Annotated in this window: 60 protein-coding genes (1 of these 60 running past the window's edge); 42 read left to right on the forward strand and 18 right to left on the reverse strand. The window is 61.6% G+C overall.

Annotated features, from left to right (window positions below; translation table 11 throughout):
• From E4P32_RS04820 to E4P32_RS04850, 7 genes are all read left to right on the forward strand, one after another.
• On the forward strand, window positions 1-268 hold the end of the coding sequence (locus E4P32_RS04820; RefSeq protein ID WP_116433015.1) for a methylamine utilization protein. It extends 341 nt beyond the left edge of the window; 268 of the gene's 609 nt are visible here — the last part of the coding sequence; its start codon lies off the left edge, out of view; the stop codon is at window positions 266-268.
• Between the two features lie 38 nt (window positions 269-306).
• The gene (locus tag E4P32_RS04825) at window positions 307-2,691 is read left to right on the forward strand and encodes an EAL domain-containing protein (protein ID WP_116433014.1); all 2,385 of its coding nucleotides are present in this window, start codon (window positions 307-309) and stop codon (window positions 2,689-2,691) included.
• Between the two features lie 121 nt (window positions 2,692-2,812).
• On the forward strand, window positions 2,813-3,667 hold the full coding sequence (locus E4P32_RS04830; RefSeq protein WP_199525606.1) for a DUF3034 family protein: 855 nt from the start codon (window positions 2,813-2,815) through the stop codon (window positions 3,665-3,667).
• Window positions 3,667-4,110, forward strand: a complete 444-nt coding sequence (locus E4P32_RS04835; RefSeq protein ID WP_116433012.1) for a group 1 truncated hemoglobin — start codon at window positions 3,667-3,669, stop codon at window positions 4,108-4,110. The genes E4P32_RS04830 and E4P32_RS04835 overlap by 1 nt, the downstream gene beginning before the upstream one ends.
• A gap of 117 nt (window positions 4,111-4,227) precedes the next feature.
• The gene (locus tag E4P32_RS04840) at window positions 4,228-4,596 is read left to right on the forward strand and encodes a hypothetical protein (RefSeq protein WP_116433011.1); all 369 of its coding nucleotides are present in this window, start codon (window positions 4,228-4,230) and stop codon (window positions 4,594-4,596) included.
• Between the two features lie 39 nt (window positions 4,597-4,635).
• Complete coding sequence (locus E4P32_RS04845) at window positions 4,636-5,136, forward strand: RNA polymerase sigma factor (protein ID WP_116433010.1); 501 nt, start codon at window positions 4,636-4,638, stop codon at window positions 5,134-5,136.
• On the forward strand, window positions 5,133-5,945 hold the full coding sequence (locus tag E4P32_RS04850) for an anti-sigma factor (RefSeq protein ID WP_116433009.1): 813 nt from the start codon (window positions 5,133-5,135) through the stop codon (window positions 5,943-5,945). Before E4P32_RS04845 ends, E4P32_RS04850 begins: the two co-directional genes overlap by 4 nt.
• Before the next feature lie 25 nt (window positions 5,946-5,970).
• Here the strand turns inward: E4P32_RS04850 and E4P32_RS04855 are convergent, their stop codons facing one another.
• Entirely contained in the window at window positions 5,971-8,025 is a 2,055-nt protein-coding gene (locus E4P32_RS04855; protein WP_116433008.1) for a site-specific recombinase, read from the reverse strand.
• 159 nt (window positions 8,026-8,184) lie between these two features.
• Between E4P32_RS04855 and E4P32_RS04860 the strand changes: the two genes are divergently transcribed.
• From E4P32_RS04860 to E4P32_RS04880, 5 genes are all read left to right on the forward strand, one after another.
• The gene (locus E4P32_RS04860; protein ID WP_116433007.1) at window positions 8,185-8,367 is read left to right on the forward strand and encodes a hypothetical protein; all 183 of its coding nucleotides are present in this window, start codon (window positions 8,185-8,187) and stop codon (window positions 8,365-8,367) included.
• A 227-nt stretch (window positions 8,368-8,594) separates the two neighbouring features.
• The gene (locus tag E4P32_RS04865) at window positions 8,595-8,780 is read left to right on the forward strand and encodes a YjfB family protein (protein ID WP_116433006.1); all 186 of its coding nucleotides are present in this window, start codon (window positions 8,595-8,597) and stop codon (window positions 8,778-8,780) included.
• A 194-nt stretch (window positions 8,781-8,974) separates the two neighbouring features.
• Window positions 8,975-9,271, forward strand: coding sequence for a helix-turn-helix transcriptional regulator (locus tag E4P32_RS04870; RefSeq protein ID WP_116433005.1), 297 nt, complete (start codon window positions 8,975-8,977; stop codon window positions 9,269-9,271).
• Complete coding sequence (locus E4P32_RS04875; protein ID WP_116433004.1) at window positions 9,268-10,593, forward strand: type II toxin-antitoxin system HipA family toxin; 1,326 nt, start codon at window positions 9,268-9,270, stop codon at window positions 10,591-10,593. Before E4P32_RS04870 ends, E4P32_RS04875 begins: the two co-directional genes overlap by 4 nt.
• A 13-nt stretch (window positions 10,594-10,606) precedes the next feature.
• Window positions 10,607-11,509: a pseudouridine synthase gene (locus tag E4P32_RS04880; RefSeq protein ID WP_116433003.1), complete on the forward strand. Its 903-nt coding sequence runs from the start codon at window positions 10,607-10,609 to the stop codon at window positions 11,507-11,509.
• Between the two features lie 24 nt (window positions 11,510-11,533).
• Here E4P32_RS04880 and argC read toward each other — a convergent pair whose 3' ends face one another.
• Window positions 11,534-12,460 (reverse strand): N-acetyl-gamma-glutamyl-phosphate reductase, encoded by a 927-nt coding sequence (gene argC / locus E4P32_RS04885; protein ID WP_116433002.1) that lies wholly within the window; start codon window positions 12,458-12,460, stop codon window positions 11,534-11,536.
• 149 nt (window positions 12,461-12,609) lie between these two features.
• On the opposite strand from argC, the gene E4P32_RS04890 reads away from it, so the two are divergent.
• A complete protein-coding gene (locus tag E4P32_RS04890) occupies window positions 12,610-13,494 on the forward strand; it encodes a LysR family transcriptional regulator (RefSeq protein WP_116433001.1) in 885 nt (294 codons plus the stop codon).
• On the opposite strand, the gene E4P32_RS04895 is transcribed toward E4P32_RS04890, so the two are convergent.
• A complete protein-coding gene (locus E4P32_RS04895; protein ID WP_116433000.1) occupies window positions 13,491-14,195 on the reverse strand; it encodes a GntR family transcriptional regulator in 705 nt (234 codons plus the stop codon). The two genes, E4P32_RS04890 and E4P32_RS04895, sit on opposite strands and share 4 nt — an antisense overlap.
• 243 nt (window positions 14,196-14,438) lie before the next feature.
• Here E4P32_RS04895 and dctP point away from each other — a divergent pair, with 243 nt between their 5' ends.
• The 14 genes from dctP to E4P32_RS04965 all read left to right on the forward strand — a co-directional run bounded on the left by dctP (window position 14,439) and on the right by E4P32_RS04965 (window position 28,406).
• Entirely contained in the window at window positions 14,439-15,467 is a 1,029-nt protein-coding gene (gene dctP / locus E4P32_RS04900) for a TRAP transporter substrate-binding protein DctP (RefSeq protein WP_116432999.1), read from the forward strand.
• Entirely contained in the window at window positions 15,464-16,039 is a 576-nt protein-coding gene (locus E4P32_RS04905; protein WP_116432998.1) for a TRAP transporter small permease, read from the forward strand. Before dctP ends, E4P32_RS04905 begins: the two co-directional genes overlap by 4 nt.
• 2 nt (window positions 16,040-16,041) lie before the next feature.
• Window positions 16,042-17,391 carry a TRAP transporter large permease gene (locus tag E4P32_RS04910; protein WP_116433895.1) on the forward strand — a complete coding sequence of 450 codons (1,350 nt, stop codon included), beginning with the start codon at window positions 16,042-16,044 and terminating at the stop codon, window positions 17,389-17,391.
• Window position 17,392: 1 nt separating this feature from the next.
• Entirely contained in the window at window positions 17,393-19,060 is a 1,668-nt protein-coding gene (gene mdcA, locus E4P32_RS04915) for a malonate decarboxylase subunit alpha (protein ID WP_116432997.1), read from the forward strand.
• A 1-nt stretch (window position 19,061) separates the two neighbouring features.
• A complete protein-coding gene (gene mdcC / locus E4P32_RS04920) occupies window positions 19,062-19,373 on the forward strand; it encodes a malonate decarboxylase acyl carrier protein (protein ID WP_116432996.1) in 312 nt (103 codons plus the stop codon).
• On the forward strand, window positions 19,370-20,272 hold the full coding sequence (locus E4P32_RS04925; protein ID WP_116432995.1) for a biotin-independent malonate decarboxylase subunit beta: 903 nt from the start codon (window positions 19,370-19,372) through the stop codon (window positions 20,270-20,272). Before mdcC ends, E4P32_RS04925 begins: the two co-directional genes overlap by 4 nt.
• Window positions 20,269-20,985: a biotin-independent malonate decarboxylase subunit gamma gene (mdcE, locus tag E4P32_RS04930; protein ID WP_116432994.1), complete on the forward strand. Its 717-nt coding sequence runs from the start codon at window positions 20,269-20,271 to the stop codon at window positions 20,983-20,985. The genes E4P32_RS04925 and mdcE overlap by 4 nt, the downstream gene beginning before the upstream one ends.
• A complete protein-coding gene (mdcG, locus tag E4P32_RS04935; RefSeq protein WP_116432993.1) occupies window positions 20,969-21,661 on the forward strand; it encodes a malonate decarboxylase holo-[acyl-carrier-protein] synthase in 693 nt (230 codons plus the stop codon). Before mdcE ends, mdcG begins: the two co-directional genes overlap by 17 nt.
• The gene (mdcB, locus tag E4P32_RS04940) at window positions 21,649-22,590 is read left to right on the forward strand and encodes a triphosphoribosyl-dephospho-CoA synthase MdcB (protein WP_116432992.1); all 942 of its coding nucleotides are present in this window, start codon (window positions 21,649-21,651) and stop codon (window positions 22,588-22,590) included. Before mdcG ends, mdcB begins: the two co-directional genes overlap by 13 nt.
• A complete protein-coding gene (locus E4P32_RS04945; protein WP_116432991.1) occupies window positions 22,587-23,519 on the forward strand; it encodes an acyltransferase domain-containing protein in 933 nt (310 codons plus the stop codon). Before mdcB ends, E4P32_RS04945 begins: the two co-directional genes overlap by 4 nt.
• 328 nt (window positions 23,520-23,847) lie before the next feature.
• Window positions 23,848-25,197 (forward strand): ATP-binding protein, encoded by a 1,350-nt coding sequence (locus E4P32_RS04950; RefSeq protein ID WP_116432990.1) that lies wholly within the window; start codon window positions 23,848-23,850, stop codon window positions 25,195-25,197.
• A complete protein-coding gene (locus E4P32_RS04955) occupies window positions 25,184-25,630 on the forward strand; it encodes a response regulator (protein ID WP_116432989.1) in 447 nt (148 codons plus the stop codon). Before E4P32_RS04950 ends, E4P32_RS04955 begins: the two co-directional genes overlap by 14 nt.
• Window positions 25,631-25,650: 20 nt before the next feature.
• Window positions 25,651-27,753 (forward strand): EAL domain-containing protein, encoded by a 2,103-nt coding sequence (locus E4P32_RS04960; RefSeq protein WP_116432988.1) that lies wholly within the window; start codon window positions 25,651-25,653, stop codon window positions 27,751-27,753.
• Window positions 27,754-27,803: 50 nt separating this feature from the next.
• Window positions 27,804-28,406 carry a nucleotidyltransferase family protein gene (locus E4P32_RS04965; RefSeq protein WP_116432987.1) on the forward strand — a complete coding sequence of 201 codons (603 nt, stop codon included), beginning with the start codon at window positions 27,804-27,806 and terminating at the stop codon, window positions 28,404-28,406.
• A gap of 12 nt (window positions 28,407-28,418) precedes the next feature.
• Here the strand turns inward: E4P32_RS04965 and E4P32_RS04970 are convergent, their stop codons facing one another.
• The 4 genes from E4P32_RS04970 to E4P32_RS04985 all read right to left on the reverse strand — a co-directional run bounded on the left by E4P32_RS04970 (window position 28,419) and on the right by E4P32_RS04985 (window position 33,392).
• Entirely contained in the window at window positions 28,419-29,453 is a 1,035-nt protein-coding gene (locus E4P32_RS04970; protein ID WP_116432986.1) for an XdhC family protein, read from the reverse strand.
• Window positions 29,454-29,478: 25 nt separating this feature from the next.
• Window positions 29,479-31,782, reverse strand: coding sequence for a xanthine dehydrogenase family protein molybdopterin-binding subunit (locus E4P32_RS04975; protein ID WP_116432985.1), 2,304 nt, complete (start codon window positions 31,780-31,782; stop codon window positions 29,479-29,481).
• Complete coding sequence (locus E4P32_RS04980) at window positions 31,779-32,255, reverse strand: (2Fe-2S)-binding protein (RefSeq protein WP_116432984.1); 477 nt, start codon at window positions 32,253-32,255, stop codon at window positions 31,779-31,781. Before E4P32_RS04980 ends, E4P32_RS04975 begins: the two co-directional genes overlap by 4 nt.
• Window positions 32,256-32,414: 159 nt before the next feature.
• Window positions 32,415-33,392 (reverse strand): LysR family transcriptional regulator, encoded by a 978-nt coding sequence (locus E4P32_RS04985; RefSeq protein WP_255419412.1) that lies wholly within the window; start codon window positions 33,390-33,392, stop codon window positions 32,415-32,417.
• Window positions 33,393-33,677: 285 nt separating this feature from the next.
• Between E4P32_RS04985 and E4P32_RS04990 the strand changes: the two genes are divergently transcribed.
• Window positions 33,678-33,917, forward strand: coding sequence for a DUF6139 family protein (locus E4P32_RS04990; RefSeq protein WP_233526563.1), 240 nt, complete (start codon window positions 33,678-33,680; stop codon window positions 33,915-33,917).
• A gap of 69 nt (window positions 33,918-33,986) precedes the next feature.
• Window positions 33,987-34,220, forward strand: a complete 234-nt coding sequence (locus E4P32_RS04995; protein WP_053198928.1) for a hypothetical protein — start codon at window positions 33,987-33,989, stop codon at window positions 34,218-34,220.
• A 44-nt stretch (window positions 34,221-34,264) separates the two neighbouring features.
• Here E4P32_RS04995 and E4P32_RS05000 read toward each other — a convergent pair whose 3' ends face one another.
• Together E4P32_RS05000 and E4P32_RS05005 are read right to left on the reverse strand one after the other, a co-directional pair.
• Window positions 34,265-35,866 (reverse strand): sensor domain-containing diguanylate cyclase, encoded by a 1,602-nt coding sequence (locus E4P32_RS05000; protein ID WP_116432981.1) that lies wholly within the window; start codon window positions 35,864-35,866, stop codon window positions 34,265-34,267.
• A gap of 253 nt (window positions 35,867-36,119) precedes the next feature.
• The gene (locus E4P32_RS05005) at window positions 36,120-36,467 is read right to left on the reverse strand and encodes a hypothetical protein (RefSeq protein ID WP_116432980.1); all 348 of its coding nucleotides are present in this window, start codon (window positions 36,465-36,467) and stop codon (window positions 36,120-36,122) included.
• A gap of 167 nt (window positions 36,468-36,634) precedes the next feature.
• Between E4P32_RS05005 and E4P32_RS05010 the strand changes: the two genes are divergently transcribed.
• The 4 genes from E4P32_RS05010 to E4P32_RS05025 all read left to right on the forward strand — a co-directional run bounded on the left by E4P32_RS05010 (window position 36,635) and on the right by E4P32_RS05025 (window position 39,371).
• Window positions 36,635-37,552: a 2-hydroxyacid dehydrogenase gene (locus E4P32_RS05010; protein WP_116432979.1), complete on the forward strand. Its 918-nt coding sequence runs from the start codon at window positions 36,635-36,637 to the stop codon at window positions 37,550-37,552.
• A gap of 177 nt (window positions 37,553-37,729) precedes the next feature.
• Entirely contained in the window at window positions 37,730-38,209 is a 480-nt protein-coding gene (locus tag E4P32_RS05015) for an acyl-CoA thioesterase (protein WP_116432978.1), read from the forward strand.
• A gap of 33 nt (window positions 38,210-38,242) precedes the next feature.
• Entirely contained in the window at window positions 38,243-38,638 is a 396-nt protein-coding gene (locus tag E4P32_RS05020) for a CidA/LrgA family protein (RefSeq protein ID WP_116432977.1), read from the forward strand.
• On the forward strand, window positions 38,631-39,371 hold the full coding sequence (locus E4P32_RS05025) for an LrgB family protein (protein WP_116432976.1): 741 nt from the start codon (window positions 38,631-38,633) through the stop codon (window positions 39,369-39,371). Before E4P32_RS05020 ends, E4P32_RS05025 begins: the two co-directional genes overlap by 8 nt.
• Here the strand turns inward: E4P32_RS05025 and E4P32_RS05030 are convergent.
• Window positions 39,368-40,114: a sulfite exporter TauE/SafE family protein gene (locus E4P32_RS05030; RefSeq protein WP_116432975.1), complete on the reverse strand. Its 747-nt coding sequence runs from the start codon at window positions 40,112-40,114 to the stop codon at window positions 39,368-39,370. The two genes, E4P32_RS05025 and E4P32_RS05030, sit on opposite strands and share 4 nt — an antisense overlap.
• A 44-nt stretch (window positions 40,115-40,158) precedes the next feature.
• Window positions 40,159-41,634 (reverse strand): PLP-dependent aminotransferase family protein, encoded by a 1,476-nt coding sequence (locus tag E4P32_RS05035; RefSeq protein WP_116432974.1) that lies wholly within the window; start codon window positions 41,632-41,634, stop codon window positions 40,159-40,161.
• Window positions 41,635-41,741: 107 nt separating this feature from the next.
• Here E4P32_RS05035 and E4P32_RS05040 point away from each other — a divergent pair, with 107 nt between their 5' ends.
• Both E4P32_RS05040 and E4P32_RS05045 read left to right on the forward strand, forming a co-directional pair.
• A complete protein-coding gene (locus E4P32_RS05040; RefSeq protein ID WP_116432973.1) occupies window positions 41,742-42,479 on the forward strand; it encodes a GNAT family protein in 738 nt (245 codons plus the stop codon).
• Between the two features lie 63 nt (window positions 42,480-42,542).
• Entirely contained in the window at window positions 42,543-43,457 is a 915-nt protein-coding gene (locus E4P32_RS05045; protein WP_116432972.1) for a DMT family transporter, read from the forward strand.
• Here the strand turns inward: E4P32_RS05045 and E4P32_RS05050 are convergent.
• Window positions 43,454-44,353 (reverse strand): alpha/beta fold hydrolase, encoded by a 900-nt coding sequence (locus E4P32_RS05050; protein ID WP_116432971.1) that lies wholly within the window; start codon window positions 44,351-44,353, stop codon window positions 43,454-43,456. The genes E4P32_RS05045 and E4P32_RS05050 overlap by 4 nt on opposite strands.
• A gap of 127 nt (window positions 44,354-44,480) precedes the next feature.
• On the opposite strand from E4P32_RS05050, the gene E4P32_RS05055 reads away from it, so the two are divergent.
• Together E4P32_RS05055 and alaC are read left to right on the forward strand one after the other, a co-directional pair.
• Window positions 44,481-45,380 (forward strand): LysR family transcriptional regulator, encoded by a 900-nt coding sequence (locus E4P32_RS05055; RefSeq protein ID WP_116432970.1) that lies wholly within the window; start codon window positions 44,481-44,483, stop codon window positions 45,378-45,380.
• Between the two features lie 159 nt (window positions 45,381-45,539).
• Window positions 45,540-46,772 carry an alanine transaminase gene (gene alaC / locus E4P32_RS05060; RefSeq protein WP_116432969.1) on the forward strand — a complete coding sequence of 411 codons (1,233 nt, stop codon included), beginning with the start codon at window positions 45,540-45,542 and terminating at the stop codon, window positions 46,770-46,772.
• Here the strand turns inward: alaC and E4P32_RS05065 are convergent.
• The gene (locus tag E4P32_RS05065; RefSeq protein ID WP_040503558.1) at window positions 46,769-47,221 is read right to left on the reverse strand and encodes a CopD family protein; all 453 of its coding nucleotides are present in this window, start codon (window positions 47,219-47,221) and stop codon (window positions 46,769-46,771) included. The genes alaC and E4P32_RS05065 overlap by 4 nt on opposite strands.
• A gap of 148 nt (window positions 47,222-47,369) precedes the next feature.
• Here E4P32_RS05065 and E4P32_RS05070 point away from each other — a divergent pair, with 148 nt between their 5' ends.
• The 3 genes from E4P32_RS05070 to E4P32_RS05080 all read left to right on the forward strand — a co-directional run bounded on the left by E4P32_RS05070 (window position 47,370) and on the right by E4P32_RS05080 (window position 49,961).
• Window positions 47,370-48,236: an MOSC N-terminal beta barrel domain-containing protein gene (locus tag E4P32_RS05070; protein ID WP_116432968.1), complete on the forward strand. Its 867-nt coding sequence runs from the start codon at window positions 47,370-47,372 to the stop codon at window positions 48,234-48,236.
• Between the two features lie 198 nt (window positions 48,237-48,434).
• Window positions 48,435-49,580: a branched-chain amino acid ABC transporter substrate-binding protein gene (locus tag E4P32_RS05075; RefSeq protein WP_116432967.1), complete on the forward strand. Its 1,146-nt coding sequence runs from the start codon at window positions 48,435-48,437 to the stop codon at window positions 49,578-49,580.
• A 63-nt stretch (window positions 49,581-49,643) separates the two neighbouring features.
• Complete coding sequence (locus E4P32_RS05080; protein ID WP_116432966.1) at window positions 49,644-49,961, forward strand: hypothetical protein; 318 nt, start codon at window positions 49,644-49,646, stop codon at window positions 49,959-49,961.
• A gap of 137 nt (window positions 49,962-50,098) precedes the next feature.
• Here the strand turns inward: E4P32_RS05080 and E4P32_RS05085 are convergent, their stop codons facing one another.
• The 5 genes from E4P32_RS05085 to E4P32_RS05105 form a co-directional block, all read right to left on the reverse strand.
• Window positions 50,099-50,620 (reverse strand): hypothetical protein, encoded by a 522-nt coding sequence (locus E4P32_RS05085; protein WP_199525573.1) that lies wholly within the window; start codon window positions 50,618-50,620, stop codon window positions 50,099-50,101.
• A 158-nt stretch (window positions 50,621-50,778) separates the two neighbouring features.
• Complete coding sequence (locus E4P32_RS05090) at window positions 50,779-51,537, reverse strand: alpha/beta hydrolase (RefSeq protein ID WP_116432965.1); 759 nt, start codon at window positions 51,535-51,537, stop codon at window positions 50,779-50,781.
• Complete coding sequence (locus E4P32_RS05095; RefSeq protein ID WP_116432964.1) at window positions 51,534-52,529, reverse strand: M14 family zinc carboxypeptidase; 996 nt, start codon at window positions 52,527-52,529, stop codon at window positions 51,534-51,536. The genes E4P32_RS05090 and E4P32_RS05095 overlap by 4 nt, the downstream gene beginning before the upstream one ends.
• Window positions 52,530-52,815: 286 nt before the next feature.
• On the reverse strand, window positions 52,816-53,757 hold the full coding sequence (galU, locus tag E4P32_RS05100; protein WP_116432963.1) for a UTP--glucose-1-phosphate uridylyltransferase GalU: 942 nt from the start codon (window positions 53,755-53,757) through the stop codon (window positions 52,816-52,818).
• Window positions 53,758-53,814: 57 nt separating this feature from the next.
• Window positions 53,815-54,018, reverse strand: coding sequence for a hypothetical protein (locus E4P32_RS05105; RefSeq protein ID WP_116432962.1), 204 nt, complete (start codon window positions 54,016-54,018; stop codon window positions 53,815-53,817).
• Between the two features lie 304 nt (window positions 54,019-54,322).
• On the opposite strand from E4P32_RS05105, the gene E4P32_RS05110 reads away from it, so the two are divergent.
• Together E4P32_RS05110 and E4P32_RS05115 are read left to right on the forward strand one after the other, a co-directional pair.
• A complete protein-coding gene (locus E4P32_RS05110) occupies window positions 54,323-54,574 on the forward strand; it encodes a GlsB/YeaQ/YmgE family stress response membrane protein (protein ID WP_016834934.1) in 252 nt (83 codons plus the stop codon).
• 159 nt (window positions 54,575-54,733) lie between these two features.
• Window positions 54,734-55,093, forward strand: a complete 360-nt coding sequence (locus E4P32_RS05115) for a hypothetical protein (RefSeq protein ID WP_233526562.1) — start codon at window positions 54,734-54,736, stop codon at window positions 55,091-55,093.
• Window positions 55,094-55,105: the final 12 nt, after the last annotated feature.

Raw genomic sequence — 55,105 nt, forward strand, 5'->3', positions numbered from 1 at the left:
CGACAAGGTCGGCATGGTGGTGCTGGGCTGTAACATCCACGACCAGATGGTCGCGTACGTGCAAGTGGTCAATACGCCGTTCTTCGGCAAGACCGACATGTCCGGCCGCGTCAAGCTGGAAGGGCTGGTCAACGGCAAGTATGCGCTGAAGGCCTGGTATTTCAAGATGGGGCCCAATGAGGCAGCCATGGAACAGCCGATCACGTATCAGGGCGCCGACCTGCACGCCTCGGTCAAGCTGAGCGTCAAGGCCGTTCCGGTGGAATAAGCGTAGCCGCAAGCTAAAGAGAAACGGGGAGCTCACAAGTGCGTTGGCATCGGCTGGAAAATCGCATCGTTGCGCTATTCATCATCCTGATCCTGCTGGTCCAGCTGGCGGGTTTTATCGCCATTCGCAAGGCGATCGATGAAAACGCGCGCGCGTCGATCCGCGACGAGCTGATCATCGGCGAGCGCGTGTTCTTGCGCCTGCTGGAACAGAACGCCGACAAGCTGACCCAGGGCGCACGCCTGCTGGCCTCGGACTTCGGCTTCCGCCAGGCGATCGGCACCGACGATCGCGAAACCATCACCTCCGTACTTGAGAACCACGGCGCGCGCATCGGCTCGACACTGTCGATGCTGATCGGCACCGACCAGCGTGTCAAAGCTTCCACCCAGGCTTACCCAAGCACCGACCTGCAGCGCAGCGCGCTGGAACTGGTCAGCAAGGCTGCCACCACCAACGGCGCTTCCGATACCGTGATCGTCGACGACAACCTGTTCCAGATCGTCGCCGTGCCGGTGCGGGCTCCGGTCATCATTGGCTGGGTCGTGATGGGCTTCCCGGTCGATAAAAAACTGATTTCCGACATGCGCGCCTTGTCGTCGCTGCAAGTCAGCGTGCTGGTCAGCACACGCGCAGGCCAATGGCAGCAGGATGTGTCGACGCTGGCCAAACCGGAATCGACCATGCTGATGTCGCAATTGCCGCAGTCGCCGGCCAGCAACAGTTTTATCCCCCAATTGAGCATCGCCGACAACGACTACAGCGCGCGCGTGCTGGTGCTGGCCAAAGGCCAGGGCAGCCAGAGCGCGGTGGCGGTGCTGCAGCGTTCGATCAGCGAAGCGGTGGCGCCGTATCGCCGCCTGCAACTTATCCTGCTGTCCATCAGCATTATCGGCGTGATCATGGCGATCTTCGCCAGCGCCTTCGTGGCGCGCCGCATCACCAGTCCGCTGCGCGCATTGGCCGATGTCGCCAAACGGCTCGGGACCGGCGACTACCGCGCCCGCATCAACATCAAGGGCGGCGACGAAATCGGCAAGCTGGCCGACGCTTTCGAAAGCATGCGTTCCGGCATCGCCAACCGCGAACTGGAAATCCGTCGTCTGGCGTATTGGGATCCGCTGACCGACTTGCCCAACCGCGTGCAGTTCGCCACCTTGCTCAACACCGCCATCGAGCGCGCCAAGACCACCGGCGGCCAATGCCACATCCTGATGATGGACCTGGATCGCTTCCAGCACGTCAACGACGTGCTCGGCCACAGCTTCGGCGACAGCCTGCTGCGCCAGGTGGGACGCCGTCTGGAACAGCAGCTGGAACGTGAAAACGACAAGGTCGCGCGTCTCGGCGGCGACGAATACGCGATCCTGCTGCCGGCCACCGATCAGGTCGAAGCGGTGCGCCAGGCCAAGCGCATCCTGAGTTCGCTGGAAGTGCCGCTGTCGATCGACGAGCAGACCGTGGATCTGGGCGCGGGCATCGGCATCGCCGGTTATCCTGAAAACGGCGAGAACAGCGACACCCTGCTGAGCAACGCCGAAGTAGCGATGTATGTCGCCAAGCGGCGCGGCAGCGGCTTCACCGTCTATGAACCATCGATCGACAAGAGCAGCCAGGAAAGCCTGAGCCTGCTGAGCGAACTGCGGCGCGCGCTCGACCGCGACGAATTCCTGTTGTACGCCCAGCCCAAGGTCGACCTGGCCTCGGGGCGCGTGGTCGGCGCCGAGGCGCTGGTGCGCTGGATGCATCCCGAGAAGGGTTTCATCGGCCCGGACAATTTCATCCCGTTTGCCGAGACCACCGGCTTCATCCGCATGCTGACGTCGTGGATGCTTGGCAAAACGGCAATCCTCTGCAGCGAAATGCAAAAACGCGGTATTTCGCTCAAGTTTTCGGTCAATCTGTCGACACGTGATCTGTTGGATCAGGATTTGCCGCAGCACTTTGCCGATATCCTGGAGCGCAACAACCTGGCGCCGTCGTCGATGTGCCTGGAGATCACCGAGAGCGCCATCATGGACGATCCGGTGCGCGCGCAGCTGACGCTGGAGCGACTGCACGCCATGGGCGTGGAACTGGCGATTGACGATTTCGGTACCGGTTATTCTTCGCTGGCTTATCTGAAACGCCTGCCGGTGGATGAGCTGAAGATCGACAAATCGTTCGTGATGAACATGGAGCACGACGCCGACGACGCCAAGATCGTCAAGTCGACCATCGACCTGGGCCACAACATGGGCCTGCGCGTGGTGGCCGAAGGGCTGGAGACGCTGGCGGTCTGGAACCTGCTGCGGCAGATGGGTTGCGACCAGGCGCAAGGTTATTTCATGAGCAAGCCGATGCCCGGCGATCGCTTCATCGAATGGCTAGAGCAATGGACGCCGCCGGAAGTACCGAGCCAGTCGGAGAATATGGCAATTTGAGTTGCTGCACCCGGAGTCGATACAGATTCGGGGCAGCAGAGTTGGGGGAAAGGGGAAATACATGACCAATAAAACAGAAAGGGCGCTGCGACGAGCGTCCGTGATCGCATCGGGCGCGTTCATGGCATTGATGTCTGCAGCGGCATCGGCGCAGAGTTCAATGACGCCCGACATGGGCAAGCTGATGGCCACGGCCGGGGTAGTCCAGGTCGAAGGCGCGGGCGGCGGCGGCCTGGTGCCGTGGGCTACCATTACCGGTTACGGCAGCCGCGACAGTTACGGCGCCAATGTGCATTACACCTATGTCGGCACCCAGGATTACAAGCTGGCCTCGTACGGCGTCGCCGTCGGCATCGCCGACCGTGTCGAGTTGTCGGTGGCCAAGCAGCGCTTCACCGGCAGCCAGGCGCCGCTCAACAATCTGCGCATCGACCAGGACATCTACGGCGTCAAGGTCAAGCTGGCCGGCGACATCGTCTACGACCAGGACACCTGGATGCCGCAGATCGCCGCCGGCGTGATGGTCAAGCGCAATAACGGCATCGGCGGCCTGGGCGCGGTCGCCAACGTCAAGGACCTCGGCGCCAAGAGCGATTCCGGCATCGACTATTACCTTGCGGCGACCAAGCTGTTCCTCGACCAGAGCCTGCTGGTCAACGCCACCGTGCGCGCCACCAAGGCCAACCAGATGGGCATCCTCGGTTTCGGCGGCGACAAGAGCGACCGCTACCAGGCCATGCTGGAAAGCTCGGTAGCCTATCTGCTCAATCGCCAATGGGTGGTCGGTGCGGAATACCGCATGAAGCCGCGCAACCTCGGCGCCGACAATGAGAAGGATTACTACGACGCCTTCGTCGCCTGGTTCCCGAGCAAGAACCTGTCGCTGACGCTGGCCTACGTCTCGCTCGGCGACATCACCATCTACAACCCCAAGCGCCAGGACGGCGTCTATCTTTCCGTGCAGGCGGGCTTCTGATGAAAAATCCGACGACAGTATCCGGCTGGCTGGCCGCAACTCTGATTGCGCTGGCGACCGCCTTGCCGGCTCATGCCCAAAAAACCGACGACAGCCTGTACCGCGATCTGGGCGGCCTGGACGTGCTGACCAAAGTGGTCGACGACACGCTGGCGCTGGCGCTGGCCGATGCCCGCATCAAGGACACCTTCAAGGAAACTGACATGAAGCGGCTGGCCAAGCTGATCACCGAACAGTTCTGCGAACTGAGCGGCGGTCCGTGCAAGTACAGCGGCGACCCGATGAAGGAAGTGCACCAGGGCCTGGGCCTGAGCAACATGCAGTTCAACGCGTTGGTGGAGGATTTGCAGGCGGCGATGGACAAGTCGAACATCCCGTCGCGCACGCAGAACAAGCTGCTGGCCCTGCTGGCGCCGATGCAACGCACTGTTGTCACAAAGTAAAGAATCGGACCGGCGGAATATATTTTCGTTGTAGTGGAATAAAACCGCGCTGCACACGTCTACTCTGTCATGGGTAAGGCAAAACCGCGCAACCCTGCAACGAAAAGGAATATCGCCATGAAACTGCTCCCACTGTCCCTGCTGACATTGACCTTGCTGTCGTCCGCCGCACCTGCCGCCTTTGCTGAAGAGATGGCCGTCAAGAAAGCCGACGATGTCCTCGTCACCACCAAGGGCATGACCGTCTATACCTTCGACAACGATCCGGCCGGCAAGAGCGTCTGTAACGGTCCTTGCGCCACTGCCTGGCCGCCGGTAGCACCGGTCGGCACGCCCAGCGCGCCGTTCTCGGTGATCAAGCGCGATGATGGCAGCGCCCAGCTGGCCCTCAACGGCAAGCCACTGTATCTGTTCGCGTCCGACAAGAATCCGGGCGATCGCAACGGCGACAACTTCAAGAACATCTGGCACGTCGTCAAGAACTGATCCGTCTCCGTCTCCATCTTCAACTCCCAGCCTGAGTCCATGTCCGACGAAAGTCACCTGCTGGCTTGTCTGCCGCGTCTGCGCCGTTATGCGCGGGCGCTGGTGGGCGATCGCGCCGGCGCCGACGACCTGGTGCAGGACACCATGGAGCGCGCCTGGCAAAAGCTGTCGAGCTGGCGCAAAAGCAGCGACATGCGGCCCTGGCTGTTCAGCATCATGCACAACCTGCACGTCGACCAGCGCCGCAAGCCGGTAATTCCGACAGTCACGCTGGACGACGAAGATGCCCTGGCAACGCAGGCTTACACGCCGGACCGCCTGGTCGGCTACGACCTCGAGTCGGCGCTGCGCCAGCTGGCGGCCGAACAACGCGAGATTTTATTGCTGGTCGTGCTCGAAGAGATGACCTATGAAGAAGTGGCCGCGACGCTGAGCATTCCGCTCGGGACCGTCATGTCGCGCCTGTCGCGCGGCCGCGAGCGCTTGCGCATGCTGGTCGAGGGACGGCCCCAGCATTCGACGTTGAAGGTGGTCAAATGAATCCGAACCCGTTGCCGGTTACCGAAGCCGATTTGCAGGGCTATGTCGACGGCTTGCTGCCGCAGGAGCGGTTGGCCGACGTTGCCGCCTGGCTTGAACACCATCCGGAAGAAGCGGAGCGCCTGCGCACTTACCGCCACCAGAACCAGGCCTTGCATCTGCTGTTCGATCCGGTGCTGGATGAACCGCTGCCGGCGCGCCTGGCGGCGCGTCCGAGCAGCAACTGGGAATTGCTGCGGCGTTACGCCGCCGTGTTTATCGTCGCGATCTTTGCCGGCGCCGGCGGCTGGTATCTGCATGGCGCGGCGCAGTCGTCGCCGGTGGGCTGGATTGCCGCCGTGGCGGGTAACGCAACGCGCGTGGATGCGCCCTTGATGATGGCGCGCCGCGCCGCAGTGGCGCACGCCGTCTATACGCCCGATCCGCGTCGTCCGGTGGAAGTCGGCGCCGACCAGGAAGAAGCGCTGGTGCGCTGGCTGTCCAAACGCATCGGCGCCGATGTCCGCGCGCCCAAACTCGCTCCCCTGGGTTACGAACTGATCGGCGGACGTTTGCTGCCGGGCCAGAGCGCACCGGTGGCGCAGTTCATGTACCACGACGGCGCAGGCCGGCGACTGACCTTGTACGTTTCCACCGACCAGGTGCAAAACAAGGACACCGGCTTCCGCTTTGCACAGGAAGGCACGGTCAACGTGTTCTACTGGATCGACGGCAAATTCGGCTACGCCTTGTCAGGCAGCATCGACCGTGCAGAGCTGGCGCGCATCGCCAACAGCGTCTACGAACAGCTGGACAAACCGGCCCGATAGAACTTGGGCTGGTCCTGAGCTGAGCCTAGGCTGATTCAGGTCCATCCTGCGCTACCGGCGCAGCACGGGGCGGAATGAAGAAATCCACCGGCTTCCTCAGGAAGCGCGCGCACAGCGACTTCAGCAGCGGCCAGCCGTGGCGGAACTTCACCTGGCGCGACCGCAGCGCCACGAACAGCGCCAGCGAAAAACTCACCCACAGGTTGACCGTACCGATCGCCAGTACGCCGAACGTCGAGACCGCGATCACGCTCCAGCCGACGGTATGGTCGAGCCCGACCAGCGCAATGGCGAAATTGGCCGCCGCAAATGTGATGTGGCGGATGTCGATCGGTAGCCCGAGCAGGAAACCGACGGTGCCGATGGTGCCCAGCAGGATGCCGAAGTAGAAATTCCCCATCAGGCCGCCCAGGCTGGTTTCCAGATAATCCCCCAATCGCGCCGTGCGCGCCTTGCCCAGCATGCGGCTGAGCCAGCGTGCGCGGGCCACGCGCTGCGACATGCGCGTATAGAGCGCCTTGTTGTCGTAATAGCCGGAGATCAAGCCCGCCAGGAACAGGCACACGCCCGCAATCGCTGCGTGGAACAGGGCCAGGCTGGAGAACGGATCGATGTCGTGCAGCAGGTGCTGCGCCTTGTCCGGCGCGACGAAGTGATGGCCGGCCAGCATGAAGTAGCCGCTCGCCAGCAGATACGCCACCGGGAAGGCGATCGTCAGGTTGCCCAGCACCGCCACGAACTGCGTGCGGATCACCTTGACGATCAGTTCGGTCAGGCTGTCGAGATCGAGGTTGCGGCCGTCGCTGCTGTGCAGCCCGGCGGCGATGCGCGAGGCGGTCATGGCCGGCTGCTTGGTCGCCACCGTGAAATGCAGCACGTGGATCAGCATGAAGCCGAGCGAATAATTCATGCTGAACAGGAAGGCTTCCACCAGCGGCGCCGCCCGCAGATAGGAGAACAGGATCTTGATCATCGACATGAAGCCGATGATGAAACCTGCGCCCGCCGCCGATTTGTACATGGAGGCGTATTCGCGCCGGTCTTCGGCGATGTAGTGCTCGCCGGTGCGGCTGGCGTTTTCGGTGATGTTGCGCGCCAGCAGGTTGATGTTCGCGGCGAACAGGTCGCGCACGGTGTACTTGCGGTTGTGCGCCTCGATCAGCTCCAGTCCCAGTTCGAGGCCGATGGCGCGCTTTTGCGTTGCCAGCGCCGCGGCCTGTTCAGGCTTACCGACGTCGACCAGCGACAGCAGCTTGCGCAGGCGGTCCAGATGCTGGTCCAGACGCACCAGCCGGTAAGTGACGGCGATGCTGGTGCCCAGGCGCAGCGTGCTCTTGCGGATGCGGCTGACGACTTCCTGGCATTGATCCAGCATCACCAGCACGTGGCTGGCGTCTTCCAGCGGCGTCGGGTCGCCATTGAGGTGATGCATGTAGCCATCGAGATAGCGGTGCAGTTCGACGTTCTGCATCAGGAACGGTGATTCGAAGGCCTTGACGTCGCTGTAGATGCGGATCAGTTCCGGCTCAATGCCGATCGCGCTGATACGGTAGGACAGCACCTGGATGGCCAGCAGGATCTCGGTCAGGGTCTTTTGCTCGTCGAACTTGTCAGCATCGAGGGGCAGTTCATCATCGGCGTTTTGCAATACGGCGAACAACGCAGCCCAGTCATCGACCGGCACCGCGCGCATCCACAGATAGTCGGTGTTGAAGGGGAACAGCTGTTCCAGGCAGTCGGACAGGTAGCGCTCATCCAGCGCCGGCGGCAGCACGCGGTAGGCGAGGCGGCGGTGCAGTTCGGAGAAGAAGCCGTCGTTCGACAGGATGCCGATGTCGGTGTACAGGCTGGTCTGGCGTCGCATTGACAGCAGATGCAGCAGGTGATGGCGCAGCGCGGCGGCGTGGTGCGGATGCTGCTGCAGCAAGTGCGTCAGTGTGCGCACGTTAGTGATGGCGAGTTCCGGCGCTTCGCGCTTTTGCGGGCGCAGGGCCTTGACCAGTGCAATCGCATGGTCGAGGTCGCTGCCGGCGGAGGTGGTGGCAAGAGCGGCGCTGATTTTTTCTAATAGGTGGAGCATGGGTGCAATGAAGAAGGAACGGAGGCCAGTGTAAGCGGTTCAGGGGCGCAATCTTAACCTGTGTAAAACAAAGATAAGGACATGTGATTTTCGTAAAGAGATGTCAGATTGTGTCGCTAACGGGGAGTTGCATAAGCCTGGTTAGTAAAAGGAGTCATCATGGAGATTGCATCTCTGGCAACTGGTGTCGCAACCGCCTGGCTGGCGAAAAAAGCTGTGGAAGGGATAGGTTTGGACCTGACCAAGGTCGCCAACCACGTCGTCGACGACGTGATCGGCCTGGTCAGTCCGGCCCTGCCAGCCAACCCGAATATCGGCCGTCTCATCAATACCAAGGCCTGAGGGGGGAGGAAACCGGATTATGCGGGTTTCCATTCAATCGCATCCGTCACGGGTGCGATTTTTTTTGGCCGCAAGCTACCGCGAACGTCGTGATGAATTGCTAAGTCTTTGTTTTATTGGCAATAAATGGAGTAAAAAACTTCGTCTATTTTTGTAAAACGTCTTGATTGTCGTAAAGAAATACGAAAAGATGACGTTATAGGGTGACATCATCAAAGGAGTGAATCATGGACGTTGGTAACATTCCCGCCGTCGCTTCGGCACTTGCCGCGAAAGAGACAAGTGATTCCGTCAATATTGCGATGCTGAAAAAGGCGCTCGATGTCCAGGCTACTACTGCCGTGGGCCTCTTGAATGCCTTGCCTCTGCCTGCCAATCCAAATATCGGTCGCAACGTCAACACTGTTGCCTGATTTTTGATTGTCGGTCTTGTGCTTTGAAATCGCCCTCCGGGGCGATTTTTTGTTTCTGGCGCAGTTTTATCATCTTGATATAAATTACACAATAAATTAGTCATTTTATATGTATGACTAATTTGTTATGCATTTCCTTGCTTTTTCAGAAATGCATAATAAAATGGACATCAAGCCCATCAGCACAATTTATTATGCAATCACTTCTCGCCCTCGGCAGTCAGATCCGCAGCGCTCGCAAGGCCCGGCAACTCAGTTCGACCAGCCTGGCCGAGCGCAGCGGCATCCATCGCAATACCCTGCAGGCACTGGAAACCGGCAAGGGCAATATCGAGCTCAGCAAACTGCTGTCCATCTGCACCGAACTCGGGCTGGAGCTGTTGCTGGTGCCGCGGGAAGTCTCGGCACAGCGCGCCGCCGAACAAGGCGGTGAGGGCGAGCGCACGGAATTGTCCGAACGTCTGCACGCCTTGATGAGGAACGGATCATGAGCATGTTGCGATCCCTGCGCATCCGTCTCGGCGTCACTGAAGTCGGTTCGCTGTTTGCCCTCGACGATGGGCGCGTGTATTTCCGCTTCGACGATGCCTACGCCATCGACCCGAACCGACCGGTGCTGTCGCAGCTATATCGCGGCTCGACTGAAGAGCGCACCGTCGCCCAATTGCTCAATCCCGCGCTGGAGGCCAATCGCGGCGACGGCAAGGGCGGCTTGCCGGCGTTTTTCCAGAACCTGCTGCCGGAAGGCCAGTTGCGCAAGCACCTGATCGAGCGCGCCGACCTGGCGCCGGACGACGAATTCGGCCTGCTGGCGTATTGCGGCAAGGATTTGCCGGGCGACGTGTCGGCCTTGTCGGAAACCCTTGATGACCGCCATCTTGGCCGCCTGATCGGGCAGGGCCGCGATAGCTATGAAATGAGCGCCGGCCAGTTGCCCACGCCGGATGGGGAATCGATCTCCGGCGTGCAGCCCAAGATCGGGCTGGTCCGTGCCACGGGCGGACGTTACGTGATGCGTTCCAAGGACGCGCGCGGCGCGCATTTCATCGGCAAGCTGCCGGCCTCGGATTATCCGCAGATGCCGGAGGTGGAGTTTTCCTCGCTCGCATTGGCGCGCGCTGCGGGTGTCCAGGTGTGCGAGCACGAATTGGTGCCGCTGACGGCGATCGCGGATCGCTTGCCGTTCGGGCTGCGCAGCGATGCTGAGAATTTCCTGCTGATCCACCGCTTCGACCGTGACGCCGGCACCGCGACCGGGCGGCTGCACATGGAAGACTTCGCCCAGATCACCGGCACTCCGGCCGCTGCCAAATATGCCGGCACCTATGCAGCGCTCGGCGTGGTGCTGCAAGAGCGCAGTATCAAGGGAGAGGAAGACCTGTTCGAGTTGCTGCGCCGGATCAAGGTGAACGAACTGCTCGGCAACTTCGACGCCCACCTCAAGAATTTCAGCATGCTGTATCGCACGCCGCAGGCGGCTGAGCTGTCACCGGCCTATGACATCGTGGCGTATTCGGCTTACCTCGCCGGTCACGGTCACGCCTTGGCGTTTGCCCCCGGCGAGAAGGCGCGCCAACTGCTGACGCCGGCGGTGCTGCGCGAGCTGGCCAATATCTGGCACATTCCCGAACCCAAGCTGCAAATGGTGCTGGTCGACACCGTCGAGCGTGCGATGCAAAGTTGGCCGGCGTTGTTGCAAAGCCTGCCGCTCAATGACACCCAGCGCAGCCGCATCAAGGCGCATCTGGACAACAACCCCAGCGTGATCGCCTGGCAGCGCCGCGCCGCGCGCAAGATCAGCGGCAAGGCATGATGAAGGACATCACATGAAACCCACCGCGCCTTTGCCGCTCAGGGACGGCGTCGCACCAAGCTATCTGTGGCTGCAGGAGGCTGCGGGTTTGTGGAGCAACATGCTGGACTTCCTGACGGCGCGTTTTCCCGGCGTGACGGAAGAGGCGTGGCGGCAACGCATGGCGCGCGGCGAAGTGGTGAATCAGGACGGCGTCATGCTGACTCCGGCGTCGCCTTACCGGCGCGGCGACTGTATCTTTTATTACCGCGACCTGGAAGGCAGCGAAACGCCGATTCCCTTCACCGAACAGATCCTGCATCAGGATGCGCATCTGCTGGTGGTCGACAAGCCGCATTTCGTGCCGGTGATCCCGACCGGCCGCTTCCTGCACGAAAGCCTGCTGGTGCGCCTGAAGAAGAAAACCGGCCTGGCCGACCTGACGCCGATCCACCGGCTCGATCGCGAGACCGCCGGCGTCATCATCTTTTCGCACAATCCCGCCAGCCGCGGCGCGTACCAGGCGATGTTTCAGCAACGCACGATGGACAAGACCTACGAAGCGCTGGCCGGGATGCTGGAAGGGCGCAGTTTCCCCTTCGTGCATCGCAGCCGCATGGTCGACGCCGACAAATTCTTCCTGATGCGCGAAGAAGAGGGCGAGCCCAACTCGGAGACGCAGGTCGATCTCATCGAGCGGCGCGGCGCACTGGGTTTGTACCGCCTCAATCCGGTCACCGGGCGCAAGCATCAACTGCGCGTGCACATGGCGGCGCTCGGCATTCCCATCGTCAACGACAACTTCTATCCGCACGTCGTACCGGCCGGCATGGCGGACAACTACGACGCGCCGCTGAAACTGCTGGCGCGCTCGATTGCCTTCACCGATCCGCTCAGCGGCGACGTGCGTTACTTCGAAAGCCTCAGGACCCTTTAGCTTTCCCGCTGTTTTTTCTGCTCCTCAGGCGTGTTGCAGCATCAGATCCAGGTTCTGCACCGCCGCGCCGGAAGCACCCTTGCCGAGATTGTCGAACACCGCCGACAGCAGCACGTGTCCGTGCTCCTCATTGATGAACACACCCAGATCCATGTTGTTGGTGCCGTTGAGCGCTTGCGGATTCAGATGCGTCAGCGTTTTGGTTTCTTCCAATGGAATCACGCGTACATGCGCAGCGCCGGCATAGTGGCGCTCCAGCGCGGCATGCAGTTGCTTGCCCTCGACGCCGGCCAGCAGGCGCAACTCCAGCGGGATGGTCAGCACGATGCCCTGGCGGAACGCGCCATAGGCCGGCACGAAGATCGGACGATGATCGAGGCCGGTGTAGCGCTGCATTTCAGGCGGGTGCTTGTGCGCCAGCGCCGTGCCGTACAGCTGGAAGGCCAGCGCCTGCGCGCCTTGCGGGCCTTCATATTGTTCCACCGAGGGGCGGCCGCCGCCCGAATAACCCGACACCGCATGTACGCTGACCGGATAGTCGCGCGGCACCAGGCCGGCTTCGATCAGCGGGCGCAACAAGCTGATCGCGCCGGTCGGGTAGCAACCCGGATTGGTCACGCGCGAGGCCGTGGCGATGCGCTCTGCCTGGCCGGCGTCCATTTCCGGGAAACCATAGACCCAGCCCGCCGTGGTGCGATGCGCCGAACTGGCGTCGATCACGCGTACGGCCGGATTCTCGATGGCGGCAACCGCGTCGCGCGCAGCGGCATCCGGCAGGCACAGGATGGCGATGTCGCAGGCGTTGATGGCTTCGGCGCGACGGGCTGCGTCCTTGCGCTCGGCGGCCGGCAGCGTCGCCAGTTGCAGGTCGCTGCGATGACGCAGGCGGTCGTGGATCAACAGACCGGTGGTGCCCTGGTCGCCGTCAATGAAAACAAGAGGTTTGGCCATGATCGCGTTCCTTCGCTGAACAATTAACAGTTAACAATTGGGAGAGATGAGGCACTCATCTTCGGCGTCTTGTTAAAATAAGAAAAGTTGAATTTAATAACGACAACATTCAGTTTTTCTGATTCAGATCTTTTAACCCGAGGTTCGCCATGAGAGAAATCAACCTGGACCGCCTGCGTACGCTGGTCGCCATCGCCGACCATGGCTCCTTCGCCGAGGCGGCGCGCGTGTTGCATCTGGCGCCGCCGACCATCAGCCTGCATATTGCCGACCTGGAAGAGCGTATCGGCGCAGCCTTGCTGTCGCGCAAGCGCGGCCAGATCCGGCCGACCACCATCGGCGAAACCCTGATCGAGCGCGCGCGCCGCCTGCTGGCCGATGCCGAGCAGGCGCTGGAAGACGTGCAGCGGCAGGTGCAGGGACTGGCCGGACGCGTGCGACTGGGCGCTTCGACCGGCGCGATTGCGCATCTGTTGCCGCAGGCGCTGGAGGTGCTGGGCCAGGATCATCCCGGCATCGACGTGCAGGTGGAAGTGCTGACCTCGCAGGACACCTTGAGCCGGCTCAGCGAAGGCACCCTTGATGTCGGTCTGGTGGCCTTGCCGCAAACGCCGGTGGCGCGGCTGGTGGTGCAGCCGTGGCGGCGCGATCCGGTAATGGCCTTCCTGCCGTCCGGCTGGCGCAGTCCGGCCCAGGTCACGCCCGAATGGCTGGCGGCGCAACCGCTGATCCTCAACGATGCCGGCACGCGCTTGTCGCACCTGACGCAGGAATGGTTTGCCGGCGGCGGGCAACGGCCGGCGCCACGCATCCAGCTCAACTACAACGATGCGATCAAGAGCCTGGTGGCGGCGGGTTACGGCGCAACGCTATTACCGCACGAGCAGGGCGCGCCGCTGCCCGATCCGCGCGTGCAGATGCTGCCGCTGCGGCCGGCCTTGTGGAGACAATTGGGGATTGCGCATCGCGCGGAGAATATCGAACGCCCGACGCAGCACGTGCTGGACGTGCTGTGGCGCTTTAGCCTGGACTAAGCCAGAGCGTCGCTCAGAGCAGATCTCTCGCCGTTCGGCGCGATCTTGAGCTGATGCAGCGAGGCCACCAGGTCGGCGAAGCGCTGGCCCTGGATCATCACATGCTGGCGCAGCAGTTCGACGGTGCGTTCGCTGTCGCCGGCGATGATGGCGTTGACCACGCCTTCATGCTCGTCGTAAGACCGTTTCAGGCGGTCGCGTACGCGCAGCTGCAGGCGGCGGTAAGGGCGCAGGCGGCGTTGCAGCACGCGCGCCTGTTCTTCCAGGAAGGCATTGTGGCTGCCGGCGTAGATCTGGCCGTGGAAGTCTTCGTTCTTGTAGAAATAGGTATCCGGATCGACAGCGTCGCGCGCGTCCTTGCAGGCCTGGTGCGCCGCCATCAGCGACGCATGCTCGGCCGCCGACATGCGGCGCGCCGCCAGACGCCCGCACATGGCTTCCAGCTCGGCCATCACTTCAAACATCTCGATCAACTGCTGCGGCCCGATCTCGGCCACGATGGCGCCGCGCCGCGGCCGCATCACGATGATGCCCATCGACGCCAGCTGGATCAACGCTTCGCGGATCGGCGTACGCGAGACGCCGAACTGCTCGGCCAGAACCGTCTCGTCCAGATGCTGGCCGGGCGCGAGTTTGCCGACGGCGATCAGTTCTTCGATCGATTCGCGCAAAGTCTCGGAACGTTTCTTAGGGGTATCCATGGATTGATATCAAGTATGCAATGAAACCATTCTAAATCATCTTTGATGCTTGACAATGTATTTGTTTTGTAAGAACGTGTATACAAGAAATCCGCTTAAAAAAGCAAGACGACAACAAATTCAACGGCGCCGGAAACACGGAAGAGACATTCCGGCGCCCTCAAGTTGATAAGAACTTAGATACATCGCACCAATTAAAAGTACAAAAAAGCAGTATTTCTCTCACCTTAAGGAGGATCAACAATGACTTCGCAAAAACGTAGAAGCATCATCGGTGCACTCGCGACCGCGCCACTGTGGACGGCAGGTTCGTCGGTGTGGGCCCAGGGCGCGCCCACCTCGCTGAAGATTTCCCATCAATTCCCCGGCGGCACCATCAACGAAGGCGACTTCCGCGACCGCCTCACGCGCATGTTTGCCGAAGGCGTCGCCAAGCGCACCAACGGCAGCCTCAAATTTGAAATTTATCCCGGCTCCTCGCTGATGAAGGTCAACGCGCAGTTCTCGGCCATGCGCAAGGGCGCGCTCGACATGTCGCTGGTGCCGCTCAACTACGCCGGCGGCGAAGTACCGGAAACCAACATCGGCCTCATGCCAGGCCTGGTGACCTCGTACGCGCAAGGCTCGGCCTGGAAGAACGCCGAAGTCGGCAAGGAGCTGGCGCGCATCCTGGCGGAGAAGGGCATCCTGATCGTCAGCTGGATCTGGCAGGCCGGCGGCGTCGCGTCGCGCACCAAGCCCATCATCGAACCGGCAGACGCCAAGGGCATGAAAGTGCGCGGCGGCTCGCGTGAAATGGACCTGATCCTGAAGGAAGCCGGCGCCGCCGTCGTGACCTTGCCGTCCAACGAAATCTACGCCGCCATGCAAACCGGCGCGATGGACGCGGCTATGACCTCGTCGACCTCGTTCATCTCCTTCCGCCTGGAAGAAGTCGCCAAGGCGCTGACCACCGGTCGCGACAAGGCGTATTGGTACATGTTCGAGCCGCTGATGATTTCCAAGTCCGTGTTCGAAAAACTGACCAAGGACCAGCAGGCCGCCATCATGGCCGTCGGCGCCGAGATGGAACAGTTCGCGCTGAAGGCTGCGCAGACCGATGACGTCGCCGTCGCCGCCGTGTACCAGAAGGCCGGCGCCAAGGTGGTCGACCTCAACGCCGCCACCGTCAAGAAATGGCAGGACATCGCCCGCGCCACCGCGTGGAAAGACTTCGCCGCACGCAATGCCAACTGCGCCAACCTGCTCAAACTGGCGGAGAAACTCCTATGAGTCACGGCTTCGAAATGCAGCCGCAGGCCAAGCCCGCGACGCCGGCCAACGCCGTCGTCGCCGGGCTGCACCACGCGCTGGAGAAATTCAACAAGCTCGCGGTATTCCTGGCGATGATTGCGCTGATGCTGACGTCGATTATCCTGACCTACTCGGTGGTGGTGCGTTACTTCTTCCATCAGCCGACCGACTGGCAGGATGAGGCGTCGGTGTTCATGCTGGTGGGCGTGATCTTCCTGTGTTCGGCGTACGTGCAATCGCTGCGCGGCCATATCGGCATCGAAGCGCTGGCCGGCTTCCTGTCGCCGCGCGCCAACCAGGTGCGCATGTTCATCGTCGACCTGATCTCGTTCGTGTTCTGCGCGTTCTTCGCGTGGAAGTCGTGGACGCTGTTCCACGAAGCCTGGGTCGACGGCCAGACCACCTCGTCGACGTTCGCGCCGCCGCTGTGGATTCCCTATTCGATGATGGCGATCGGCATGACCGTGTTGACGCTGCAATTGCTGGTGCAGGTATTGACCCGCATCACCGGCACTGTACCTGCATCTGTAGCGGCCAAGGAGCAAGCATGACGCTGACGCCTTTAGTTCTCGGTTCCCTGTACGGGATCGTCACCATCCTCGTGATGTGCTCCGGCATGCCCATCGCATTTGCGCTGGGTGTGGTGGCGACCTCGTTCATGTATTTCTTCATGCCGGCGTCTTCGCTCGACACCGTCACGCAAAACGTCTACGAAGAAATCGCTTCCATCACCTTGCTGTCGATTCCGCTGTTCATCCTCAAGGGGGCGGCGATCGGCAAATCACCGGCCGGTAAGGATTTGTACTCGGCCATCCACGCCTGGTTGAATCGCGTGCCGGGCGGCCTCGGCATCGCCAACGTGTTTGCCTGCGCCTTGTTTGCGGCGATGGCTGGTTCGTCGCCGGCGACTTGCTCGGCCATCGGCTCGGCCGGTATTCCGGAAATGCGCCGTCGCGGTTACTCGCCCGGGTTTGCAGCGGGCATCATCGCTGCCGGCGGCACGCTGGGCATCCTGTTGCCGCCTTCGATCACCATGATCCTGTACGCAGTGGCGGCAGAACAATCGCTGGGACGGCTGTTCCTCGCCGGCATCGGTCCGGGCGTGTTGCTGGTGATCCTGTTTGCCGGTTACGCCATGTACCGCGCCCGCAAGGAATACAAGATGGCCCACGCCATCTACACCGGCGGCGGCGCCAAGTCGGCCTACCTCGACGACGAGCATTTCACGCTGGCGCAAAAGGTGGAGATGCTGCCGCGCGTGCTGCCTTTCCTGATCCTGCTGATCGGCGTCATGATCGCGCTCTACGGCGGCTTTGCGACACCGTCGGAAACCGCCGGCCTGGGCGCCTTGCTGGCCATCGTGCTGATCGCCGTTGTCTATCGCATCTACAAGCCGCGCGAGCTGGTGCCGTTTCTCAACTCGACCATCAAGGAGTCGGGCATGCTGCTGCTGATCATCGGCATGTCGCTGCTGTATTCCTATGTGATGAGTTACCTGCACATCAGCCAGTCGGCAGCGCAGTGGGTGGTGGACATGCACCTGTCGAAATGGCTGCTGCTGGCGGTGATCCTGCTGATGGTGATCGTGCTCGGCTTCTTCCTGCCGCCGGTGTCGATTATCCTGATGACGGCGCCGATCATCCTGCCGCCGTTGCGTGAAGCCGGGTTTGACCTGATCTGGTTCGGCATCGTCATGACCGTGGTGATGGAAATGGGGTTGATCCATCCGCCCGTTGGCTTGAACTTGTTCGTGATCAAGAACATCGCGCCCGACATCCCGTTGTCGGAAGTGATCAAGGGCACGATCCCGTTCCTGGCGCTGATGTTCCTGGCCGTGATCCTGCTGTGCTTTTTCCCGGGTATTGCCACCGGCTTGCCCGACATCATCATGGGAGTGAAATAAAATGTCTGCCACCGGCCACGTCTGGAATCGTCGGCAAACCAATCGCAATGAACGCCTGGCGCGCGCAAGCAGCGTGCTGGGCAATTCGTTGGAAGGCAAGCTTCTGCCTTCGGCGCGCATTGCCGATTTGTTGTACGCCGTCATTGAATCAGGCGATCGCGTCTGCCTCGAAGGCAATAACCAGAAGCAGGCCGACTTCTTGTCGAAGGCGCTGGCCGGGCTCGATCCGGCGCGTGTGCACGACCTGCACATGCTGTTCTCGGTGCTGGCCTTGCCGGAGCATCTGGACGTCTTCGAAAAAGGCATCGCCTCGAAACTGGACTTTTCCTTCTCCGGTCCCCAGGCCGGCCGGTTGGCCAAGCTGGCGTCGGCCGGCAAACTCAACATCGGCGCCATCCATACCTACCTGGAATTGTTCGGCCGCTATTTCGTTGACCTGACGCCACGGGTTGCTTTGGTGGCGGCGCAGGCAGCGGATCGCCACGGTAATCTCTACACTGGTCCCAACACCGAAGACACGCCGGCGATCGTCGAGGCGACCACCTTCAGCAGCGGCATCGTCATCGCCCAGGTCAATGAAATCGTCGACGTATTGCCGCGCATCGACATCCCGGCCGACTGGGTCAGCTTCGTGACCAAGGCGCCGACACCGCATTACATCGAGCCGCTGTTCACGCGCGACCCGGCGCAAATCTCCGAGATTCAGGTGCTCATGGCGATGATGGCCATCAAGGGCATCTACGCCGAATACGAAGTGCAGCGCCTCAACCACGGCATCGGTTTCGACACCGCCGCCATCGAGCTGATCCTGCCGACCTATGGCGCATCGCTGGGCCTGCGCGGCAAGATCTGCAAGCACTGGGCGCTGAATCCGCATCCGGCATTGATCCCGGCGATCGAAGCGGGCTTCGTCGAATCGGTGCATTCCTTCGGCTCCGAGCTGGGCATGGAAGACTACATCCGCGCGCGTCCCGACATCTTCTTCATCGGACCCGACGGCTCCATGCGCAGCAACCGCGCGTTCTCGCAAACCGCCGGGCACTACGCCTGCGACATGTTCATCGGCTCGACGCTGCAGATCGACTTGCAGGGCAATTCGTCGACCGCGACGCTGGGCCGCATCGCCGGTTTCGGCGGCGCGCCCAACATGGGCGCCGACGCACGCGGCCGCCGTCATGCCAGCCCGGCTTGGCTCAAGGCCGGCCAGCAGGCCAGGGCCGGCAAGAACACCATCCCGCGCGGGCAGAAGCTGGTGGTGCAGACTGTGGAGACCTTCCGTGAACACATGCAACCGGCTTTCGTCGACCGGCTCGACGCCTGGCAACTGGCCGAACAGGCCAACATGCCGATCCCGCCGGTGATGATTTACGGCGACGACGTCACCCACATCCTGACCGAAGAAGGCATCGCCAACCTGCTGCTGTGCCGCACCGAAGAAGAGCGCGAGCAGGCCATACGCGGCGTCGCCGGCTACACGCCGGTCGGCCTGGCGCGCGACAAGCGCATGGTCGAGAACCTGCGTGATCGGGGCATCATCCGCCGCGCCGAAGACATGGGCATCGACAAGCGCCTGGCCACGCGCGACTTGCTGGCGGCCAAGAACATGAAGGATCTGGTGCGCGCTTCCGGCGGCCTGTACAACCCGCCCAAACGTTTCAGGAACTGGTGATATGGAAACCTTGAACTATCGTTTTGAAAACGGCACCCGCAAGCTCTCCGCCAAGGCCGAACTGGTCGGCGTGGTCAGCTCGGGCAATCTCGAAGTGCTGATCGAATCAGTCGACCTGCAAGGCGGCTGCTCCGTCGAAATCAAGACCGCCGCGCGCGGTTTCGGCGCCATCTGGGAAGCCGTCATCGGCGACTTCAACAAGCGCTGGCAACTGGCCGACACGCGCATCTCGATCAACGACATGGGCGCCACGCCGGCAGTGGTCAGCCTGCGCCTGGATCAGGCGGTGGAATCGGTTGTGGAGGCAAGATGACAACCAGTTACTTGGAAGCGAATGCCCGCGAACGCATTGCGCAGGTGCTCGACGCCGACAGTTTTGAAGAATTCTTGCCGCCGTCGAAACGCATCGTCAGTCCGCATCTGGGGCAGCTCGATGCGCCGGTGTCGTTTGACGACGGCGTCGTGGTTGGACGCGGTGCGCTCAACGGCGCCACGGTGTTTGCCGCGGCGCAGGAGGGCGGTTTCATGGGTGGTGCGGTCGGTGAAGTCCACGGCGCCAAACTGGTCGGTCTGCTCAAGCGCGCCGTGCAGGAACAAGCCGAAGGCGTCATCCTGTTGCTGGAAACCGGCGGCGTGCGCCTGCACGAAGCCAACGCCGGCCTGATCGCCGTGTCCGAAGTCATGCGCGCCGTGCTCGATACACGCGCAGCAGGCATTCCCGTCATCGTGCTGGTGGGCGGCTCCAACGGCTGCTTCGGCGGCATGGGCATCGTTGCGCGTTGCGCCAACGCCATCATCATGTCGGAAGAAGGGCGTCTGGCCATGTCCGGACCGGAAGTCATCGAAACCGCCAACGGCGTCGAAGAATTCGACTCGCGCGACCGCGCGCTGGTGTGGCGCACCACCGGCGGCAAGCACCGTTACCTGCTCGGCGATTGCCAGGGCATCGTCGCCGACGATACGGCGGCATTCCGCGATGCGGCCACGCAGACGCTGGCGGCATTCAAGAACAATCCGACGGCGCTGAGCCTGCAGGCATTGGAAGCCGAGCAAGCCATGCTGGAGCAGCGCATCACCCGCTTCGGCGACGCCGCCGATCCGCTCGAGATATGGCAGCGCCTCGGCATCGACAAGCCGCAGGACATCGCCATGCTGGAGGCGGCAGCGTTCACCACATTGGCTGAATCGCATCGTGTGAAGGGACAACCATGAGCTGGCAAATACTGGCGGACGATTTATTCCCGCAAGGCCACAGCATCACCGAAAAGGCCGACTTCCTGTCCGGTACCGCGCAGGTCGACGGCGAGGTCGTGACCATCGTCGGCACCACCGGCCACACGCCGATCGGCATCGAGATCGCCTTGTCGCAGGCGCAGGCCATCCTGCAAACCGTGCGCGACCATCCCGGCCGCGCCATCGTCATCCTGGTCGACACGCAAGGGCAGCGCCTGCGCCACCGCGACGAGATGCTGGGCATCAACAGCTACATGGCGCACCTGGGGAAATGCATCGCCCTGGCGCGTCAGCAGGGGCACAAGATCATCGGACTGGTGTACGACCAGGCCTTGTCGGGCGGCTTCATCACCAGCGGCCTGATGGCCGACGCCTGCTATGCGCTGCCGAACGCGACCATTCGCGTGATGGGCTTGCCGGCGATGGCGCGTATCACCAAGGTGCCGGAAGAACGCCTGGTGGAACTGGCAAAGAGTAATCCGGTGTTTGCACCGGGGCCGGAAAATTACCATCGCATGGGCGGCGTCGCCGAGATCTGGAGCGGCGACCTGGCCGCTCAGCTGGCGCAAGCGCTGGCAGACGCGGACAGCACCGACCGGCGCGCGGCGGTCGGCTTGCAGCGCGGCGGCCGCAACTGGTCGCAACGCGTGGTCGACGCCATCGTCAGCAACAGCGATGTCCAGCCGCTCTGACTTGTCCACGCGCCACGGGCTGGTCTGGCTGAACGAAGCCGGCTGGCGCGAGGCGCTTGCGTGCGTCGTCGATGACCATCGCTTCGCCGTGCAACGCTGGCTGCAGCTCGACTGGCCGGCGGTGATCCGTCGCCGCGATGCCGATTGCGCACCCGGCGAGATCTGCCTCGGTATTGCCTTGCCGCCGGATCAGGACGGCGTCAAGTTGCGCATCCCTTTGCGTGTCGGCTTGCAAGGCGTGTGCGAGATGCGGGCGCCGCTGGAGATTGCCGATGTGATCGAACATGCCGGATCGCAATGGCGCAATGGCCTGCTTGAATTGCACGGCGACATCACTGCGCAAGGACTTGAGATTCGCGTATACGGTTCCCTCGCTTTGCAGGCGCTGACCGGGCAATCCTATTTGCGGCCGGCGTCGGATATCGATGTGCTGTTTTGTCCATCGGATCACTTGCAACTGGAGCAGGGCGTGTCCCTGCTGCAGCAGTACGCCACGCGTCTGCCGCTCGATGGCGAGATCGCCTTCCCGACCGGACATGCAGTGTCTTGGAAAGAGTGGGCGCAAGCCTGCGGCAATCTCGACAACCGCGTATTGATCAAACACGACAGCGGCGTCGCCTTGCAGCGTGTGGGCGAGCTTCTGGCTGAATTTGAGGAGCGCGCATGCGCGGCGTAGATCACCTTGCTCCCTTGCCTGCCATGCGCTTGCCGGTGGCGGTGCATTACACCGAGCGACGTCGTCGCCAACGCCGGCAGCAGGCTTTCTGCCGCGAACTCGCTCGCATGGCCTTGCGCAGCCTGCATCAGGAATTGACGCTGTATCCCAAACCGGGCCTGGTCTCGCCGGTTGACAACGGCAGCCACGACGACATGGATGCGACGACTTTTCTGCGTAGCCTGTTCTCGCTGCGTCGCTATTTTTCCGACATCGCCGCAGCAGGCGCGGCCGGCACCTCCTTCAATGAACTTAAACGTCTCGGTATCGACGCCGAGCAACGCATGCTCAAGGCCACCGGCGGCGTCAATACGCATCGCGGTGCGATCTTCTGTCTGGGCATGCTGTGCGCGGCGATTGCCTGCTGCCGCAGCCAGGAGATGACGCTGTCGCCGCAGGCGATTCGCGCCACCTTGCTGATCCGCTGGGGCGATGCGTTGACGGGACATACCAATTCATCGATTGAAAACGAAGAGACTGCCAGCCACGGTTTGCGCGTCGCCGCACGTCACGCCGTGGGCGGTGCGCGTGAAGAGGGCGCGCTTGGTTTTCCTTCCGTCTTCGAGATCGCCTTGCCGCAACTGCAGGCCACGCTCGCGGCCGGACGCGACTGGCATTGCGCCAAAATCGACGCCTTGTTCGCACTGATGGCGCATGTCAGCGACACCAATGTCTATCACCGCGGCGGCGCGGCAGGCGCGGCGCTGGTGCAGCAACGCAGCCGCGAGTTCCTGGCCGGCGGCGGTACGGCTGATCCCGCGTGGCTGGTGCGTGCCGAAGCTGTCCATCACGAATTCGTGGAGCGGCGCTTGTCGCCCGGCGGCGCTGCCGATCTGCTCGCGGCGGCTTGTCTGATCCACACGGTGTGCGGTGGCGAGCGGCAGGCATGAGCGCACGTTTTGCCGTTCTTTGTCCGGGACAGGGGAGTCAGCATCCCGGCATGTTCGATATGCTGCGCGCCGATGCGCGCGGTGATCATATCGTGCAGGAGCAGGCGCTCGATACCCGGCTCGGAAGGCCGCTCGATGAGATTCTGCATGATCCTCAATTGCTGTTCGCCAATCGCCATGCGCAACCGTTGATCGTCGCGGCCGGGCTGGCGGCGTGGCGCATGTTGCGCGAGGAGTTGCCTGCGCCGACGCTGGTTGCCGGTTACAGCATCGGCGAGCTGACCGCTTACGGCGTCGCCGGCGCGTTGCCGGGGAACGACGCAATCGATCTCGCCGTCGCGCGTGCCGCATATATGGATGCCTGCCTGAAACACGCGCCGCATCAGGGTCTGATGTCGGTCGGCGGCATCGAGGCCGGTGAAGCGCAGGAACTGCTGCGACGTCACGGTGCGTTCGTGGCGATCGCCACCGGATTCGATACCTTGATTGCAGGCGGACGCAGCGACGACTTGCTGGCTGCGCAAAGCGAGCTGGAAGGCATCGGCGGCAGGACCGGCATTTTGCCGGTCGGCATCGCCTCGCATACAGCGTTGATGGAGCCTGCGCTGGCGCCGTTTACGGCGGCGCTCGATGCGGCGGATTTTCACGAACCTGCCTGCACGGTCCTGGCCGGAGTGTCAGGGGGCGAAATTCATGACGTTTCATCCGCACGCAGCACGCTCGCACAACAACTGACGCACACCATACGCTGGTCGTCCTGCATGGATGCCTGCGCCGAACGCGGCATCAGTGTCGCGCTGGAACTTGGACCCGGGTCGGCCCTGTCGCGCATGCTGCGGGAACGTCATCCGCACATCGAATGCCGCTCGGTTTCCGACTTCCGCAGTCTTGCCGGCGTGCTGAATTGGTTACGTAGCCGGCTCGACTGAATTTTGCAGCGGCGCAACATGCCGTCGCCCGCAACCGGCCATCCCACGCCGCTTTCCAACCTACCACGCAGACCTTGGTTGCCTAAAAAACAAGGTTTTGTACATTGCTCATGAAAACGCGAACGTACGCTTGAAATGTAACTATCAATTAGGTACATTGGTCTCGTCGTTACAGCTTAATAACAATCATAAAATAAATTGCCATATCGACAACGGCGCCGATGCTGGTGCTGGTTTTGCGCCAGAAAATTGACAACTATGTGCGAGACCGCTGTTCCAAGTGAAAAATACGTGACCGATTGACGCATCTTTCGTACGGATATAAACGATGACTTCAGAGATCTCCGACAAGGAGATTACAGATTTCCAGCTGTTATTCGAATCGGTGCCGGGGCTGTTCCTGGTCTTGCTGCCCGATTTCACCATCATCGCGGTGAGCGATGCCTACCTGCAGGCGACGCTGACCAGGCGAGAACAAATCGTCGGCCGCCATCTGTTCCAGGTCTTTCCCGACAACCCTGAGGACCCATCTGCCGACGGCGTGGCCAATCTGCGTAGTTCGCTGGAGCGCGTGCTGGCAACCCAGGCGCCTCATGCCATGGCGATGCAGAAATACGATGTGCCGTGCCCCGGCGGCAGCGGATTCGAAACCCGCTACTGGAGTCCGTCCAATTTCCCGGTGTTCGGCAAGGACGGCGCCATTCGCTACATCATGCACCGCGCCGAAGACATCACCTCCTATGTGCAGCTCAAGAAGGAGCGGCAGGAACTGGGCCGCCTGAGCGACCAGTTGCAGGAGCAGTGCGGCGCGCAGGAACTTGAAGTGCCGGCGCTGAGCGGCGATACCGTTGCCGGCGTCCGGCACCTGCACGCGCTGAACCGTGCGCTCAAACTGGAGATCCTCGCGCGCAACCAGCTTGAGGATGCAAATCGTGAACTGACGCGCGCGTTGCAGCGCAATATCGAAAAACTCGAGGCCAGCAACAAGGAGTTGGAGAGCTTCAGCTATTCGGTGTCGCATGACCTGCGCGCGCCTTTGCGCGCCGTCGACGGCTTTGCGCGCATGCTGGAGGAAGACGCCGCCGACCAGCTCGACGAAGAAGGCTTGCGCAAGCTGCAGGTGATCCGTAACAACACGCGCAACATGGGACGGCTGATCGATGAATTGCTGGAGTTTTCGCGGTTGGGCCGCAAGGAACTCAACTACGGCCACCTGAACATGACCGCGCTGGCCAAGGCCTGTTTCGATGAAGCCGCGAGTGCGGTGACCGTTCCGGCGACCTTGCGGCTCGGCGACTTGCCGGTCGCGGAAGGCGATATCACGCTGATCAAGCAGGTGTGGTTCAACCTGTTGGCGAACGCGCTCAAATTCAGCGCCAAGCGTGAACAGATACTGATCGACGTCAGTGCGGAAGAGGTCGAGGGCGGTGTCACTTATACCCTGCGCGATAACGGGGCCGGCTTCGACATGCGCTATTACAACAAACTGTTCGGCGTATTCCAGCGCTTGCATCGGGTCAGTGAATTCGAAGGCACCGGTGTCGGCCTGGCGATCGTGCATCGTATCGTCACGCGTCACGGCGGCCGCGTCTGGGCCGAGGGCGTGGTCGGTGAGGGTGCGGTATTTCATTTCACCTTGCCTGCGGTGACAAGGGAGCAGACCCATGAACAACTTTGAAAAGATCGACATCCTGTTGGTGGAAGACAACCCCTACGATGCCGAGCTGTCGCTGCGCGCGCTGCAAAAAAAGAAACTCGTCAATAACGTTGAATGGGTGCAGGACGGCGCCGATGCGCTCGATTTTCTGTTCTGCGCCGGCGTCTACGCCAATCGCCCCAAAGGGGAACTTCCGCGTTTGATCCTGCTCGACATCAAACTTCCCCGGGTCAGCGGCATCGAGGTGTTGCGCCGGATCAAGGCCGATCCCGAGACGCGTTCGATTCCGGTGGTCATGCTGACCTCGTCGGCCGAGGTACAGGACCTGAGCGAGTGCTATCAGCTGGGCGTCAACAGTTATATCGTCAAGCCGGTCGAGTTCGAGAGTTTCCAGGAAGAGGTCGAGAAGGCCGGGTTTTATTGGATGCTCGTCAACAAAGTACCGGCATCTTAAAAAGAGAATCGGGGACGGGGATGAGAAGAAGTACGCTGAAAATACTGATGGTGGAAGACGATCCGGGCGACGTCGAATTGTCGCGCTATGAACTGACGCGCGCCGGCATCGCCTGCGATGTCCAGCAGGTGGAGACCGAGGATGCCTTCGTCGAGGCATTGAGCCGCTATCAGCCCGATATCGTGCTCGGCGATTTCTCCTTGCCCAATTTCGACGGCATGTCGGCGCTGCAGATCGTGCAGCAGATCACGCCCAGCACGCCGTTCCTGTTTGTCTCCGGCACCATGGGCGAAGAGCGTGCGATCAAGGCGCTCAAGCAGGGCGCTTACGACTACGTACTCAAATCCAATCTGGCGCGTCTGCCGTCGGCAGTTGAGCGCGCGCTGCAGGAGGCGCATCAGAATCAGATCCGCAACAAGATGGAACAGGCGCTGCAAGCCGAGCGCAACTTGCTGTCGGCCATTTTCGATACGACAGGCGCGCTGGGGCTGATGCTGGACAAGGAAGGCCGCATCGTGCGTTTCAACCAGGCCGCCGAGCGCACCACCGGCTATACGCTGTCGCAGGTGCAGGGCAAGCATTTCTGGGATATATTTTTTCCGGCCGAGGAACTCGAACCGGTGCGCAATCATTTCCTCAACTGGCACATGCAGACGCAACCGCTGCAATACCAGAGCCGCTGGCTCACCGCCGGCGGCGAGCGGCGCGAAATATTGTGGCTGACCACGTTCCTGCAGGAAGACCATGGTCCGGCGCTCAACTACGTCTGCAGCGGCATCGACATCACGCAGTGGCGCCAGGCGGAAGATCGCGTCCATCGGCTCAGCAACTACGACGTCCTGACCGGCTTGCCCAATCGCAGTCTGTTGCGCGACCGTCTGGAGCAGGGCATCACGCGCGTCGAACGCGAACGTCGGCCAGGATTGCTGTCGGTGATCCTGATCGGGGTACGCGGCGCCATCGCCGTTCGCGAAAGCCTGGGACTGAAAATGAGTGAAGACGCATTGGTCGAAGCCGGGCGCAGGTTGTCCGGCCTGATGCAGCATGACGCCACGCTGGCGCGATTCGGCGACACCAGTTTCGCCATGGTGGTGCATGTGCCGGAGCAGGATCAGATCGCCATGGTGGTGCAGGAAATCATCGACGTGCTCGACTTGCCGTATCACGTCGACGGTCATGAGGGCGTCTATCTCGAATCGAACATCGGCGCCACCATTTATCCGAACGACGGCGACAACGGCGACGCTTTGCTGCAAGCCGCGGAGGTGGCCATGCACCGCGCCATGGACAATGTGCTTGAGCGTTTCCAGTTCTATACGCCGGCGCTCAACAGCCAGGTCAGCCATCGCCTGCAAATGGCGTCGCAACTGCGCCAGGCGGTGCAAAAGAAAGAAATGCTGCTGCATTACCAGCCGCAGGTGTCGCTGCAGAGCGGCGAGATCGTCGGCGTGGAAGCGTTGCTGCGCTGGCAGCATCCGGAAAAGGGCATGATCTCGCCGATGGAATTCATTCCGATGGCGGAAGAAACCGGCCTGATCGTACCGATCGGCGAGTGGGTGCTGCGCACTGCTTGCGACCAGGCCCAGCGTTGGCATGACCTGGGCGTGCACGGGCTGACGATGGCGGTCAACCTGTCGGCCAAACAGTTTGCCCAGAAAGACCTGGCGGCGGTGGTGCGGAAGGCGCTGGACGATAGCGGCTTCAGTTCGCATTGCCTGGAGCTGGAGCTGACCGAAAGCGCCTCGATGGAGTCGCCTGAAAAGAGCATTGAAGTCATGAAGCTGCTCAAGGCCATGGGCGTGCGGCTGTCGATCGACGATTTCGGCACCGGTTATTCCAACCTCAATTACCTCAAGCGGTTTCCGGTCGACCAGCTCAAGATCGACCGTTCCTTCGTGCGCGACGTCGGCAACAACGCCGACGATCTCGCCATCGCGCGCGCCGTGATCGCGTTGGCGCGCAGCCTGCACCTGGAAGTGCTGGCCGAGGGCGTGGAAGACCTGGAGCAATGCAACATCATGAAAGAAAACGGCTGCGACAAGGTGCAGGGTTATTACTTCAGCAAACCTTTGCCGGTGGACGAGTGCACGCGGCTGCTGCAGGCAGGCATCAAATCCTCCTGATACATCGCTGCCGCTGCTGCTGTCATTGTTTTGATGGATAATCGTAAGCCATGAGCTCCGTCATCCATTCCCCTCAAGCGCCTTTCCGCGGCCTGCTGCTGGCCGCCGGCAAAGGCACGCGTTTCGATCCTGCCGGCGCCGGCAACAAGCTGCTGGCATCCTTGCCCGAGAGCGATGAAGTGGTTGCGGTCGCCGCGGCACGCGCCATGTTGCAGGTATTGCCGGTGCTGGCAGTGGTCCGCGCCGTCGACAGCGAGCTGAGTCGACTGCTGACTGCGGCCGGTTGCGAGGTCATCGGTTGCGACGACGCCGATACGGGCATGAGCGCTTCGCTGATGTACGGGATACGGCAGACGCAGAACGCCGTCGGCTGGATCATTGCGTTGGCCGACATGCCATATGTGCAGGCGGCGACGCATCGCGGTTTGCTGGCTGCATTGAAAGACGGCGTGCAGATCGCCGTGCCGACGTATCAGGGCAAGCGCGGCAATCCGGTCGCCTTTGGCTGCAGCCATCTGGACGGCTTGCTGGCATTGAGCGGTGACCGTGGCGCACGGAGCTTGCTGCAAGAGTTTCCGGTCAACGAAATCCCCGTCAACGATCCCGGCATCCACCGGGACATCGATACACGCGCCGACCTCGACGCGCGCTGAAATCCTCGGAATCTATTTGCTGAATTCACCGACGGCGCAACTGCCGCCGGCGTTTCCGCTCGCGTCCGGCAACGGATCGGTGCGCGCCGCATGCGTTTGCGAAATGGTCACGCCGTTACGGATGGCGGTCATTTCGGCAAGGACGGCAATGGCGATTTCGGGCGGCGTGCGCGCACCCAGGAACAAGCCGACCGGGCCGTGCAGCTTGTCGATCTCGGCCGAGCTGATGTCGAACAGCGCCAGCCGCTCACGCCGCTTGATGTTGTTGGTGCGCGAGCCGATCGCGCCGATGTAAAAGGCCGGCGACTTGAGCGCTTCGATCAGCGCCATGTCGTCCAGCTTGGGATCGTGGGTCAGCGTCACCACGGCGCTGTTGGCGTCGAGTTGCAGGCGCATGAGCAGGTCGTCGGGCATCTCGCCGGACAGTTCCACGCCGGCGATGTCCCACTCCTGCAGGTATTCCGCGCGCGGATCGCAGACGATGACCTGGTAGTCGAGCGCCAGCGCGAACTGCGCGACATAGCGCGACATCTGTGCGGCGCCGATGATGATCAGGCGGTAGCGCGGGCCGTAGGGCGCGATCAGCTTGCGATCCTGCACCACGGTCTGGCGCGCCTCGCTGTCGGTGGCGAGCGTAGCCGCGCCGGTGTCGAGGTCGAGCGTACGCGTGACGCGCAGCCCCCGGCGCACGGCGGCCAGCAATTCGGCAATGCGCGACTGCGCCGAGACCGGCTCCATCATGATTTCCAATGTGCCCCCGCAGGGCAGGCCGAAGCGGTGCGCCTCATCTGCGGTGAGGCCATAGGTCAGTTCGAACGGCAGCGTCCGCTCCAGCTCGCCGCCCTGGATGCGGCGGATCAGGTCGTCCTCGACGCAGCCGCCCGAGACCGAACCACGCACATGGCCGTCGCCGCGAATCGCCATCATTGACCCCACCGGACGCGGCGCCGACCCCCAGGTGTGGGTGACGGTGCCGAGCAGGACGCGATGGCCTTGCTCGTGCCAGGTAAGGGCGGTGTTGAGGACGTCGAAGTCGATGGATTCCATGCGCGGTTTTCCTTCCTTCTTTGCTTTAAGCTTTCTTTAGCTGCTCACGAATCGGCAACTGGCGAATACGCTTGCCGGTAGCTGCGAAGATTGCATTGCACAGTGCCGGCGCAATCGTCGGCGTGGCCGGTTCGCCGACGCCGCCCAGCGGCACGTCGAGCGTATGCGGCACGATGTGCACGTCGATCTTGGCGGGCGCTGCGAACGCACGCAACACTTCATAGTCGTGGAAATTGCTTTGCTCCACGGCGCCGTTCTTGAACGAAATCTCTCCCGTCATCGCCAGGCTGATGCCCATGATGCAGGCGCCTTCGACTTGCGAACGGATGCGGTCCGGGTTGATCGATGGACCGCAATCGACCGCGATGTCGACGCGCGGGATGCTCACTTCGCCTTCATCGTTGACTTCGACTTCCACCACGGCGGCGACGTAGGTGACGAAGCTGTAGCACACCGCCAGTCCGAGCCCGCGTCCCTTGGGCAATTCGCGTCCCCAGCCGGCTTTGGATGTTGCCAGTTCGATCACGCCGCGCATGCGGCCGGTGTCGAGCGGATAACGTTCCGGTGACTCGCCGTAGTTCCAGCCGTCGGCCATCTCGGACGGATTGATCTTGCGCGCCGGGCCGATTAGTTCGAGCAGGTAGTCGCGGTGATCGCGCTTGGCCGCCGCCGCCAGTTCGGCGCTGAACGATTGGACAGCGAAAGCATGCGGAATGTTCGATACCGAACGGAACCAGCCGATGCGGGTGTGGGCTTCGACTTCCGGCGCTTCCACGCGAATGTTGGGAATTGCATAAGGAATGTTCACCGCCGACATCGCCAGCTCGAACGGTGCTTCGCCCTTGGCGCCGGCGGCGAAGATCGACGCAATGGTCGGTGCCGCAGTGCGGTGCAGCCAGGCGCTGACCTTGCCGTCGGCGTCGAGGCCGGCTTCCAGTCGTTCCACCGACACGGTGTGGAAGTAGTCGTGGTGGATGTCGTCTTCGCGCGTCCAGGTGACCTTGACCGGGGCGCCGTTCATGGCCTTGGACAACAGCGCTGCTTCGGCGGCGAAGTCGGGCTTGGACTTGCGGCCGAAACCGCCTCCCAGCAAGGTGACGTTGACGGTGACGTCTTCCGTCTTCAGGCCGAGGTGGCCGGCCACGGTTTCCCGCGTGGCTTGCGGCGCCTGGACGCAGGCCCAGACTTCGCATTTGCCGCCGGTGATGCGCGCCACGGCCGCAGGCGGCTCCATGGTGGCGTGGGCGATGTGCGGCAGGTAATACTCGGCTTCGATGCGGCGCGGCGCTTTCGCCAGCGCGGTCATGGCGTCGCCGGCGTTGCGTACGGCCTTGGCCGGTTGGCGCGCTGCGGCTTCCATGGTCTTGCGGAATTCGGCCGAATCGTAGGAGGCATTGGGACCGTTGTCCCAGGTCAGCTTGAGCGCTTCGCGGCCCTTGATCGCGGCCCAGGTATTGCGCGCGATCACGGCCACGCCGCCCAGCGGATTGAACAGCGCCGGCGGCGGGCTGCCCTTGAGTTCGACCACGCGGATCACGCCGGGCACCTTGAGCGCCTCGCTGCTGTCGACCGTGGCCAGCTTGCCGCCATAGACCGGCGGACGCGCGATGACGGCGTAGACCATGCCTTCCAGGCGGGTGTCGATGCCGTATTGGGTGTTGCCGGTGACGATGTCGTGCAAGTCGATGCCGCGCGTGCTGTCCTTGCCGATGTAGCGGAATTGCTGCGGCGTCTTGAGCCTGACGCTTTCACGCGCCGGCAGCGGCAGCTTGGCCGCGTCGGCGGCGACGTCGCCATAGCCGAGCTTGCGGCCGCTGGGCTTGTGGATCAGTTCATGGTTCTTCGCTTCGACTTCGCCGACCGGCACCTTCCAGCGCGCGGCGGCGGCGGTCTCCAGCATCAGGCGCGCGGTGGCGCCGACCTGGCGCATCGGGCCGAAGGAGTGGCGCATGCTGCGCGAGCCGTCGGTGTTCTGGTTGCCGTATTTTTCCTGGTCGCCTTGCGCCTGCACCACGCGCACGCGGCTCCAGTCGGCGTCGAGTTCGTCCGCGACGACCATGGGCAGGCTGGTGCGCACGCCCTGGCCCATTTCGGAGCGGTGGGCGACGATGGTGACGACGCCGTCGGCGCCGATGGAGACGAACAGCAGGGCGTTGTCCTTGAGGCCGCCCGGCATGCCGTCGCCGCCGAATTTAGGCGCGTCGGCTGCCATCACGATGCCGTCCACACCGACCGTCAGCGCCAGGCCGGCGAGGGCGCCGATGCCCTTGAGCAGGCTGCGGCGGCTCAGTTGGATATTCTCAGCGATGGTGCTCAGATCGGCGCTCATTTGGCGCCTCCGTTCTGTGCCGCAACCTGCTTGATCGCCGCCTTGATGCGCGTGTAGGTACCGCAGCGGCAGATGTTGCCGCTCATGGCGTCGTCGATGTCCTTGTCGCTCGGATTGGGTGTGGCGCGCAGCAGTGCGGTGGCCGACATGATCTGGCCGGCCTGGCAATAGCCGCATTGCGGCACACCCAGCGCCATCCAGGCCTCTTGCACCGATTTGCCGACCTTGTCTTCGGCGATGGCTTCGATGGTGGTGATCTTCTTGCCGACGGCGGCCGAGATCGGCGTGATGCAGGAGCGGATCGGTTCGCCGTCGAGGTGCACGGTACAGGCGCCGCACAGGGCCATGCCGCAGCCGAACTTGGTGCCGGTCATGCCGAGCTGGTCGCGCAGGGTCCAGAGGATGGGAGTGTCTTCGGGCAAATCGACGTTGTGCTGTTTGCCGTTGATGGTGAGTGCGGTGAGTGCGGGCATTATTGTTCTACCTTTCCGACTTGGGTGGAGACCTAGTGAAGGAATGTTTCGCTGCCACTGGCAAATGTAGCAGCAAATTCCGAGAGATGTCGGAGTATCGCAACGATTGTCCTACAGCGAAATGGCAGGCTTTGGAATTCTCGATTCCGTTTTCAGGAATTATCCGGCGACGACCGTCGGCGGCTCCAGCGGGAAATCTTCCGAGGCCGACAAGGTCTCCACCAACGCGTCGAACACCAGTCGCACACGCGCCGGCACCGGGCCGCGCTGCGGCCGGTAGACGTACAGGTCCCAGGGCGCCGGTGCGATGTCCTGCAGCACCGTCACCAGCGAGCCGTCGCGCAGGTAGGGCATTGCCATGAAGGCGCCGAGCTGGCCGAAGGCGATGCCGTCAAGGACGGCGCGGCGTTCGGTTTGCGGATCGTCGGTGACGAAGGCGGGCAGGCGCGGACCGAGCTGCTGGCCGTCGGCGAAATACCAAGGCCAAAGGCGACCGGTATTGCGGTCGACCATGGCGCTCATGGGGCGTTGCACCAGCTCGTCCAGCGTAGTCGGCGCGCCGTGGCGCGCGATCAGGTCGGGACTGGCGCAGACGAAGAAGGCTACCTTGGCCACCGCGCGCGCAACGTAGCGGCTGTCGCGCAGGAAGCCGATGCGGATGCCGATGTCGATCTTGTCGTCGACTGCGTCGGTAATGATTTCAGAAAGGCGCAGGTCCAGCGTGATGTCCGGATGCTGACGCGCAATGCGGTTGATGACCGGCAGCAGGTAGGTATGTGCCAGCGTGCTTGGCGCGGTGATGCGGACCACGCCGCTGAGGGCCTCGTCATTGCGGTGATTGTTGTCAAGAAACAAATCATCCAGCGCGTTGATCGACAACCGCGCGCGATGCATCAGCCGTTCGCCGAAGGCGGTGATGCGCACCTGGCGTGTGTTGCGGTGGAACAGCAATTCGCCGAACGCGGCTTCCAGCTCCTTGACGGCGCGCGTCACGACCTGCGGCGAGATGCCCATGCGCACCGCGGCCTCGCGGAAATTGGCGCTTTCCGCAGCCATGCAGAAAATCCTCAGTTGCTCGATGCGGTTCAGCTTGTTCTCCCTGTTGCCGGCTGGTGCGTTCTCGATTGCATGTTGCAAGCGAGGGTGCATTTGGCGATGCCGGCATTATTCCATAATCAGGAATCTACCGCGTGGGCAGATAAATCGGCGCAAATGTTCTATGGTGAAGAAGAAGGAGTCGGCGCGCAGAGCGGATGACAGAAATCGCGGAAAAGAGGAGGCGAAATAGAAGGAAAAATGGGGTTGAACTAAAGATTTTTGCCCCAGTCCCACAAGAAGAACGGGGCAAAAAGCTCGTGTTCCATCCGAGATTTATCCGATAGTGTTTGGCAAACCGGCAAGGGAGAAACAATGAAAGTGGATGTGTACAAAAGGACCGAAGAAAACGATCTCTGTTCGTATCTGGTGGTGCCGCATGAAAAACCGTTACCCCAGGAAGTGGCCAGCACCGAGTGGCTGGTGCATGAGCTGGATGTCGACTTCGAGCGCACCGGCAAAATCCATTTCACGCTCGATCCCGACGACGCTTTCCAGCAGATCGGCGAAAAGGGCTACGCCATCAGCCACCTGAATGACCGCACGACGGACGGCAACGTCCACTAGTTCGCATGACAACAGCGGCAACAACGCCGCGCGCCGGAACAAAGCAACGACCACGCAAAGGAGACCATCATGCCGATCGAACAGCTGGGCGACTATGAAGTTGAGTATTCGGGCGTCAAACTGCCGGCCGACAATGGCGACTGGGCCGCCAACGTGGCGATCTTCGGCCCGTCGACTAATCCCATGCACCGCAATCCGGTTTTTCCTTCACAGCGGGTGTTGATCGATACCGTGTTCCCGGATGAAAAGTCGGCGGAACAGGAGGCGCGCAAGGCTGCGGTGGCGATGCTTGAGCATCGTTGACGGGAGGTTCAGCGAGTCCGATCAGTAACACGGCAACTGCGACTTCATCCCGGTTCAAACGCAGCCGGGATGTCGTCGTCGGCGCTGCAAACCTGGTTACGGCCACGGGCCTTGGCGGTGTAGAGCGCCTTGTCCGCGGCGCTGACCAGGTCCAGCAGATTGCAGGTCTTGGTCGGCACCGTTGCCTGCGCGCCGACGCTGACCGTGACGATACCGGTCGGATTCTTGCCATGCGGGATATTGAGTGCGCGTATGTCGGCGCAGATCTTTTCCGCCACGCTGATGGCGCCCTTGAGATCGGTGTTGGGCAGCAGAATGGCGAATTCCTCGCCGCCGTAGCGCGCCGACAGGTCGCCGGGGCGATTCATCTTGATCAGCTTGCCGATCTTTTGCAGGCAGACGTCGCCGGCCGGATGGCCATAGGTGTCGTTGTATTTCTTGAAATGATCGACGTCGATCATCAACAGTCCCAGCGACTGGCGTTCGCGCTTGGCGCGATTGAATTCATTGGCCAGCGTGACATCGAACTGACGCCGGTTGGCGACGCCGGTGAGACCGTCCTCCAGCGCCATCTTTTGCAGCGTCTTGTTCATCTCCACCAGTTTTTCACGCGCCGACAGCAGCTTCTGCTGGGCCTGCGCGCGCAGCTTGATCTGGTTGACGAGACGCTTGCCCATCCACGCCAGCATGCCGACCAGAATCAGCACGCCGACCGACTGTAGCAATGTTTCGGTGCGCCAGCTGGCCAGCACTTCGTCATAAGACAATGCCGCAGTGACGAACAGCGGATATTTTTCCAGGCGCTTGTAGCTGTGCAGACGCTTGATGCCATCGGCGGCGGTGATGATGGCGATGCCGTTCTTGTTGCGCGAAGCATGATCGCTGACGATGTTGCTGTTGCTGATGTTCTTGCCGATGATTTCACCGGAGGCCGGCCATTTCGCCAGCAGGATGCCGGGTTGCGTCGCCAGCAGGATTTCTCCGTGCTTGCCGATATCGAAACTGCGATAGAACTTGAGGAAGTATTCCACCTCCACCGAGGCCAGTACAACACCGGCGAAGCTGCCGTCCGGATGGTTGATGCGGCGTGATAGCGGGATGATCCAATCGCCGCTGGAACGGCTCTTCACCGGTTCACCGACGTGCGGATCCCGGTCTTCATGGGTCATGTGATAGATGAAATATTCGCGATCGGCGTTATTGAGCTTCCACGGCGAATCGTCCATGGAGTTGACCATCCACTTGCCGGTCTGGTCGTAGACGAACAAGCCCTGGATCTGCGGCAACTCCTTGACGTAGGACGCCAGCAGCGGATAAAGACGCGCCAGCGAATCGCGGTCCATGCCTTCGACTTCCAGCCGCTGCACCATGCCAAACAGCACCGAGTCGGCCGAGATCAGCGTTGCCTGGGCGTGTTCGGCCAGCGCGCGCGACAGGTTGGCGGTGGAGACCTGGGCGTCGTCGAGATCTTTGACGCGGACGTTCCAGGCAAAGGAAATGTGCAGGATCAGGATGGAAAGACAGACCAGGCCGACGAACACCGACGCGAAAATGCGCACGTTGACGCGCCTCGAGCGCGCCACGGCAGGCGTCTCGCCGAGTTCCGGCACATCAAGAGGGATGTTGGGCACTTCTTCGGTAGTCATTTATTTCGATTCCATTGTCGTTCCGGGAACGGCTATCGCTGAAATATAACTACGTGTTGTTTGGCGTCTTGGAATGTAATTGTGAATGTAATTATTATTCTCATCGCGAATTTTTTATACGATAGCAGCAATGTCAAACCATGTGCGCGCCGAGCAGATGAATTTCTTCCGGTCATTTTTACGTTTCACCCATGGTGCAGAGGGCCGGGGGAAATGGTTTTCGTACGGTCGTTTTCTTGCCGGCCTGGCTTGCTTATCGGACCGGCGGCATGCTTTGCCAGCGCAGACCTTGCACATTCTTCTCCTGTCCGAGGCAGCTCACCAGCCGCACCACGGAGGCGCGTTCCGGCGTCGAGCAGGCCAGCGACACGGTGAAGTCGATCAGCGCCTGATGCGGGCGCGGCTTGATTTCCAGTTGGTAACCCTGGTCGAAGCCGTGCTGCAACTGCAGCAGAATCAGCTCTTCGACGACCGGCGCCTGCTCGCGGCGGCATGAGGCGAACACCTGATAGGGCAGGCGTTCAGCGGCATTCTCATTGCCCGGGAAACAGTTGCCGTCAAAGAAGCCGTCCGGCCTGGTTTCCAGTTTGGTGATGCGCATGGCGGTTTCCTTTCCCCCGGGCGTGTCGCATCTGCGGCGGCGCTACCCTTGATTTGCTTGTCGTTATGGTGCTTGCTGTCCTTGCGAGGGCGCCGGCGCGCCTCTGCAAATCCCACTAGAATTGCACCACTGCAGCTTATCTCTTTCCCTCTCATTTCAATCTGACAATGAAACCTCAACTACTGGCTCTTATTCATCTTTCCGAGGAAAGCAAGGCCGCCATCGGCAGCGCTTTCGAGATTATCTACGCACCCACGGCGGAAACGCGCGCAGCCGCCATCGCCGGCGCTGCGAAGGAGGTGCGGGTCGTGCTGACCAACGGTTCGACCGGCCTGACGGCGGCCGAGATGGATACGCTGGACAAGCTGGAACTGGCCTGCGCCTTGGGCGCCGGCTACGAAAACATCGACAGCGCGCATGCCGCCGCACGCGGCATCAAGATCGCCACAGGGGCGGGAACCAACGACGATTGCGTGGCCGATCACGCCATGGGTCTGGTGCTGGCGATCATGCGCAACATTCGTCAGCTCGATCTCTCCTGCCGCGAAGGCATCTGGCGCGACGCGCTGGTGCTGCCGCCGCAACTGGCCGGCAAGCGCCTAGGTGTGGCCGGCCTGGGCACCATCGGCAAAAAGATCGCGCGCCGTGCAGCCGCGTTCGACATGGAGATCGGTTATTTCAATCGCTCGCGCCGCGATGACGTCGACTACGCGTATTTCGGCAGCACTGAGCAATTGGCGGCATGGTGCGATGTCCTGGTGATCGCCACCCCGGGCGGCGCCGCCACGCGTCACCTGGTCGGTGCACGCGAGTTAAAGGCGCTGGGGCCGAAGGGTTTCCTGGTCAATATCTCGCGCGGCAGCGTGGTCGACACGGCAGCACTGGCCGCGGCGCTGGGCAAGGGGGAGCTGGGCGGCGCCGGGCTGGACGTCTACGAAAGCGAGCCGCAGCCGCCGCGCGAATTGCTGGAATTCAAGAATGTGGTGCTGACGCCGCACATGGCGGGCTGGTCGCCGGAAGCCATCACAGCGTCGATCACCAAATTCCTGCGCAACACCGAGGCGCATTTCGCCGCCGTCGGCTAAAAAACACCCGGGCACAACGCACTCCCACAAGGCGGGAAACTTGCCTGGCAAGACTATTCACGATAGTCTTGCCGGCTTGTCGCGCCCGCACGCCGGCTTTTGTTCAAGTAAGCCGCGCCGGCGACGTTAAACCCAGCATAGAATTCGACTAAGTCAAACAAGAGAAAGCCGCTCACCATGGACATGCCATCTCACCAACTCACCATGACCGTCCTGATGACGCCCGACATGGCCAATTTCTCCGGCAACGTGCACGGCGGCACCATCCTCAAATTTCTCGATCAGGTCGCCTATGCCTGCGCCAGCCGCTACGCCGGCCAGTACGTGGTGACGCTGAGCGTGGACCAGGTGATGTTTCGCCAGCCGATTCATGTCGGTGAACTGGTGAGCTTCCTGGCCAGCGTGAATCACACCGGCACCTCGTCGATGGAAGTCGGCATCAAGGTGGTCGCTGAAAACATCCGCACCCAGGAAGTGCGCCACGTCAACAGCTGCTTCTTCACCATGGTGGCGGTCGACGGCGAGCGCAAGCCGGTCGCGGTGCCGTCGCTGCGTCCGTTCACGGCCGAAGAAAAACGCCGTTTCGAAGCCGCCAAGCTGCGCAAGAAATTGCGCGCCGAGTTGTCGCACCGGTTCGACGAAGCCAAGCTGTCCTGATCCATCTCATCCAACCACCACGGGGGAAGTGAAATGCTTGCCAGTTTCGCGACCCTGCTGGTGTTCCAGTGTCTGGGCGAGGGCATCACCTTCGCCCTGAAACTTCCCATTCCCGGCCCCGTCGTGGGCATGCTGTTGCTGTTCTTCACACTGGTCGCCTATCCGCCCCTGCTGGATCGGATCGAGGCCACCGGCAGCGAATTGCTGCGCCACCTGTCATTGCTGTTCGTGCCGGCCGGTGTCGGCATCGTCGCCGCTGCGGGGCAAGTGCGCGGACATTGGCTGACGATCATCCTGGCTGTCGTAGTGAGCACCTTGCTGACGCTGGCGGTTACAGCCGCCGTGACGCGCGCGGTAATGAACTGGCAAAACCGGCAGAACCAGCACGGCGATGGCAACAAGAAAGACGGCGAGGGCGACCATGCGTGAGCTGCCGCAATTCGGCCTGATCTGGGTCTACCTGGCGGCATCGCCGTTGCTGGGACTGACGCTGACCTTGTGCGCTTATGTCGTCGCGTACTGGATTTACAGTCGCTGCAAATTTTCGCCGCTGGCCAATCCGGTGGCGATCGCGATTGCGCTGGTCAGTACGGTCTTGCTGCTGAGCGGCATGCCCTACAGCGAGTACTTCGCCGGTGCGCAATTCGTCCACTTCCTGCTCGGCCCGGCCACGGTGGCGCTGGCGATTCCGCTGGCGCGTCAGTTGCCACGGCTGCGCAAATCCTTCCTGCCGCTGGCCTGCGGGCTGTTGGCGGGTTCGACGACAGCGATCGTGTCGGCGGTGGTGCTGACAATCTTGCTGGGCGGCTCGCCGCAACTGGCGTTTTCGATCGGTCCCAAGTCGGCCACTACGCCGATCGCCATGGGCGTGGCTGAAAAGCTCGGCGGCCTGCCGGCATTGACGGCAGTGCTGGTGATCAGTACCGGGATCTTTGGCGCCGTGGCGGCGCGCTTCCTGTTCAACCGCATGCGCATCGATTCGCCCGAGGTGCGCGGTTTTGCGCTCGGCGTGACCTCGCACGGCATCGGCACTGCCCGGGCGTTTCAGGTGAATCAGGAAATGGGCGCCTTCGCCGGTCTCGGCATGGGCCTCAACGGCGTGTTGACAGCGTTCCTGGCGCCATGGCTGATACCGGTGTTCGTCGGCTTGCTGGCGCGTTAAGCGAGAATCTTCGGCAGCGAGGATGCGAGCAGGGCGATGCCCGACAGCGTAAGCAAGCTTAATACGATCCTGCGAAAGGTCATCTCGCTGATGCCGTGGTAAAGCCGTGTCCCCAGCAGCGTCGGAATCAGCATCGCGGGCGCCACCACTGCAAACATCGGCAAAGTCTTGCGCGTGATGATGCCGCTGCCGACATAGGTGGCGAAAGTCACGATTTGCATGGTCAGGTTGAAATTCTGAATTACCGCGCGCTGCTCATCCTTGTCGAGCTGACGCAGATTGCACCACAGCGTCGGGATCACGCCGCTGAAACCTCCGATGCCGCCCATGAAGCCGCCGATGGCGCCGACTACGCCGTCGGCCAGTTTGCCGCCTGCGCGCAGCGCCGGCAATTTAGGCGTCAGCAGCATGACCGGACACCACACCGCCAGCAAGATGCCGAGGAAAACTTTGAACAGGTTTGCATTGAGCAACGGCAGCACGAATACGCCCAGCGGAATCCCGGCCAAGCCACCGATCACGAACGGCAGCAGGCGCGCCATGTTGACGCCGCGCCGCACCGAGAACATCGCCAGGATCTGACCCAGCAGCGAGCCGAACACCACCAGCGCCGCCGCCAGCATGGGATCGATGGTCCATACCCAGAACGACATCGCCACGAGAGCAAAAGCAAAGCCCGACAGGCCTTGCACGAAACCGGCGACCATCGCGCCGATGGCGATGATCAGGATGGTTGCATCCATGTGTTATTCCATTCCCGTGTTGTTCTTGTCTGCGGTTCGCGACATCAGCGCCATATTTTTGCCAGCGTCTTGATTGCGGTTGCAATGGCGGCCTCGTCGGCGCCACCAAAACCCATCACCAGTCCGGCCTCGTTGCGACGCGCCGAACCAGGCAGCCAGAAGCGCGTCAGACCGTCGATCTCGATACCGGCTTCGGCCGCGCGATTGATCATGTCGTCCTGCTGCCTGATGGTCGGCACCCGCACCGAGCAATGCAGTCCGGCGTCGATTTGCGGCAGGCTGATGCCGCCCGGCTGATGGCGTTGCCAGCCGTCGACCATGGCGTCGCGGCGCGCGCGGCTGGCGCGGCGCATGCGGCGTACGTGGCGCTGGAAATGGCCTTGCGCCATGAACTCCGCCATCACGGCTTGCTCCGACACCGAGGAGTGGCGGTCGTACTGCATGCGCAGGTTGATCAGCGGCGTCGCCAGCGCCGGCGGCGCGACGATGTAACCGAGCCGCAAACCGGGGAAGGCGATCTTCGAAAACGTCCCCATGTGCAGCACGCGGCCGCTGCGGTCGAGCGAGGCGAGCAAAGCCAGCGGCGTGCCGCTGTAGCGGTATTCGCCGTCGTAGTCGTCTTCCAGGATATAGCTCTGGTTGGCTTCGGCCCAGGCCAGCAGTTCAAGCCGGCGCGCCAGCGACAGCGTGACGCCGCTGGGGTATTGATGCGACGGCGTGACGTACGCAAGACGCACGTCGGGGTGGGCGTGCAACTCTTGCGCAATGAGGCCTTCGGCGTCGACGCCGATGCCGACCAGCTTGCCGCCGTTGAGGGTCAGCGCCGACGCGGCGCGTGGGTAGCCGGGGTTTTCCATTGCTGCGGTGTCGCCCGGATTGAGCAGCAATTGCGCACACATGAACAGGGCCTGCTGGGTGCCGGCGGTGATGATGATCTGGTCCGGATCACACACCAGTCCGCGCGAATTGCGCAGGTAGCCGGCCAGCATTTCGCGCAATTGCGGATCGCCGGCGGGGTCGCTGTAGCCGATGCGGTTTTCGGTGCCGCGACGCCAGAAGTCGGCCTGCAAGCGCGCCCAGACGTCGCCCGGAAACAGGTCCAGCGCCGGCACGCCGATGCGGAACGTGCGCGGTTTTCCGGGCGGCGGCAGCACCTTGGCGGGCAGCGCCATGCGTTGTCCGAGTTCGGACAGGCGCGGGGCAATATCGATCTCGCCTGCCGCCGGCGTGCGGGCGATATCGCTGGCCGGCGCCGAGACATAGGTGCCGTCGCCGACGCGCGCGCTGATGTAGCCCTCGGCGTACAGCTGGTCGTAGGCGCGGACCACGGTGGTGCGCGAGATGCTGAGCGCCAGCGCCAGTTCGCGCGTGGTGGGCAGCTTTACCTGCCGATCGATCTGACCTTTGAGGATGCGGTCACGCAGGCTTTGGTAAAGCTGCACGGCGAGGCCTTTGTCGGGCGCGAGGTGCAGCCCGGTCAGGTCGAACGGAAACGGCGAGGCGTGGATGCTGTTTTGCATTGGTTTTACGAAAATAGCGGATATTGGCTCTTTTTAAAGACCAAATTTATCATTAATCTGTGCAACATGCTCAACAATTCTTCAAGAAAACCTCGGATCTCTCTGCCATGACGACCTCTGCAAATTCCGCTACCCAGAACCAGTTCGGTCAACCGGTCGGCGCCTCCTTGCCGGACTGGACGCCACGCTCGTTGCCGCCGCTAACCGCGATGTATGGGCGTTACTGCCGCGTCGAGCCGATCCGTCCGGTGCATGCGGAGCAATTGTTCGACGCCAACGGCGACGATGCCGACGGTCGCAATTTCACCTATCTGTTCGTCGATCCGCCAGCCGGCATTGATGAATACCGCGCATGGGTCGAGAAGATGAGCGTGAGCAAGGATCCGATGATGCACGCCATCATCAATCTGGACAGCGGCGAAGCGGTGGGCGTCGGCTCCTTCATGCGCATCGATCCCAACTTCGGCGTGATTGAAATCGGCAACATCAATTTTTCACCGCGTTTGCAGCGCACCCGCGCCGCCACCGAAGCGATGTTCCTGATGATGCGGCGCGCCTTCGACGAACTTGGCTATCGCCGCTATGAGTGGAAGTGCGACAGCCTCAATGCACCGTCGCGCGCTGCGGCAGCGCGTTACGGTTTCACCTTCGAAGGCGTGTTCCGCCAGGCCGTGGTGTACAAGAATCGCAGCCGCGATACGGCGTGGTTCTCGATCATCGACAGTGAATGGCCGCAGGTCAAAAGCGCCTTCGAACACTGGCTCGATCCGGAGAATTTCGACGCGCAGGGGCAACAGCGCGAGAGCCTCGGCACATTGATGGCGCGTTACCGTGCGGCAAAATAAACCGTCCGGCAATAGAATGACGCCTTCGATTTATTCATAACAAGTAAACTCATTTCACAAACCATGCGCGAATCCAGTTTGTCGTCCCGCCAGGCCATCGTCCTCCTTGGCGTCGTCGTATTGATATGGGGTACGACCTGGCCGGCCAACAAGGCCATCCTGCACTACATGTCGCCGATCTGGTCGACTGCCATCCGCTCGTGCATCGGCACGCTGGTGCTGGTGGTGCTTTGCCTGGCGCGCGGCCGTCTGGTGCTGCCGCAGCGCGGCGACCTGCCGGTGGTGTTCAGCGTCGGCCTGCTGCACATGACGGCGTATTCGATCCTCGGCAACATCGGCATGCAGCACGTCGCTGCCGGCCGTTCGGTGGTGCTGGCATACACCACGCCGATCTGGGTGGCGCCGTGTGCGCGGCTGTTCCTGGGCGAGGCCTTCACGCTGCGTCGCGCCATCGGCACCGTGTTCGGCTTGCTGGGACTGGTGCTGATCTTCAATCCACTGGCGTTCGATTGGGGCAACCATGATTCGGTGCTCGGCAACGGGCTGATCTTGCTGGGGGCGATGTTCTGGGCGGCCAGCATCTTGTACGTGCGCGGCCATCGCTGGATCGGCGAGCCGTTCGACTTGCTTGTGTGGCAAGCGCTTGTCGCAAGCTGCGTACTGGTGCCGTGCGCTTTCGTGTTTGAAGGCCCGCTGCAGTTCGAGTGGAGTGTTCCGCTGGTCGGCTTGCAGGTTTATAGCGCCACGTTCGGCATTGCCATCGCTTACTGGGCCATCAACAGAGTCAATCGTTCCTTGCCGGCGATGACGACCTCGCTGGGGCTGCTGGCCGTCCCGGTGTTCGGCATCATCTGTTCATCGGTGATACTCGGCGAAACGCTGGAGTTCAGTCTGGTGGCGTCGATGGCGCTGATCATCGCCGGCATTGCCATCGGCGCGTTGCCGGAGAAGCGGACGGTGCGCGCGTCAGCTTCTTAAGCTGCCGTCGCCGCCGGCCACTCTTCCAGAATACGACGGCGCGTGGCGCCCGAGCTCAGCCATTGCAGCGTTTCATTCCACAGGCTTTGGCGGAAACGTTCGTGAAAGAAGGCGAAGTGGCCGATCTCCCTGATATGCAGATCGGTCGGTGTCAGGCTCACCAGCGTGCGCGCGCTGCCGGTGTAGTACTGCAGCAGGCGCGTCACCGCAGCCGGCGTGCCGAACGGATCGTCGCTGATCGTATAGGCCAGGGTAGGGCCGCCCAGGTTGCCGAAGAATTGCACGCGCGCGGCGTCGGGATGTTCCAGCGCAGCGCGGCGGAACGCCCATTCGTGCGCGACGCCGGCCGGCAAGTCTTCCAGCCATCCTAGCCGCCGACCTGGGAAATAGCCGGTCACCGCAGTCAGTAACGGCATCAGCACATGCCACTTCAAAAACATCCGCTTGCGCGCAGCGGGCGCGTAGTCGCGCCAGTAGGCGTATTGCGCACCGATGATCAGCAGCCGGTCGATGCGCCAGTTGGATGCGGCGTAACCAGGCATGACGCCGCCGATGCTGTGGCCGACGACGTGGATCTCGCTGTCCGGGAAGTTATTGGCGGCCCACTGCATGATGCCTTCGAAGTCCTTGCTGCCCCAGTCGTATTTGGCCGCGCGCAGCCGCCGCAGCGAATCCGTCCGCGAGGCGCCGATGCCGCGGTAGTCCCAAGTGATCGCGAGATAGCCGTGCTCGGCCAGGAAGCGGGCGTAGCGCGCGTAATAGGCGGCCTTGACGCCGGTGGCGCAATTGATAATCGCGATGCGTCCGGGCAGCGGCGCATCCCCGGTGTAGAACAGTGTGGCGCCGAGCAGGTAGCCGTCGGTCGCTTCAATCTGGATGGGGGATTCGATGCGCATGGGCGGCCGGAGGGCGTGGGATTGGATTCAAGGAAAGAAATTGTTGTTGCGCCTCCATTGTAGGAAGCGCTGCGCCTTTGCATAAGCTATGCTGTCTTCATCAATTTGTTGAAAAAAGTTCACCAATATGAGCCTCGACGCCAATTCCCTGATCATCTTCTGTCATGTCGCCAAGGCCGGCAGCCTGAGCAAGGCCGCCAAGGCGCTGAGCCTGTCGCGTTCGGCGCTGAGCCACCGCATCAAGGCGATCGAAGGACGCCTGGGTTGCCAGTTGCTGATGCGCACCACGCGAAAGGTCGGGCTGACCGAGGCCGGCTACCGGCTGGCCGAACATGCCGACCGCATGGCCGACATCCTCAAGGACGCCAACATGCTGGCGCACGGCCTCAATGAAGATACAGCCGGGCTGGTGCGGATTTCTGCGCCGCTGACCTTGGGTTCCGTGTGGCTCAAGCCGCTGCTGATGTCCTACATGCAGGCCAATCCGCGCGTGCAGGTGGACTTGCGTTTCAGCGAGCAGGCGGTCGACATCACCAGCGATCCGGTAGACCTGGCGATCCGCGTGGCGTCGACGTTGCCCGATGACGTGGTGGCAAAAAAGCTGTTCGGCATTTCGTGGCGGCTGTGCGCCAGTCCCGATCTGGCCGGGCGCTACGCCGCCGACTTGGCGGCCGGCAATCTGGCGGCGTTGCCGCTGGCGGGCTTCTCGCGCAGTCGCCAGTTCACGCAGCCGCTGATCGCGCGCGACGGCATTGCCATGCCGCTGGCCAACGAGACCGTGCTGCTGTCGAACGATCTTGACGTTGTGCGCGAAGCGGTGCGCCGTTCGCTGTGCGTGGCGGTGATGCCCGATTATTTCGTCAGCGAAGACCTGGCGTCGGGACGGCTGGTGAATCTCTTGCCGGACGCGCAAGTGGAGGTCGGCATCGGCGATCACGTCTATGCGCTGCATCTGCCGGGACGCTTGCTGCCGGCGCGCGTGCGCAGCCTGATCGCTTTTCTCGCGCAAGAGGGTGTGAAGCAATAGTCCATGCTTGATTGTTGAGATTTTCTGGACGGAGAGGGGGTGTATTTTTTTTGTACAAAGCCTCTTCCCAAGCGTGAAACAGTTGACGTAGAATCGTCAGCGGACCCCTCGGGTCCAACGTCGCTCGGACGGTTCCGGGCGCTTACGTGAAAGTACAACATGACTCAATCCCGCAGTCCGCGCAGCTTTGCGCGCATCGATCGCCTTCCTCCCTACGTTTTCAACATCACCGCCGAACTCAAGATGGCCGCACGCCGCCGTGGCGAGGACATCATCGACATGTCGATGGGAAACCCCGACGGCGCCACGCCGCCGCACATCGTCGAGAAGCTGGTCGAAGTGGCGCAGCGTCCCGACACGCACGGCTATTCGGCGTCGAAGGGCATCCCGCGCCTGCGCCGCGCCATCACGCACTGGTACAAGAGCCGCTACGACGTCGAGTTCAATCCGGACAGCGAAGCGATCGTCACGATCGGCTCCAAGGAAGGCCTTGCGCATCTGATGCTGGCCACGCTGGACAAGGGCGACACCGTGCTGGTGCCGAACCCGAGTTACCCGATTCATATCTACGGCGCGGTGATTGCCGGCGCCGACATCCGCTCGGTGCGCATGAGCCCGGACGTGGACTTTTTCTCCGAGCTGGAACGCGCCATCCGCGAGAGCTATCCCAAGCCCAAGATGATGGTGCTGGGCTTCCCGTCGAATCCGACTGCGCAATGCGTGGAGCTGGAGTTCTTCGAACGCGTGATCAAGCTGGCGCGCGAGCACAACATCCTCGTGGTGCATGACCTGGCTTACGCCGACATCACTTTCGACGGCTGGAAAGCGCCGTCCATCATGCAAGTTGAGGGCGCACGCGAAGTCGCGGTGGAATTTTTCACGCTGTCCAAGAGCTACAACATGGCCGGCTGGCGCATCGGTTTCATGGTCGGCAACAAGGAGCTGGTGGCGGCGTTGGCGCGCATCAAGAGCTATCACGACTACGGCAGTTTCACGCCGGTGCAGGTGGCGGCGATTGCCGCGCTGGAAGGCGACCAGTCCTGCGTGGAAGAAATCCGCGCCAACTATGAAAGCCGCCGCAACGTGCTGGTCAAGGGCTTGCATGAAGCCGGCTGGATGGTCGATGTGCCGAAGGCATCCATGTACATCTGGGCGCGCATTCCCGAGGCCTACCGTCATCTCGGCTCGCTGGAATTTGCGCGTCAGTTGCTGGAAAAGGCCAAGGTTTGTGTCTCGCCCGGCATCGGCTTCGGTGAATACGGCGATGAATACGTGCGTTTCGCGCTGATCGAAAATGAAGCGCGCATCCGCCAGGCGATCCGCGGCATCAAGACCATGCTGCGCGGTGAAAAGGAAGCCCCGTCGAAAGACAAGGCCGTCCGTAAAACTTAAACCTGCGTGAGCAGCGGCCCGAGCGCGCCGAGGGTGACGACGATCAGTCCGAGGATCAGGTTGATGCCGACGATGCGGCGGATCTGTCCGAGCGCTGCACCGCCGGCGGCCCAGTCTTCAGCCGCGACGGCGCGCTTGAGGCGCTTGTATGGCGCGAAGAACAGATGCGCGAAGATCAGCATCATCAGTATGCCGAGCCCGGCCATGCCGGAGATATACACCGGCGGCTTGCCCATCTGCGCCATCATGGGCAGGCCGCTGGCCAGGATCAGCGCGATCGCCAGCCACACCCAGGTGAAGAACTTGCCGAACACGCCGTTCCACAGCGCCAGTCGCGCCGGCGGTTGCAACACGGCGGCCGCGACCGGACGCAGGCACAGGTAGGCGAAGAACATGCCGCCGACCCAGACGGTGAAACCGAGAATATGCAAATATTTGGCGAAGAGCATCATGGCAAAAGTGATCTATATGTGGTGAACCTGGCAAGGGACTGCAGGCAGTCCGGCGAAAGCGGATTGTCGCATGCCTGGCGCAAGTACAGGACGACGCCATTCGCATCGTCTCACATCAGAAGAATATCCCAGTGAAGACCGACCCATGATTACCTTGAGCGCCTTGCACATCTATCCCATCAAATCCTGCGGCGGCATCAGCTTGCCGCAAGCCGCCGTCGGCGAGTTTGGTCTGAATCTGGATCGCAGCTGGATGCTGGTCGACGGCGACGGGCGCTTCCTGTCGCAACGCGAACATGGACGCATGGCGACGATTTCGACAGCGCTGGAGCACGATACGCCGGCGCTGCTGACCGTGCGTGCGCCCGGCATGGCCGACCTTCACTTGCCGACACGCATCGAGCAGGGCGCTCCGAGGTTGCCGGTGACGATCTGGGACGATGTCGTCGACGCGCTCGATTGCAGCGACTCTGCGCATCGCTGGTTTTCGGATTACCTGCAGGCCGACGTGCGGCTGGTGCGTTTTGATCCGCAGTCCCGACGCGTCTGCAGCCAGCGCTGGACCGGTGACCTCACGGCGACGACGCAGTTTTCCGACGGTTTTCCGATCCTGGTGGTGGGCGAAGCATCGCTGCAAGACCTGAACCTGCGCCTGCAAAAGAAGGGCACGCCGGCATTACCGATGGATCGCTTCCGGCCCAACCTGGTGCTGTCCGGACTGGAAGCCTACGAGGAGGATTACCTCGACACGCTGAGCTTCGGTCCGGTCGGCAGGGAAGTCGTGCTCAAGCTGGTCAAGCCGTGTGCGCGCTGTCCGGTGCCCGGCATTGACCAGCAGACCGGCCTGCGCGATGCCGACTGGCCTGACGAACCGCTCGACACGATGGCCGCTTACCGCGCCAACGAGCGCGTCGGCGGCGGCCTGACGTTCGGTCAGAATGCGATCGTGGTGCAGGGCTGGGACAATCTGCTCGCGGTCGGGCAGGACGTCGTGGGCGAACTGGCGTTTTGAGCTCGGTGTTCCGCTTCTGATATTTCGCTGCGGCATTACCTGCAATTTCCTTGCGGCAGGGTTCTCTGATTTGTCATACTCGGCAACCGTTCTTTGAGGTACATTCTTAAGAGAATGGGCATAAAACTTGCGATATCCGCTCAGGTTATCGATGTCTTTCATGCAAGCGACTTGTTGAGAATCTGGGGAAATGAACGAATGAAGCTGCTGGGTTCTTTGAAACTGCTGTGCTTCGGCGCGGCAGCCTTGTTGTCCGTGGCCGCAACGGCCGAAGACCGGACGGTATTGATAGGCTACGCGGCGCCGCTCACCGGCGCATCCGGCTCCATCGGCGCCAGTCTGGTGCAGGCGGCGGAAATCGCGGTGGACGATGCCAATCGGCAAGGCCTGCACATCAACGGCGACAAGCTGGTGTTCAAGCTGCTGGTGCAGGACGACCGCTCGGATATGCGCACCGGTTTGCTGGTGGCCGACTACCTCGTCAAGAGCGGTGTTGTCGGCGTGATCGGTCACTGGAATTCGGGTGTCGGCATTCCGGCCTCGCGCATCTACAACAAAGCCGACGTCGTGCAAATTGCCCAGGCCACGACATCGCATGCTTACACGCAGCAATCCTTCCCGACGGCTTTCCGCATCGTGCCGCACGATGACGAGAATGCCTATTACACCGCCGAATACGTGGTGCGCGAGATGAAGGCGCAGCGCATTGCCATCATCGACGACCAGACTCCGTTCGGCAACGGCTACGCCAGGCAATTTGCGCAATCGGTCGAATCGTTCAAGGGCAATATTGTCAGCCAGTACGGCATCAGCAGTCGCACCTCGGATTTCAACGCGGTGCTCAAAAACATCCAGAAGCAGAATCCCGACGTGGTCTTTTTCGGCGGTCTCGATGCGCAGGCCGGACAACTGGCGCGCGAGTTGCGTCGCTTCGGAATCGATGCGCCGCTGGTCGGCGTCGGCGGCACGGTTGGCCCGCAGTTTCTGAAAGCAGCGGGCGAAGCCGGCAATGGCACCATTGCGTTGGAGCCCGGCCCGGCATCCTACAAGGGCGCGCAATGGCATCAGTTCGACAAGACTTACAAGAGTCGTCACGGTGACGACATGGGCTTGTACGCGCCGTTTTCCTATGACGCCGTGCAGGTGCTGGTGGCGGCGATACGGCAAGCCAATTCGCTCGACCGGCAACGTATAGTGGCAGCGATGCATCAGGTCAGGCACAATGGGTTGACCGGGCCGGTGGCGTTCGATGAGAACGGTAATCTTGCCAATCCGGTATTCACCATTTATCAGGTCCGCAACCAGAAATGGACGCCGCTGAAAACCATCGGCGGCAAGAAGTAGGCGCAGAAATAGGCGCAGAAATAGGCACTCCACCAAACAATCAACCAACCCGTTCAGGAATACATGCCCGTCATCCGCATCATTACCGCCGTCAATTTCAACAAGCAAGGCCACGTGCAATACGTGCGTTGGGGATTGGCGGACACCGACACCAATCGCTGGACCAGCGCGCCGAGCGAAAGCCACATCATCCATGTGCTGGAAGCGCTCAAGTACGGCGAAGAGGTATGGACGATTTTTCCTGAAGGCGAACAGGTCGTGGCGGGGCCGCGCGTGCATACGGTGAAACTCAAGCCGGGATTGAAGACGATTGCCATCCTGCCGACGGAAGGCGAAGAGCCGGGCTCGCGACATACGCTGGAGCGCTTGCCGGTGTTCTGATGTGATGCAGCAGGGGATTAGTGCGGAAGGCGGGGCGGTGGTAAAGCCCGGCAAGGCCAAGTAAGGCCCGGTAAGGAGTTCATCCCCGGCAGTTTGCGTCCTGCGTCCGGGGATGATGTACAGATGACGGCGCTTGCTTATTTCTTCGGACGGCCGACCTTCAGCGGCGTCAAGCCTGCCAGCAGCGTCTTCAGCTTGCCGGTTTCCAGGTTCTTGATCAGCGATACGCCGATGCGAAGCAGATCGCTCTTCTTGATTTCAAATCCGGCCTTGAGGCAGGCTTTCTTCACCTGGCCCAGGACTTCGTATTCGGTTTCCGGCATGGTGAAGCTGTCACGCACTTGCTTGACTTTCTTGAGCTTCAGTTCGGCCTTCTTTTCAATCTTGGCGACAGCTTTGGCAACCGGCTTCGTGACCGGCTTGACTGTGGTCTTGGCGATCGGCGCCAGCGGCTTCTTCAGTGCCGGAGCGACGGCCTTGACGACCGGTTTCTTGGCGGCGACGGTTTTGGCCGCGACTGCAGGCTTGGCTGCGATCTTCTTTACGGCGGGCTTCTTTGCTGCAGGAGTCTTCGCTGCTGCCTTGATTGCCGGCTTAACTGCTGGCTTTGCTGCTGTTGCACGTACAGCTGGTTTTGCCTGAGGTTTTTGTGTTGCCATGGTTGCTCCCTTAAAAAATAATATAAACAATATATATTTTTTTGCCACATTCGGCAATCGCAAACGCGCTGCCCGCCTGATTTCAACGTTTTTTGCCGATTTTGCTTTCAAATGAAAGCAATGTAATCGTTTTCATCGTCATTCGAACATGCATCGCATCATGACGCATCTCCATCCGATAGCCACTCCCTGACCTGCTGCGCCACCCAATCCGGTTCATCCAATGTGAGGTCATGCCCCGCGCTGTCATGCGCACGCAGCGGCGCTTGCCATTGCTGTGCCAGCTTTCGGGAACAGTGTGGATTGACCAGTTTGTCGCCCATCCCGCACAGTACCAGCAAGTCCGTCGCCGGCGCTTGCGGCGGCGCTTCGTAGCGCATCGCCGCCGACAACTGGCGCAGGGCGTTGGCGCGTGTCACCGGCTGTTCGCGCAGATAGCGCATCCATTCGCTGAGCAGGCGCGCCGGCGGATGGCGATTGCTGGTGAGTCGCAGGATGGTGCGTTCGCGCCATGTATCGTCGTCTGCGCCGATGGCCAGTCGCAGCAGCGTCGCGTAATTACGCGGTCGCAGACGCTGGTAGAACGGACTGAACGGCCGCAGGCTGGTATTGATCAGCACCGCCTTTTCGATCTCGTCGGGATGGCACGTCGCCCAGTCGCAGGCGACCATGGCGCCGAGCGACAGCGCCAGCAGATTGTAGGGCGGAGCGATGCCGCGCTCCTGCAACTGGCCGCGGCAAGCTTCGACCATGTGGTGTACGTAGTCGGGACTGCGCCGGAGGTGCAGACTGCCATTGCCAGGCAGATCGAGCATGACGATCTCGGCCGTCGGCAAATAAGTCGCCAACACTTGTGGAAATTCCCCCCAGTGCCGGGTTTCGCGCATGAGGCCGCGCAGCAGGATCCACGGCCTCATGCCGGCGTCACCCTGACCGGCGTGCTGCCGTCTTCGCTGGGCAGCCAGTGCTGATGCGCGCACGCGGCGCGTGTAAGGAAGTCGAACCACACCAGATGGCTGCGCAGCACGCGTTGCAAGCGGTGCGGCTTGTTCGGATTGAACATGCCGGCGCGTGTGAACAGTTGGCGCGGATTCTTCTTGACCCACCGCCACGAACCCATCTCCAGCGTCAGCGGGAGGAATACGTTGTCGGTCTCTGCCGAGGTCTGCAAATACAGGTAATCCCACAAATCGCCATGCGTCAGGTATTGCATGCTCTGCGGCTCAAACAGGTAATTGTGATCAGCGTAGGTCTGGCTGAACAAGTCCTGGAGCGCCTGAATTTGCGGCATGTGACGTATCGGTTTGGAGCTGTGCGCGAACGGAAACCAGATGCGGTCTTGCAGGCCGAATCCGGAATGGCAATCCAGCGCGACGCTGAACTTGCGGCTGCTCAGTTCCTGCCGCACGACGTCGCACAGCGCCTGCGCCTCGGCCTGCATGGGCGCATCAGCCGGTCCGCGGTACCACGGCAGGCGTGCGCTGAAGCGTTGGCCGCCCAGCATGAAGGGGACTTTTTCCAGAGAGTCAACCGGCGCATTGCGCATCAGGTCGATGCCGTTGGCATTGCAGCGGGTGTTGTTCCACATGCCGGCGGGATTGACCAGCGGCATGAAGATCAGGCGCACCGATTCGAGTTGATGGTGCAGCACCTTGTCCCACTTGAGGCGGCCCAGCAGGCTGCGCAGGAAGGCCAGCAAGATGCGCGTGCCGATGCGTTCCAGTCCATGCACGCCGCCGAAGAATCCGACCGCCGGCGCTTGCGGATCGCTGCTGCCGATGCTGAGTACATACACCGGGAAATGACGCCCTCGGAATTCGATGTTGCAGGCGGAGCGCGCTTCGAGCAGCGGCGCGCCGGCCTGGATGATGCGTTCCAGTTCAATCAGTTCGGGTAGCTTCTGATCCATGCGGCTGCCGGCTCCTTGGGCGCAACGTCATTGTGGGGACTGTGGGGACTGCGGTCCGCAACTATTCTTGCACACAATTGCGGCAGCAAAATGACAAGCGTGTTTCAAACGGATGACCGGGACGTCGTCGCCCAAAAAAAGGAGCCTGTCGCCGCCATCGTTGGAGAGGGCGAGGACAGGCCAAGAGGGGGAAGGTGAATGAAAAAACTACTGCACACTACAGGAGGCTACGGCGCTGCAAAAAAACCTTTGGATTGCGGTGAATCAGGTGGAATGCAGACGTGACTCAGGCAATCTTGGCCAGGCGCACCGGCGGCTGAACGACATTCTTTTCTTCTTCGGCGGCGTGGACCTCACGCAGGTATTCGCTGAATTCCTTGCCGACTTCGACGTGCTTGGCGCCCATGGCGACCGTGGCTTTCAGGTAGCCGAGTTTGGAGCCGCAGTCATAGCGCTGGCCTTCGTAACGATAGGCGAGCACGGTTTCATCACGCATCAGGTCGGCGATGCCGTCGGTCAGCTGGATTTCGCCGCCGGCGCCTTTGCCGATATTTTCAAGACGCTCGAAAATGCCCGGGGTCAGTACATAGCGACCTACCACAGCCAACGTGGAGGGGGCGACGTCCGGCGCCGGTTTTTCAACGATGCCGCTGATGACATCCAGGCGATCGCTATGGGCGCTGCCAGGGTTCGTGCTGACGATACCGTATTGCTTGGTGTCGCTGCGTGGTACGTCTTGCACCGCGAGCAGGCTCTTCTGTTCGGTATCGAACACGTCCAACATCTGCGCCAGCACGTTCTTGCCGCCTTCCGGCGCATCCATGAAGTCATCCGCCAGCACGACAGCGAACGGTTCGTCGCCGACCAGAGATTTGGCGCACAGCACGGCGTGGCCGAGACCCAGCGGCGCCGACTGGCGGATATAGACGCAATTGACATGCTTCGGAATGACGTTGCGTGCAAACTCCAGCAGCTTGGTCTTGCCGGCGGCTTCGAGTTCGCTTTCCAGTTCGTATGCCGTATCGAAATGATCTTCAATCGCGCGCTTGTTGCGGCCGGTGATGAAGATCATTTCGGTAATGCCCGCTGCAACGGCTTCTTCAACGGCGTACTGGATCAGCGGCTTGTCGACGATGGGCAGCATTTCTTTTGGTTGTGCTTTGGTGGCAGGCAAAAAGCGGCTACCGAGGCCCGCAACGGGGAAAACGGCTTTAGTGATTTTTTTCATGATGTTCCTTGATGATCGAACGAGGGACGAATATGGATTGAATGCAAGGACGGCCGGTCAGGATTGCTGCGCGGACGAACGTTGCTGACGTTTGGTCTTGTGCAGCGACACCAGCATTGCGCAGGAATGGAACAGCGGCGCCGCGCCGGGACAGGCCTGGCTCAGAAAGCCTGCAGCCAGAAAAGGCCACGAGGAACTGTTGTCAAAGCGGTTGCCAAGGCGGTCGTTGATGTGCGTTCGTACCTTACGAAGTTGATGCATGGTGTTTCCCCCGTTAATTAGTTGACGCCAGCATAAAAAATCCGACTAGTGTTTGGCTATAGGAAACATTCCTTTTGATTTGTAGGAATTCGAGAATGTAGGACAAGCCGTAAAGCCCCTGAACGCGTGCGCTTGCCGCTTGTCCTACAAGGGAATTGGCCGCTGTCCGATATTGCCGTTTCGGTCCGGCAAATAAGATTCTGTCAGCCGCTTGCAACTTCACTTGTGATGTTGGTTTGTGACGTCACACGTGGCATTGAGTTGCATCGCGGGTTTAAAGAAAAATAACTTTGAAAGGAACATCATGTCTCATGGAATTATTGTCTGGCTGATCATCGGCGCAGTAGCAGGCTGGCTGGCCGGCGTACTGGTCAAGGGCGGCGGCTTCGGCCTGCTGGTTGATATCCTGGTGGGTATCGTCGGCGCCTTCATCGGCGGCTGGCTGGCCGGTTTGCTGGGCATCGGCGTGGGCGGCGGCATCGCGGCTTCCATCGTTACCGCCACCATCGGTGCGGTTGTCCTTCTCCTGATTTTGCGACTGATCCGGCGCGCTTAGCGTTCTCGCTTAGTGCTCCATTTGTCATCGCTTATTGATATACGGAAAAAGACAGCACAAAGAAGACTGCGGACGTTGTCACTCATGTATCGTTCGCAGTCGATATCTCGTGTACAGTCAAAACGTGCAGAAGATTCCTTCATTGCGGGAGTGAAGATCATGCAGACCACAGAAACCACCGAGAGAATCATTTCCATCCATTCGTCACGTGTGTCGTCAGGCAGCACGACGAAGCCCACGCGTGCGCTTGCCACTGCGCCGCAGCCTTACCAGCCCAGCCAGCCTCACGTGCTGACCGAGGATGTCAAGGCGCAACTGGCGGAAGCCAATCAGCGACGCCGCGAAAATCTGTATCCGCGGTTGGCGCAGGCCCTGGCGACGGTAGAGCAAAGCAGCATCACGCGCAGCTATTCGGAAGAGCGTGCGATGTCCCTGCAAGAACTCGCAGCTGCCAACAAAGCGCGACGTAGCAGGTTGCGCGAAGCCGGTTATTCATTGCCGATGGTTAGCATGGCATAAGCCATATAACCA

This window comes from Herbaspirillum sp. 3R11, from assembly GCF_004563925.1.
Taxonomy (GTDB): Bacteria; Pseudomonadota; Gammaproteobacteria; order Burkholderiales; family Burkholderiaceae_D; genus Herbaspirillum.

Bases quoted from the DNA above. Each gene is read 5' to 3' on its own strand.
- E4P32_RS04965 (WP_116432987.1), top strand. From the start codon at position 27,804: ATGAGCTCCGTCATCCATTCCCCTCAAGCGCCTTTCCGCGGCCTGCTG.
- E4P32_RS05015 (WP_116432978.1), top strand. From the start codon at position 37,730: ATGGACATGCCATCTCACCAACTCACCATGACCGTCCTGATGACGCCC.
- E4P32_RS04970 (WP_116432986.1), bottom strand. From the start codon at position 29,453: ATGGAATCCATCGACTTCGACGTCCTCAACACCGCCCTTACCTGGCAC.
- E4P32_RS05065 (WP_040503558.1), bottom strand. From the start codon at position 47,221: ATGCTCTTCGCCAAATATTTGCATATTCTCGGTTTCACCGTCTGGGTC.
- E4P32_RS04950 (WP_116432990.1), top strand. From the start codon at position 23,848: ATGACTTCAGAGATCTCCGACAAGGAGATTACAGATTTCCAGCTGTTA.
- E4P32_RS04905 (WP_116432998.1), top strand. From the start codon at position 15,464: ATGAGTCACGGCTTCGAAATGCAGCCGCAGGCCAAGCCCGCGACGCCG.
- alaC (WP_116432969.1), top strand. From the start codon at position 45,540: ATGACTCAATCCCGCAGTCCGCGCAGCTTTGCGCGCATCGATCGCCTT.
- E4P32_RS04835 (WP_116433012.1), top strand. From the start codon at position 3,667: ATGAAAAATCCGACGACAGTATCCGGCTGGCTGGCCGCAACTCTGATT.
- mdcA (WP_116432997.1), top strand. From the start codon at position 17,393: ATGTCTGCCACCGGCCACGTCTGGAATCGTCGGCAAACCAATCGCAAT.
- E4P32_RS05075 (WP_116432967.1), top strand. From the start codon at position 48,435: ATGAAGCTGCTGGGTTCTTTGAAACTGCTGTGCTTCGGCGCGGCAGCC.
- E4P32_RS05045 (WP_116432972.1), top strand. From the start codon at position 42,543: ATGCGCGAATCCAGTTTGTCGTCCCGCCAGGCCATCGTCCTCCTTGGC.
- mdcC (WP_116432996.1), top strand. From the start codon at position 19,062: ATGGAAACCTTGAACTATCGTTTTGAAAACGGCACCCGCAAGCTCTCC.
- E4P32_RS04945 (WP_116432991.1), top strand. From the start codon at position 22,587: ATGAGCGCACGTTTTGCCGTTCTTTGTCCGGGACAGGGGAGTCAGCAT.
- galU (WP_116432963.1), bottom strand. From the start codon at position 53,757: ATGAAAAAAATCACTAAAGCCGTTTTCCCCGTTGCGGGCCTCGGTAGC.
- E4P32_RS05025 (WP_116432976.1), top strand. From the start codon at position 38,631: ATGCGTGAGCTGCCGCAATTCGGCCTGATCTGGGTCTACCTGGCGGCA.
- E4P32_RS04925 (WP_116432995.1), top strand. From the start codon at position 19,370: ATGACAACCAGTTACTTGGAAGCGAATGCCCGCGAACGCATTGCGCAG.
- E4P32_RS05020 (WP_116432977.1), top strand. From the start codon at position 38,243: ATGCTTGCCAGTTTCGCGACCCTGCTGGTGTTCCAGTGTCTGGGCGAG.
- E4P32_RS05080 (WP_116432966.1), top strand. From the start codon at position 49,644: ATGCCCGTCATCCGCATCATTACCGCCGTCAATTTCAACAAGCAAGGC.
- E4P32_RS05005 (WP_116432980.1), bottom strand. From the start codon at position 36,467: ATGCGCATCACCAAACTGGAAACCAGGCCGGACGGCTTCTTTGACGGC.
- E4P32_RS04830 (WP_199525606.1), top strand. From the start codon at position 2,813: ATGGCATTGATGTCTGCAGCGGCATCGGCGCAGAGTTCAATGACGCCC.
- E4P32_RS04895 (WP_116433000.1), bottom strand. From the start codon at position 14,195: ATGGATACCCCTAAGAAACGTTCCGAGACTTTGCGCGAATCGATCGAA.
- E4P32_RS04960 (WP_116432988.1), top strand. From the start codon at position 25,651: ATGAGAAGAAGTACGCTGAAAATACTGATGGTGGAAGACGATCCGGGC.
- E4P32_RS05070 (WP_116432968.1), top strand. From the start codon at position 47,370: ATGATTACCTTGAGCGCCTTGCACATCTATCCCATCAAATCCTGCGGC.
- E4P32_RS05110 (WP_016834934.1), top strand. From the start codon at position 54,323: ATGTCTCATGGAATTATTGTCTGGCTGATCATCGGCGCAGTAGCAGGC.
- E4P32_RS04880 (WP_116433003.1), top strand. From the start codon at position 10,607: ATGAAACCCACCGCGCCTTTGCCGCTCAGGGACGGCGTCGCACCAAGC.
- mdcE (WP_116432994.1), top strand. From the start codon at position 20,269: ATGAGCTGGCAAATACTGGCGGACGATTTATTCCCGCAAGGCCACAGC.
- E4P32_RS04995 (WP_053198928.1), top strand. From the start codon at position 33,987: ATGCCGATCGAACAGCTGGGCGACTATGAAGTTGAGTATTCGGGCGTC.
- E4P32_RS04850 (WP_116433009.1), top strand. From the start codon at position 5,133: ATGAATCCGAACCCGTTGCCGGTTACCGAAGCCGATTTGCAGGGCTAT.
- E4P32_RS05035 (WP_116432974.1), bottom strand. From the start codon at position 41,634: ATGCAAAACAGCATCCACGCCTCGCCGTTTCCGTTCGACCTGACCGGG.
- E4P32_RS05115 (WP_233526562.1), top strand. From the start codon at position 54,734: ATGCAGACCACAGAAACCACCGAGAGAATCATTTCCATCCATTCGTCA.
- E4P32_RS05085 (WP_199525573.1), bottom strand. From the start codon at position 50,620: ATGGCAACACAAAAACCTCAGGCAAAACCAGCTGTACGTGCAACAGCA.
- E4P32_RS04855 (WP_116433008.1), bottom strand. From the start codon at position 8,025: ATGCTCCACCTATTAGAAAAAATCAGCGCCGCTCTTGCCACCACCTCC.
- dctP (WP_116432999.1), top strand. From the start codon at position 14,439: ATGACTTCGCAAAAACGTAGAAGCATCATCGGTGCACTCGCGACCGCG.
- E4P32_RS04845 (WP_116433010.1), top strand. From the start codon at position 4,636: ATGTCCGACGAAAGTCACCTGCTGGCTTGTCTGCCGCGTCTGCGCCGT.
- E4P32_RS05095 (WP_116432964.1), bottom strand. From the start codon at position 52,529: ATGGATCAGAAGCTACCCGAACTGATTGAACTGGAACGCATCATCCAG.
- E4P32_RS05055 (WP_116432970.1), top strand. From the start codon at position 44,481: ATGAGCCTCGACGCCAATTCCCTGATCATCTTCTGTCATGTCGCCAAG.
- E4P32_RS05105 (WP_116432962.1), bottom strand. From the start codon at position 54,018: ATGCATCAACTTCGTAAGGTACGAACGCACATCAACGACCGCCTTGGC.
- E4P32_RS05050 (WP_116432971.1), bottom strand. From the start codon at position 44,353: ATGCGCATCGAATCCCCCATCCAGATTGAAGCGACCGACGGCTACCTG.
- E4P32_RS04890 (WP_116433001.1), top strand. From the start codon at position 12,610: ATGAGAGAAATCAACCTGGACCGCCTGCGTACGCTGGTCGCCATCGCC.
- E4P32_RS05000 (WP_116432981.1), bottom strand. From the start codon at position 35,866: ATGACTACCGAAGAAGTGCCCAACATCCCTCTTGATGTGCCGGAACTC.
- E4P32_RS04980 (WP_116432984.1), bottom strand. From the start codon at position 32,255: ATGCCCGCACTCACCGCACTCACCATCAACGGCAAACAGCACAACGTC.
- E4P32_RS04875 (WP_116433004.1), top strand. From the start codon at position 9,268: ATGAGCATGTTGCGATCCCTGCGCATCCGTCTCGGCGTCACTGAAGTC.
- E4P32_RS05010 (WP_116432979.1), top strand. From the start codon at position 36,635: ATGAAACCTCAACTACTGGCTCTTATTCATCTTTCCGAGGAAAGCAAG.
- E4P32_RS04870 (WP_116433005.1), top strand. From the start codon at position 8,975: ATGCAATCACTTCTCGCCCTCGGCAGTCAGATCCGCAGCGCTCGCAAG.
- E4P32_RS04865 (WP_116433006.1), top strand. From the start codon at position 8,595: ATGGACGTTGGTAACATTCCCGCCGTCGCTTCGGCACTTGCCGCGAAA.
- E4P32_RS05040 (WP_116432973.1), top strand. From the start codon at position 41,742: ATGACGACCTCTGCAAATTCCGCTACCCAGAACCAGTTCGGTCAACCG.
- E4P32_RS05030 (WP_116432975.1), bottom strand. From the start codon at position 40,114: ATGGATGCAACCATCCTGATCATCGCCATCGGCGCGATGGTCGCCGGT.
- E4P32_RS05090 (WP_116432965.1), bottom strand. From the start codon at position 51,537: ATGAGGCCGTGGATCCTGCTGCGCGGCCTCATGCGCGAAACCCGGCAC.
- E4P32_RS04955 (WP_116432989.1), top strand. From the start codon at position 25,184: ATGAACAACTTTGAAAAGATCGACATCCTGTTGGTGGAAGACAACCCC.
- mdcG (WP_116432993.1), top strand. From the start codon at position 20,969: ATGTCCAGCCGCTCTGACTTGTCCACGCGCCACGGGCTGGTCTGGCTG.
- E4P32_RS04975 (WP_116432985.1), bottom strand. From the start codon at position 31,782: ATGAGCGCCGATCTGAGCACCATCGCTGAGAATATCCAACTGAGCCGC.
- E4P32_RS04840 (WP_116433011.1), top strand. From the start codon at position 4,228: ATGAAACTGCTCCCACTGTCCCTGCTGACATTGACCTTGCTGTCGTCC.
- mdcB (WP_116432992.1), top strand. From the start codon at position 21,649: ATGCGCGGCGTAGATCACCTTGCTCCCTTGCCTGCCATGCGCTTGCCG.
- argC (WP_116433002.1), bottom strand. From the start codon at position 12,460: ATGGCCAAACCTCTTGTTTTCATTGACGGCGACCAGGGCACCACCGGT.
- E4P32_RS04860 (WP_116433007.1), top strand. From the start codon at position 8,185: ATGGAGATTGCATCTCTGGCAACTGGTGTCGCAACCGCCTGGCTGGCG.